This window comes from Methylotenera sp. 1P/1, assembly GCF_000384355.1.
Taxonomy (GTDB): domain Bacteria; phylum Pseudomonadota; class Gammaproteobacteria; order Burkholderiales; family Methylophilaceae; genus Methylophilus.
Genome location: NZ_ARWC01000001.1, coordinates 517911 through 575581 on the forward strand (window position 1 = coordinate 517911; position 57671 = coordinate 575581).

50 protein-coding genes and 2 tRNA genes (1 of these 52 only partly in view) are annotated in these 57671 nt (G+C 45.3%); 23 read left to right on the plus strand and 29 right to left on the minus strand.

Going from position 1 to position 57671, the window contains the following annotated elements; all coding sequences use genetic code 11:
* A protein-coding gene (locus tag A3Q3_RS13525) for a tetratricopeptide repeat protein (protein ID WP_020181971.1) crosses the window boundary here: on the plus strand, positions 1 to 693 show its 3' end. The gene continues 1110 nt to the left of window position 1, outside the view; 693 of the gene's 1803 nt are visible here — the last part of the coding sequence; its start codon lies beyond the left edge, outside the window; the stop codon is at positions 691 to 693.
* 51 nt (positions 694 to 744) lie between these two features.
* Positions 745 to 1830 carry a PilT/PilU family type 4a pilus ATPase gene (locus tag A3Q3_RS0102395; RefSeq protein ID WP_020181972.1) on the plus strand — a complete coding sequence of 362 codons (1086 nt, stop codon included), beginning with the start codon at positions 745 to 747 and terminating at the stop codon, positions 1828 to 1830.
* Positions 1831 to 1859: 29 nt separating this feature from the next.
* On the opposite strand, the gene A3Q3_RS0102400 is transcribed toward A3Q3_RS0102395, so the two are convergent.
* Positions 1860 to 2759, minus strand: coding sequence for a DMT family transporter (locus A3Q3_RS0102400; RefSeq protein ID WP_020181973.1), 900 nt, complete (start codon positions 2757 to 2759; stop codon positions 1860 to 1862).
* A 14-nt stretch (positions 2760 to 2773) separates the two neighbouring features.
* Between A3Q3_RS0102400 and dapC the strand changes: the two genes are divergently transcribed.
* On the plus strand, positions 2774 to 3970 hold the full coding sequence (gene dapC / locus A3Q3_RS0102405; RefSeq protein WP_020181974.1) for a succinyldiaminopimelate transaminase: 1197 nt from the start codon (positions 2774 to 2776) through the stop codon (positions 3968 to 3970).
* Positions 3971 to 4192: 222 nt separating this feature from the next.
* On the plus strand, positions 4193 to 4408 hold the full coding sequence (locus A3Q3_RS0102410; RefSeq protein WP_020181975.1) for a hypothetical protein: 216 nt from the start codon (positions 4193 to 4195) through the stop codon (positions 4406 to 4408).
* Between the two features lie 76 nt (positions 4409 to 4484).
* On the opposite strand, the gene miaA is transcribed toward A3Q3_RS0102410, so the two are convergent.
* Genes miaA through mutL form a run of 3 tightly spaced genes read right to left on the minus strand, consistent with a single transcriptional unit; the run spans position 4485 to position 7732 of the window.
* The gene (gene miaA, locus A3Q3_RS0102415; protein WP_020181976.1) at positions 4485 to 5423 is read right to left on the minus strand and encodes a tRNA (adenosine(37)-N6)-dimethylallyltransferase MiaA; all 939 of its coding nucleotides are present in this window, start codon (positions 5421 to 5423) and stop codon (positions 4485 to 4487) included.
* Between the two features lie 26 nt (positions 5424 to 5449).
* The gene (locus A3Q3_RS0102420) at positions 5450 to 5857 is read right to left on the minus strand and encodes a 4a-hydroxytetrahydrobiopterin dehydratase (protein WP_020181977.1); all 408 of its coding nucleotides are present in this window, start codon (positions 5855 to 5857) and stop codon (positions 5450 to 5452) included.
* 36 nt (positions 5858 to 5893) lie between these two features.
* Positions 5894 to 7732, minus strand: coding sequence for a DNA mismatch repair endonuclease MutL (gene mutL, locus A3Q3_RS0102425; RefSeq protein WP_020181978.1), 1839 nt, complete (start codon positions 7730 to 7732; stop codon positions 5894 to 5896).
* A 73-nt stretch (positions 7733 to 7805) separates the two neighbouring features.
* On the opposite strand from mutL, the gene A3Q3_RS0102430 reads away from it, so the two are divergent.
* On the plus strand, positions 7806 to 9329 hold the full coding sequence (locus A3Q3_RS0102430; RefSeq protein WP_020181979.1) for a helicase-related protein: 1524 nt from the start codon (positions 7806 to 7808) through the stop codon (positions 9327 to 9329).
* Positions 9330 to 9354: 25 nt separating this feature from the next.
* Here A3Q3_RS0102430 and A3Q3_RS0102435 read toward each other — a convergent pair whose 3' ends face one another.
* Both A3Q3_RS0102435 and tsaE read right to left on the minus strand, forming a co-directional pair.
* Complete coding sequence (locus A3Q3_RS0102435) at positions 9355 to 10755, minus strand: N-acetylmuramoyl-L-alanine amidase (protein ID WP_020181980.1); 1401 nt, start codon at positions 10753 to 10755, stop codon at positions 9355 to 9357.
* Positions 10752 to 11219 carry a tRNA (adenosine(37)-N6)-threonylcarbamoyltransferase complex ATPase subunit type 1 TsaE gene (tsaE, locus tag A3Q3_RS0102440; RefSeq protein ID WP_020181981.1) on the minus strand — a complete coding sequence of 156 codons (468 nt, stop codon included), beginning with the start codon at positions 11217 to 11219 and terminating at the stop codon, positions 10752 to 10754. The genes A3Q3_RS0102435 and tsaE overlap by 4 nt, the downstream gene beginning before the upstream one ends.
* Here tsaE and queG point away from each other — a divergent pair.
* A complete protein-coding gene (queG, locus tag A3Q3_RS0102445) occupies positions 11218 to 12291 on the plus strand; it encodes a tRNA epoxyqueuosine(34) reductase QueG (protein ID WP_020181982.1) in 1074 nt (357 codons plus the stop codon). The two genes, tsaE and queG, sit on opposite strands and share 2 nt — an antisense overlap.
* On the opposite strand, the gene A3Q3_RS0102450 is transcribed toward queG, so the two are convergent.
* Genes A3Q3_RS0102450 through glgC form a run of 5 tightly spaced genes read right to left on the minus strand, consistent with a single transcriptional unit; the run spans position 12288 to position 19583 of the window.
* Entirely contained in the window at positions 12288 to 14054 is a 1767-nt protein-coding gene (locus A3Q3_RS0102450) for a GGDEF domain-containing protein (protein WP_026361704.1), read from the minus strand. The two genes, queG and A3Q3_RS0102450, sit on opposite strands and share 4 nt — an antisense overlap.
* 54 nt (positions 14055 to 14108) lie before the next feature.
* A complete protein-coding gene (locus A3Q3_RS0102455) occupies positions 14109 to 15044 on the minus strand; it encodes an ROK family protein (RefSeq protein ID WP_020181984.1) in 936 nt (311 codons plus the stop codon).
* The gene (gene malQ / locus A3Q3_RS0102460) at positions 15037 to 16491 is read right to left on the minus strand and encodes a 4-alpha-glucanotransferase (RefSeq protein ID WP_020181985.1); all 1455 of its coding nucleotides are present in this window, start codon (positions 16489 to 16491) and stop codon (positions 15037 to 15039) included. Before malQ ends, A3Q3_RS0102455 begins: the two co-directional genes overlap by 8 nt.
* The gene (locus tag A3Q3_RS0102465) at positions 16491 to 18206 is read right to left on the minus strand and encodes a glycoside hydrolase family 57 protein (RefSeq protein WP_026361705.1); all 1716 of its coding nucleotides are present in this window, start codon (positions 18204 to 18206) and stop codon (positions 16491 to 16493) included. The genes malQ and A3Q3_RS0102465 overlap by 1 nt, the downstream gene beginning before the upstream one ends.
* A 57-nt stretch (positions 18207 to 18263) precedes the next feature.
* Positions 18264 to 19583 carry a glucose-1-phosphate adenylyltransferase gene (gene glgC, locus A3Q3_RS0102470; protein WP_020181987.1) on the minus strand — a complete coding sequence of 440 codons (1320 nt, stop codon included), beginning with the start codon at positions 19581 to 19583 and terminating at the stop codon, positions 18264 to 18266.
* A 133-nt stretch (positions 19584 to 19716) separates the two neighbouring features.
* On the opposite strand from glgC, the gene glgB reads away from it, so the two are divergent.
* Both glgB and pgi read left to right on the plus strand, forming a co-directional pair.
* The gene (gene glgB / locus A3Q3_RS0102475) at positions 19717 to 21927 is read left to right on the plus strand and encodes a 1,4-alpha-glucan branching protein GlgB (RefSeq protein ID WP_020181988.1); all 2211 of its coding nucleotides are present in this window, start codon (positions 19717 to 19719) and stop codon (positions 21925 to 21927) included.
* Between the two features lie 56 nt (positions 21928 to 21983).
* The gene (pgi, locus tag A3Q3_RS0102480; protein WP_020181989.1) at positions 21984 to 23636 is read left to right on the plus strand and encodes a glucose-6-phosphate isomerase; all 1653 of its coding nucleotides are present in this window, start codon (positions 21984 to 21986) and stop codon (positions 23634 to 23636) included.
* A gap of 98 nt (positions 23637 to 23734) precedes the next feature.
* Here the strand turns inward: pgi and A3Q3_RS0102485 are convergent, their stop codons facing one another.
* The 4 genes from A3Q3_RS0102485 to A3Q3_RS0102500 are packed head-to-tail and all read right to left on the minus strand — an operon-like array spanning position 23735 to position 26715.
* The gene (locus A3Q3_RS0102485; protein ID WP_020181990.1) at positions 23735 to 24703 is read right to left on the minus strand and encodes a S49 family peptidase; all 969 of its coding nucleotides are present in this window, start codon (positions 24701 to 24703) and stop codon (positions 23735 to 23737) included.
* Between the two features lies 1 nt (position 24704).
* Positions 24705 to 25058, minus strand: coding sequence for a Rieske 2Fe-2S domain-containing protein (locus tag A3Q3_RS0102490; protein WP_020181991.1), 354 nt, complete (start codon positions 25056 to 25058; stop codon positions 24705 to 24707).
* Entirely contained in the window at positions 25045 to 25704 is a 660-nt protein-coding gene (locus tag A3Q3_RS0102495; protein ID WP_020181992.1) for an HAD family hydrolase, read from the minus strand. Before A3Q3_RS0102495 ends, A3Q3_RS0102490 begins: the two co-directional genes overlap by 14 nt.
* Before the next feature lie 3 nt (positions 25705 to 25707).
* Positions 25708 to 26715 (minus strand): RluA family pseudouridine synthase, encoded by a 1008-nt coding sequence (locus A3Q3_RS0102500; protein WP_020181993.1) that lies wholly within the window; start codon positions 26713 to 26715, stop codon positions 25708 to 25710.
* A 502-nt stretch (positions 26716 to 27217) separates the two neighbouring features.
* Between A3Q3_RS0102500 and A3Q3_RS0102505 the strand changes: the two genes are divergently transcribed.
* A complete protein-coding gene (locus A3Q3_RS0102505) occupies positions 27218 to 29854 on the plus strand; it encodes an Rne/Rng family ribonuclease (protein ID WP_020181994.1) in 2637 nt (878 codons plus the stop codon).
* A gap of 64 nt (positions 29855 to 29918) precedes the next feature.
* Here the strand turns inward: A3Q3_RS0102505 and crcB are convergent, their stop codons facing one another.
* Positions 29919 to 30296 carry a fluoride efflux transporter CrcB gene (gene crcB / locus A3Q3_RS0102510; protein WP_020181995.1) on the minus strand — a complete coding sequence of 126 codons (378 nt, stop codon included), beginning with the start codon at positions 30294 to 30296 and terminating at the stop codon, positions 29919 to 29921.
* Between the two features lie 79 nt (positions 30297 to 30375).
* Between crcB and glgA the strand changes: the two genes are divergently transcribed.
* The gene (gene glgA / locus A3Q3_RS0102515; RefSeq protein WP_020181996.1) at positions 30376 to 31821 is read left to right on the plus strand and encodes a glycogen synthase GlgA; all 1446 of its coding nucleotides are present in this window, start codon (positions 30376 to 30378) and stop codon (positions 31819 to 31821) included.
* A gap of 146 nt (positions 31822 to 31967) precedes the next feature.
* Here glgA and orn read toward each other — a convergent pair whose 3' ends face one another.
* Complete coding sequence (gene orn, locus A3Q3_RS0102520; protein WP_020181997.1) at positions 31968 to 32561, minus strand: oligoribonuclease; 594 nt, start codon at positions 32559 to 32561, stop codon at positions 31968 to 31970.
* Positions 32562 to 32635: 74 nt separating this feature from the next.
* On the opposite strand from orn, the gene A3Q3_RS0102525 reads away from it, so the two are divergent.
* From A3Q3_RS0102525 to queD, 7 genes are read left to right on the plus strand one after another with little or no spacing between them, the layout of a single operon-like run.
* Positions 32636 to 33892 carry a M48 family metallopeptidase gene (locus tag A3Q3_RS0102525; protein ID WP_020181998.1) on the plus strand — a complete coding sequence of 419 codons (1257 nt, stop codon included), beginning with the start codon at positions 32636 to 32638 and terminating at the stop codon, positions 33890 to 33892.
* 4 nt (positions 33893 to 33896) lie between these two features.
* A complete protein-coding gene (locus tag A3Q3_RS0102530) occupies positions 33897 to 34208 on the plus strand; it encodes a cytochrome c (protein ID WP_020181999.1) in 312 nt (103 codons plus the stop codon).
* A complete protein-coding gene (rsgA, locus tag A3Q3_RS0102535; RefSeq protein WP_020182000.1) occupies positions 34205 to 35074 on the plus strand; it encodes a ribosome small subunit-dependent GTPase A in 870 nt (289 codons plus the stop codon). Before A3Q3_RS0102530 ends, rsgA begins: the two co-directional genes overlap by 4 nt.
* Positions 35071 to 36000, plus strand: coding sequence for a histone deacetylase family protein (locus tag A3Q3_RS0102540; protein ID WP_020182001.1), 930 nt, complete (start codon positions 35071 to 35073; stop codon positions 35998 to 36000). Before rsgA ends, A3Q3_RS0102540 begins: the two co-directional genes overlap by 4 nt.
* Before the next feature lie 7 nt (positions 36001 to 36007).
* A complete protein-coding gene (locus A3Q3_RS0102545; protein ID WP_033424928.1) occupies positions 36008 to 37621 on the plus strand; it encodes an HD-GYP domain-containing protein in 1614 nt (537 codons plus the stop codon).
* 10 nt (positions 37622 to 37631) lie between these two features.
* A complete protein-coding gene (locus A3Q3_RS14015; RefSeq protein WP_020182003.1) occupies positions 37632 to 39383 on the plus strand; it encodes an EAL domain-containing protein in 1752 nt (583 codons plus the stop codon).
* Positions 39384 to 39395: 12 nt separating this feature from the next.
* Complete coding sequence (queD, locus tag A3Q3_RS0102555; protein ID WP_020182004.1) at positions 39396 to 39836, plus strand: 6-carboxytetrahydropterin synthase QueD; 441 nt, start codon at positions 39396 to 39398, stop codon at positions 39834 to 39836.
* Here queD and rfbD read toward each other — a convergent pair.
* From rfbD to A3Q3_RS0102590, 7 genes are read right to left on the minus strand one after another with little or no spacing between them, the layout of a single operon-like run.
* On the minus strand, positions 39833 to 40738 hold the full coding sequence (rfbD, locus tag A3Q3_RS0102560) for a dTDP-4-dehydrorhamnose reductase (protein ID WP_020182005.1): 906 nt from the start codon (positions 40736 to 40738) through the stop codon (positions 39833 to 39835). The two genes, queD and rfbD, sit on opposite strands and share 4 nt — an antisense overlap.
* 19 nt (positions 40739 to 40757) lie before the next feature.
* Positions 40758 to 41303 carry a dTDP-4-dehydrorhamnose 3,5-epimerase gene (gene rfbC, locus A3Q3_RS0102565; RefSeq protein ID WP_020182006.1) on the minus strand — a complete coding sequence of 182 codons (546 nt, stop codon included), beginning with the start codon at positions 41301 to 41303 and terminating at the stop codon, positions 40758 to 40760.
* Positions 41303 to 42178, minus strand: coding sequence for a glucose-1-phosphate thymidylyltransferase RfbA (gene rfbA, locus A3Q3_RS0102570; RefSeq protein WP_026361710.1), 876 nt, complete (start codon positions 42176 to 42178; stop codon positions 41303 to 41305). The genes rfbC and rfbA overlap by 1 nt, the downstream gene beginning before the upstream one ends.
* Positions 42179 to 42183: 5 nt before the next feature.
* A complete protein-coding gene (gene rfbB / locus A3Q3_RS0102575) occupies positions 42184 to 43266 on the minus strand; it encodes a dTDP-glucose 4,6-dehydratase (protein ID WP_020182008.1) in 1083 nt (360 codons plus the stop codon).
* A 55-nt stretch (positions 43267 to 43321) separates the two neighbouring features.
* Positions 43322 to 44005 (minus strand): DNA polymerase III subunit epsilon, encoded by a 684-nt coding sequence (gene dnaQ / locus A3Q3_RS0102580; protein WP_020182009.1) that lies wholly within the window; start codon positions 44003 to 44005, stop codon positions 43322 to 43324.
* A gap of 19 nt (positions 44006 to 44024) precedes the next feature.
* Entirely contained in the window at positions 44025 to 44471 is a 447-nt protein-coding gene (gene rnhA / locus A3Q3_RS0102585; protein ID WP_020182010.1) for a ribonuclease HI, read from the minus strand.
* Between the two features lie 4 nt (positions 44472 to 44475).
* A complete protein-coding gene (locus A3Q3_RS0102590; RefSeq protein ID WP_020182011.1) occupies positions 44476 to 45207 on the minus strand; it encodes a class I SAM-dependent methyltransferase in 732 nt (243 codons plus the stop codon).
* Between the two features lie 76 nt (positions 45208 to 45283).
* Here A3Q3_RS0102590 and gloB point away from each other — a divergent pair, with 76 nt between their 5' ends.
* From gloB to A3Q3_RS0102620, 6 genes are all read left to right on the plus strand, one after another.
* Entirely contained in the window at positions 45284 to 46036 is a 753-nt protein-coding gene (gene gloB / locus A3Q3_RS0102595) for a hydroxyacylglutathione hydrolase (protein ID WP_020182012.1), read from the plus strand.
* Positions 46037 to 46142: 106 nt separating this feature from the next.
* Complete coding sequence (locus tag A3Q3_RS13530; RefSeq protein ID WP_020182013.1) at positions 46143 to 47744, plus strand: transglycosylase SLT domain-containing protein; 1602 nt, start codon at positions 46143 to 46145, stop codon at positions 47742 to 47744.
* Positions 47745 to 47927: 183 nt separating this feature from the next.
* Positions 47928 to 49448, plus strand: coding sequence for a peptide-binding protein (locus A3Q3_RS0102605; protein ID WP_020182014.1), 1521 nt, complete (start codon positions 47928 to 47930; stop codon positions 49446 to 49448).
* A 2-nt stretch (positions 49449 to 49450) separates the two neighbouring features.
* Complete coding sequence (locus A3Q3_RS0102610; RefSeq protein WP_020182015.1) at positions 49451 to 50473, plus strand: ABC transporter permease; 1023 nt, start codon at positions 49451 to 49453, stop codon at positions 50471 to 50473.
* Between the two features lies 1 nt (position 50474).
* The gene (locus tag A3Q3_RS0102615; protein ID WP_020182016.1) at positions 50475 to 51314 is read left to right on the plus strand and encodes an ABC transporter permease; all 840 of its coding nucleotides are present in this window, start codon (positions 50475 to 50477) and stop codon (positions 51312 to 51314) included.
* A 72-nt stretch (positions 51315 to 51386) separates the two neighbouring features.
* Positions 51387 to 52172 (plus strand): enoyl-ACP reductase, encoded by a 786-nt coding sequence (locus tag A3Q3_RS0102620; protein ID WP_020182017.1) that lies wholly within the window; start codon positions 51387 to 51389, stop codon positions 52170 to 52172.
* A 99-nt stretch (positions 52173 to 52271) separates the two neighbouring features.
* Here A3Q3_RS0102620 and A3Q3_RS0102625 read toward each other — a convergent pair whose 3' ends face one another.
* The 5 genes from A3Q3_RS0102625 to lon form a co-directional block, all read right to left on the minus strand.
* Positions 52272 to 54155 carry a SurA N-terminal domain-containing protein gene (locus A3Q3_RS0102625; protein ID WP_020182018.1) on the minus strand — a complete coding sequence of 628 codons (1884 nt, stop codon included), beginning with the start codon at positions 54153 to 54155 and terminating at the stop codon, positions 52272 to 52274.
* Positions 54156 to 54373: 218 nt separating this feature from the next.
* A tRNA-Asp gene (locus A3Q3_RS0102630) sits at positions 54374 to 54450 on the minus strand.
* 91 nt (positions 54451 to 54541) lie between these two features.
* Positions 54542 to 54617: transfer RNA gene (locus A3Q3_RS0102635), tRNA-Val, on the minus strand.
* Positions 54618 to 54690: 73 nt separating this feature from the next.
* Positions 54691 to 54969 carry an HU family DNA-binding protein gene (locus A3Q3_RS0102640; protein ID WP_255349038.1) on the minus strand — a complete coding sequence of 93 codons (279 nt, stop codon included), beginning with the start codon at positions 54967 to 54969 and terminating at the stop codon, positions 54691 to 54693.
* 114 nt (positions 54970 to 55083) lie between these two features.
* Positions 55084 to 57522, minus strand: coding sequence for an endopeptidase La (gene lon, locus A3Q3_RS0102645; protein ID WP_020182020.1), 2439 nt, complete (start codon positions 57520 to 57522; stop codon positions 55084 to 55086).
* Positions 57523 to 57671: the final 149 nt, after the last annotated feature.

A 57671-nucleotide genomic window follows, 5' to 3' on the forward strand; every position in this document is an offset into this window, starting at 1 on the left:
CCGCAAGCAGAGCACTTCGCAGAAAAATGTATCTATCTGCCCTGCTATCAGCCCAACAATCAACATCGTCCAGTTGCCGAGCCATCCAGCAAATCTGCACTCGGAATACCGGAAGATGCGTTTGTGTTTTGCTGCTTTAACCAGACCTTTAAAATCACCGCTGAGGTCTATGCAGTGTGGATGCAGCTACTGCAAGCAATACCCAATAGCGTATTGTGGCTGCTCGATTGCAATGTTTGGGCCAAAGCCAATTTAATTGCCACCGCCAACCAAGCGGGCATTGCTGCGGAACGCATACTATTTGCACCAAGAGTGTCTATTGCAGTGCATTTGGCGCGGCATGCACATGCAGATTTATTTTTGGACACGCAACCTTACAATGCCCACACCACTGCCAGCGACGCGCTGTGGATGGGTTTGCCTGTATTGACTTGCATGGGCGAGACATTTCCATCCAGAGTGGCTGCTAGCCTACTCCATCAACTTGGTTTAGATGCTCTGGTAACACAATCGCTTAGCGAGTTTGCCGAGCGCGCACGCGCACTTGCGCAAGATACTGATCAGCTCAAAGCCGTTAAACAACAGCTCATGACACAGCGCAAACTGCTATTTAACCCAGATGTATTTGTACAAGCTTTAGAAACTGCGTATATTCACGCTTATAATAATTTATGCGCGCCACCCGATGTGTGACGTGTACCTAGTGTTAATAATCCGTATGATGATTTGAGTGTAAGGGGCAACATGGCTGTCATTGATATTTCGCCGGTCTTAAAGTTTATGGTGGATAAAGGCGCTTCAGATATTTTCTTTAGCACCAATACTGCTATTCATATCAATATTGAAGGTGAAAACTTACCAGTCAATGCGCAAATCATGGGGCCAGGCATGATCAAAGAGATTGCCTACTCACTGATGACTGCCGATCAAATCAAAGAGTTTGAAACCACGCTGGAATGCAATTTTGCCATTAGCAAAACCGATATAGGCCGTTTCCGCGTCAATGTGTTTCAGCAACGTGGCGAAGTGGCCATGGTGATTCGCCATATCAAAACCGAGATTCCTTCATTCGAGCAACTTGGGCTACCGCCGATACTCAAAGAGTTGATTATGCGTAAGCGTGGGCTGTTGCTACTGGTCGGTGCTACCGGCTCTGGTAAATCCACTACGCTGGCTTCCATGATCGATCACCGTAATGAAAACGCTACCGGCCACATTATTACGGTAGAAGACCCGATTGAGTTTGTGTATCAACACAAAAAATCGATTGTGAATCAGCGTGAGGTGGGCATAGATACGCTCTCTTTTGATAACGCGTTAAAAAACGCCATGCGCCAAGCGCCGGATGTAATTCTGATTGGTGAAATCCGCGATATGGAAAGCATGAAGTTGGCCATGGCCTATGCAGAAACAGGCCATTTATGTTTGGCTACTTTGCATGCCAATAACGCTAACCAAGCACTAGAGCGCATCATCTCATTCTTCCCGCCTGAGATTAAACAAGGGCTATTGCTCAGTGTTTCCTTGAATTTGGTGGGCATCATTTCGCAGCGCCTAGTTGCTGCAAAATCACAAAAACGTGTTGCAGCCAGCGAGGTGCTTATCAATACGCCCTACGTGGCCGAGTTGATTCAAAAACAAAAGCTGGGTGAAATCAAAGACATCATGGCGGACAATAACGACATTGGCATGAATACGTTTGACCAATCGCTGTTCCGCTTGTATGCCAACGGCAAAATTGACGAAGAAAACGCACTGACCAATGCGGATTCCCGCAATGACCTATCACTCAAAATACGCTTTGCTGCAGAAAGCAATAAAAGCTTTTAACCAATAAAAATTTAGCCCAATATAAATATCTAGCTTGGTGGCTCAGGACTTTCGGGTTGCATGGCAGACATAAGTGCTGCCGCAATAATCAATCCGCCGCCTAGCCATTCATTCCAAGTCATCGCCTCGTTAGCCAAGTAATACGAGGCAACTGCGGCCACTACCAATTCAAACATAAACAATACCGATGCGCGTATCGCAGGCATTTTTGTCACGCCATACTGCACAAAAATCGTCGCAGAAGTCAGTAGCAATGCAATCAACACCATGAGCTGCCACTGTGTTGCATGAAATGCTGTCACCGGCGGGATAGATTGACCGAGTATTGGTAGCAGTACACAAGCCATACCAGCTACCCCAACCCATATCAGCATGGATTTTGCTGCAATGCTTAAATGGGTGGAGCGTCGCGTAATGACATTGGTGAGCGAAAACCCAATGCCTGAAGAAAGTGCCAGCCATTCAGCTTGGTTGCGCGGTAGCGGCCAGTCTGTGCTGTTAAAATCATGTAGCATCACCAGCGCGCCAATCAAAGAAATGACGATGGCAATCATGCCTTGGCGATAAATAGGCTCTTTTAACCAGAGATGCGCCAATATCAGCGTCCACAGCGGAGATAAGTAAAACAGCAACATGACCCGCATGACTTCGCCATCAATCACGGCTAATACATAGCTCAGGTTAGTCCAGCCCGCCACAAAGCAGAGAATAAACGCGTGCTTGGGTAACTGCAGCACGCCGCGCCAATGACGTGCAAACAACACACATCCCATCGCAATAGCGATGCTATACGTGTAAACACTGGAGACCACGCCAGAAAAACCAGCCTCTGCCATTAAACGGTATGGATACCAGATAATGCCCCAGCATACCGCGCCAAATAACAGCCCAAACACTGCAAAAAAGTTTTGATTATTGCTATTGCTCACTATAATACACACCTATGAATCCACATTTACAATTACTCCAGCCTTACCCATTCCAACGTTTACGCGATCTGTTTAAAGGTATTACCCCTAATTCAGCTTATAGTGCAATTAACTTGTCGATTGGCGAGCCTAAGCATGCCACACCTACACTCATTCAAGATGCGCTTGTTCACAATATTGCAGGTCTGGCCAATTATCCCACGACTATCGGTGTTTTAGCGTTGAGAGAAGCGATTTCCAATTGGATATCTCGCCGCTATAACATTCCGGCGCTCAATCCGGAGACTGCGATTCTGCCAGTGACCGGAAGCCGCGAAGCTTTATTTGCCTTTGCACAAGTGGTGATTGACGGCAGCAAAGCGGATCCGGTGGTGATTTCCCCCAACCCGTTTTATCAAATTTATGAAGGTGCTGCCTTTTTGGCTGGCGCTACGCCCTACTTTCTGAATACATTGCCCAGTGAGCACGCAGACCAAGACCATGTGATGGACATTGAAAGTGTGCCAACGGATGTATTACAACGTACGCAGCTGACATACGTATGTAGTCCGGGCAACCCCTCTGGCAAAGTCATGACTTTAGCGCAATGGAAAACGATTTTTGAGTTATCAGACCGCTATGGGTTTGTCATTGCAGCAGATGAGTGCTATTCAGAGATTTATTTTGAAGAAGGCAATCCACCACTAGGCGCTTTGCAAGCAGCGCATCTACTAGGGCGAGATTACAAAAATTTAGTGGTATTCAGCTCGCTATCTAAACGTTCAAACGTGCCGGGCATGCGCTCTGGCTTTGTGGCTGGAGACGAAAAAATCATCGCGCAATTTGCGCTCTACCGCACCTACCATGGCTGCGCGATGAACCCTGCAGTGCAAGCAGCTTCTATCGCCGCATGGAATGACGAAGCGCATGTGATTGAAAACCGCCGTTTATATGCTGAAAAATTCAATACCATTACCCCGATGCTCAACCAAATATGGGCGACTAAAAAGCCGGATGCCGCTTTCTACCTATGGGTACAAACGCAACAAGCAGATACGGAAGTGGCTGTTACGCTTTACCGCGACCTAAACATTACCGTACTGCCTGGCAGCTTTTTGGCACGCGAAGCGCACGGCATTAACCCAGGGCAAGGCTTTATCCGTATGGCATTAGTCGCTTCATTGGACGAGTGTGTAGAAGCTGGTAGACGTATACAGCAAGCATTTAAGTGATAAATTACTTTAATTAATACATTTAATTAATTGTTTTAATTGTATATTTAGTAAAAAATTTCTACGTTGCGCTAAGCCTAGGTATTCACACTTTCGCCAACTCTTTTTTTAAATGGAACTCATCTCAGTTCACTCCTGTCATTCATAGACAGGAGATGGTTTCCATCTTCTCGCTAGAACTTTCTATCAACAAGACTCAACACCGACTGAATGGAGAGCGTCATGAAAGTAGATATTTATAAAAGCGCCAGTAGTGCACACAAGTTTATCTCTGTACTAGCCAATAGCGATATTTCTAAAATTGAAGTACCGGACCCTGATTATGCCAAGTTGATTTTTGAAAGAGCGGCTGTTGACTACAAGGCGAATTCAGAAACGACGGCAGATATTAAAAAGCACGGCTACCATCTACATGTCGTCAAATATCCAATTAATTGAGTAAAGCATGACAAAGGGCGTGTTAGCAGAAATCTAACACGCTTATTCTTTGCGTTTAGGCTCAAAGAATAAGGACTCAGAGCAAAAAGTTTTGTACGGCCTTCATGACTTGTGTATTCAGTTGCGCATCCAAACAGTCTAGCGCAAGCGTATCATCCATACCGCGTAACCAAGTCAGCTGGCGTTTGGCCAATTGACGTGTTGCAAAAATACCTCGGTCACATAACTCTTCCAGCGAATATTGTCCCTGCATATATTCCAGTACTTGGCGATAACCCACACAGCGCATTGAAGTACTGTCCATGGTGAGTGTTGGATACTTTTCTAGCAGTACACGCACCTCTTCGACCAAGCCATCGTTTAGCATTTGCTGAAAACGTATGGCAATACGCGCGTGTAATACGCTGCGGTCACTGGGGATCAGTGCAACCTTTAACACACGATAAGGCAATGTCTGCGCCTGCTGCTTGGCATGCAGTTGTGTCATGGTTTCCCCAGCAATCGCATAGACTTCTAGTGCGCGTTGTATGCGCTGCATGTCGTTAGGCATTAAGCGTGCCGCCGTTTCTGGATCTATTTGCGCCAATTTAGCATGCATGCCGGGCCAGCCAATAGCAGCCGCTACGGCATCTATTTGCGCACGCATTGTGGCATCGGCTTCTGGCAATCCACTTAAGCCAGATACTAAAGATTTAAAGTACAACATGGTGCCGCCGACCAGCACAGGGATATTGCCGCGCGCCGTAATCTCATGCATCAAGGCCAAGGCGTCTTCTCTAAAGTTGGCGGCAGAGTAAGCACTGGTAGGCGGGATAATATCCACCAAAAAGTGCGGCGCCTGCTTTAACACAGCCGGCTCAGGTTTGGCGGTGCCGATATTCATGTCTTTAAACACCAGCGCAGAATCGACACTGATCAGTTCTACCGGTAAGTGCTGCTTTAAATATACGGCCGCATTGGTTTTGCCACTGGCCGTTGGTCCCATTAAGAAAATGGCAGGAGGTAACAAGGACATAACGGCCAGCAATCTATGGTGATGAGTTAATCGTATTTGATATATTTAAAGCGCGGGTCTTCATTCGGTGTACCTTCTAATGCAGAAGGCTGACCTTTAAACCCTTGTTTGTTGGGCTGCCATTGAATGGTTTCTTCAATTTTAGTCGCTAGCTCAAAGTCTTTATCGGTAATGCCTTTGGCGCTGTGTGTGCACAGTTTTACAATCACAAACGCATAAGAAACCGTTAAATCCGGATGATGCCATGCTGCTTCCGCTAAATGGCCTACAGTATTGACTACCATTAACGTGCCTTTCCAGCCACTGGTTTTAAATTTGCGTCTAATCCAACCGTCTTCTAAAAACCAATGCGGCAAGTCAGACTGAAGTTTTTGTGTGACTTCCGCCTCACTATATACACGCTCGTGGGTTGCTGGTTCATCTGTTGTACTCATATTCGACTCCTATCGTTTACCCTAAAAATGCGTGTACTATTTACCACGCATAAACATTTTATCTAAATCACCCATACTCACCTGAAACCAAGTAGGACGGCCGTGATTACATTGACCTGAACGCTCAGTTGCTTCCATATCACGTAGCAAGGCATTCATTTCTGGCACGGTCAGGCTGCGATTAGCACGTACAGCAGCGTGGCATGCCATGGTACCCAATAATTCGTTTCTACGCTCTGTTAGCGCCCTACTCGCACCGTACTCGCGTAAATCACGCAATACGTCGCGCGCCAAGGTCACGGCATCAGCATGTTGCAACATAGTTGGCACCGCCCGTACTGCAAGCGTTGTGGGTGAAAGTACCGCGATATCAAAGCCAAGCTGCAGCAAGCTCCCAGCATCGCTGGCTAATGTATCTTGTACAGTCGCTACTTCTAGCCTATCCGCATTAAAACTCACCGGCAATAGTAGGGGCTGCATCGGTACTTGTTTGTGGTCCAGTGCATCCTTGAGCTTTTCGTACATGATACGCTCATGCGCAGCATGCATATCCACCACCACCAGCCCATGTGTGTTTTGCGCCAGCACATACACCCCATGAATTTGCGCAACCGCAAACCCTAGTGGAAATTCATCGATGTTGGTTTGCTGATTTGGGATAGTACTGTTTTCAAACGTATCGGCATAACATACCGGGCTGGAAAATTCACGCGTATCTGTAGACCCTATAGTTGGCGTTGTGCCAAACATGGTTTGATAGAAATTAGCTGGCTCGTTTGTTGCCAAATTGATTTGTGATTGATAAGTAGGGTACAGTGTTTGCCCATTGCTGGCAGTTGGCGCAAATGGATTGTATTGCACCTGGCTGGCGGTGACTGCATTGGAGACACCAGTGGGCGTTGCTAGCGCCTTGTGTAGCGCATGAAAAATAAAACGATGAATCGCTTGACCGTCTCTAAATCGCACTTCGGTTTTGCTGGGGTGCACATTCACATCAACCAAACTAGGATCCAGCTCTAAAAACAACACAAATGCAGGATGGCGGTCATGATGCAGCACATCTTGATAGGCTTGACGAATTGCGTGGCTGATTAGCTTGTCGCGTACAAAACGCCCATTGACATACACGTATTGCGTATCGCGGCTATTGCGATTATAGGTAGGCTTGGCAGCAATACCCCACAAGCGTAAACCAGCGGCAGACTCGTCTAGCTGAATAGATTCCGCGGCGAATTCGGCACCGAGCACTTCGGTAAAACGCTTTTCCGGCGCACTCACTGCATAGCGGCTCAGCGCCCTACCGTTATGTTGCAACATAAACGCTACATCTGGGCGTGATAGCGCTACCCGGTGAAAAGCCTCTTCACAATGGCCAAACTCAGTGCCTTCGGTTTTAAGAAATTTACGTCGCGCCGGTGTATTGAAATATAAATCGTTCACTTCAATCACTGTGCCGGCATCTAACGCAGCTGGCTCAATGGTAGATACCTCGCTACCATCAGAAGTGATCCGCCAAGCATGTTTGGTGGTTTGCGCCCGGCTGCTGATTTGCGTGCGCGAGACAGAAGCAATGCTGGCCAATGCCTCGCCACGAAAGCCTAAGCTGGCGACTGCTTCCAAGTCTTCTAAGCTGGCGATTTTGCTGGTGGCATGACGCGTCAGCGCCAGTGCCAAATCCTCTTGCGCGATGCCGCTGCCATTGTCGGCCACCCTTAATTGCTTCACGCCGCCTTGCATTAGCGATACTTGAATATCCGTACTGCCTGCATCCAAGCTATTTTCTAATAACTCCTTAAGCGCTGAAGCCGGGCGTTCGACCACCTCGCCTGCGGCAATTTGACTGATGAGCTGATCGGGTAAAAGACGTATTTGCATCACGTCATTTTACCTGAGCCTCTGTCACAAAGACCATGGCATAAAATAAGAATTTAGGCTAAATTCTGGACATATGCATAACCAGCCATTACCTTTATTTGCCACGCAATTTACGCACGCACGCAAACTTAAACGCCATCATCATTTTTATGTAGGGCCTACCAATTCTGGCAAAACCTATCATGCGCTCAACGCGTTAACGCAAGCAACATCTGGTGTGTACTTAGCACCATTGCGTTTATTGGCAATGGAAGTGCGAGATCGCTTGGTAGCGGCTGGCGTACCTTGCAACCTGATTACAGGCGAAGAGCGCGTATTGATGCCCGGTGCACAACATACGGCTTCCACCATTGAAATGATGAACCCATCCAAAGTAGTAGAAGTGGCAGTGATTGATGAGGTGCAGATGCTGCAAGACCCTGACCGTGGCGCGGCGTGGACCCATGCTCTAGTGGGCGTGCCGGCAGCGCATGTGTTTATCTGTGGCTCCAACGCAGTGACCAAACCCTGTATTGCAGCCATTACGTCACTGAATGAAACGTATCAAGTGACGGAAACCACACGGCTCACGCCTTTGGTGATTGAAGACGAAAGTATTTGCGGCGAACGTTACAGCAAACCAAAGTTAAAGTCCAAACTGCAAAAAGGCGATGCCATCATTGCTTTTAGCCGGAAAGATGTACTCACCTTTTCTGCGCGGATTCGACAATGGGGGTTTACCGTTGCAAGTATCTACGGCGCGCTTTCGCCCGAAGTACGCAGAACAGAATCAGAACGATTTAACTTAGGGCATGCCGATATTTTGGTAGCCACTGACGCGATTGGGATGGGGCTCAACCTACCTATTCGCCGCGTGATATTTGCCAATACGCATAAGTTTGACGGTGTTGCATCACGTTTACTCAACGCAACTGAGGTGAGGCAAATTGCAGGCCGCGCAGGCCGCTTTGGGCTCTACCCTACTGGCTATGTCAACGTGTTTGAGGCCGATGAGCGCATCCATATTGCGCATATGCTGACGACCAATGACGATGCTAATTTAAGCAAACTGCCCGTCAGCATTGGCTTTGATCAGATTGAAACACTGGGTAACCAACTGCATACCGGCAAAATTGCTGAAATACTGGCCTATCATGAAGAGCGCAGCCGTTTTCAACATGCGCTATTTGCAGCAGCAACTCTTAGCAATCAAATTCAACAAGCACTATTAGTGGATGCATTTGCACCAGGCATGTCGCTTAAAGATAAATACATCTTCGTCTGTGCGCCTATCGCGCTCAATGTGGCATATGAAAAAGACTATTATTTGCTGTGTTTAAAAAGCGTTGCAGCATCGCAGATACGTGGTTTACCCATTACGCCAGATTGGCTGGCTGGCAACAGCCCAAAGCATTTGGAAGCCGCTGAGTTATTAAGCCATAACCTTAGTTTGTATGCATGGCTCAGTTTTAAATTTCCAAAAACGTTTACGGATGGGGAGCATGTGCAAGCCCTACGCCAACGCATTAGCCGATATATCGAAGGTGCCTTACAAACGCAAACCGGCTATGGTGACACGCAAAGAGAAGGTGAGCTGAGTCATTACCGCAAGCGCTAGCATCTGCGCAAGCATTAACAATGCATTAATTAGATGACTTATTGACCAGTGCTGGATTGGCAGAAAAATATTTTTTCACGCCTGCCAAAATGGAATTCACCAGCTGATTTTGATAGTCATCATCTTTTAATTTGCGCTCCTCCTCCGGATTGCTAATAAAAGCAGTTTCTACCAAAATAGATGGCGTATCTGGCGATTTCAGCACGGCAAAGCCCGCTTGCTCTACGTGGCTCTTATGCAGTTTGTTGATTTCGCCAATTTTAAGTAATACGGCTTTACCCAGTTTAATGCTGTCGTTAATGGTGGCTGCCTGCGATAAATCCAGCAAGGTTTTGGCCAGTTCAGGATCTTTGCCGCCTAAGCTTACCCCACCAATCAGATCAGACTCGTTTTCCTTTTTAGCCAAATAGCGCGCACTGGCACTGGTTGCCCCACGCTCTGATAACGCAAATACTGAAGAGCCACGCGCTGCTGGATTGGTGAATGAATCCGCATGGATGGAAATGAATAAATCCGCTTTCAATTTGCGCGCCTTAATGACACGGCCTTGCAATGGAATAAAGTAATCACCATCGCGCACCAATACGCCTTGCATGTTCTCTTCGGCATCAATTTTTTCTTTGAGCTTTTTAGCAATCATCAGTGTGATGTCTTTTTCATGCGTCCCGCTTGCACCACGTGCTCCGGGGTCCTCGCCGCCATGTCCAGCATCAATGGCAATGGTGATTAAGCGCCCTTTTTTCTTGATGGGCTGCTCTGGTTTGTTAGATTTAGTGTCTGCGGTTGCTACTGTGGCGGGCTCTGTAGGGATAGTCGCGTCGGTTGGGTTATCCGGTAACGGTTCAATAGGTGTTTCGGGGGTGGGCTCAATGGCAGGTAAATCTGCCTCTGCTGCTGTGCCGGATGGCAAAGGCTCCACCACTGGCTTAGGCGTGTCTTTTGCGGCGGTGTCTGCGGCACCACGTGACTCATGCTTTTCCAGCATTGCCATAATAGGATCTTTGTCCGGGTAAATATCCACGACTAAACGATGCTTGTAATCCCCCGCTGGCGCCAGCGCAAATACATTAGGGCTCACCTCGGCCTTTAAATCAATCACAATGCGCATCACGCTGGGTTTAAACATAGCAACGCGAATTTGTTTGATGTAAGGATCGCTGGATAAAATACGATCAGACAGTGTTTTAAGAATGGGGTTGAGGTCTACGTCTTCAATATCCAGCACCAAGCGATGTGGATTTTTTAAAATCAGTAGTTGATGCTTAATCGGCAACGGCGCTTCAAATGCAATCCTAGTGTAATCCTCCGCAGGCCATACACGGGCGGCAGTAATGCTATTGTTGGCGGCGCTTACCCATGGGCTCATTAGAAGCATGGATAACATTAAAGCTGTGCGTAAATGCTGAGTCACTGCGTGTTTAATCATGTGTTCAATTGCTGTAAAAATTGTTGTGCGTTAAGTGAGTTTGCCTGATAGCGCAATTGCCTACCTTGCGCTTGATGACTTAAAAAGATATCGATATCCGCTTGCGGGAGTAAGCGCTGCGCTTTCTCCGGCCATTCAATCATACAAATTGACTGCGTATTAAAATAATCTCTAAATCCCGCCTCTTCCCATTCCTCGTCATCAATAAGCCTATACAAATCAAAATGATAGATGGTTTTATTTGCAATTTGATAAGGCTCAACCAATGTATACGTTGGGCTTTTTACTTTACCCTGATAGCCCATCCCTTGCAACACGCCACGCACAAAGGTAGTTTTTCCGGCACCCAAATCACCATGTAAAAACACGGTCATCCCAGCAGGCAGGTCTTTCGAAAATGCTTGTCCTGCAAGCAAGGTTGCTGCTTCATCGTTTAAAACCTGTGTAAAATTGCACATATTCATGAACACTACTTTAGATAACGCGTATGCTCAATTGGCCGTCGACATTAAACGTTGGGGGCAGGCACTGGGATTTGCCGATATTGGCATTACCGATACGGATTTGAAGCACGCCGAAGTTGAACATCAACAATGGATTGATAAAGGCTTTCATGGTGACATGGATTATATGGCAAAACATGGCACTAAGCGCACGCGGCCCGCAGAATTAGTGCCCAATACCATTCGTGTGATTTCCGCACGCCTTGACTACAAGCCGCCGCAAGCTAAGGACAGCTGGCAAGTCATTGGTGACGGCCAGCAGGCCTTTATTTCACGTTATGCACTGGGGCGCGATTACCACAAAGTAATGCGTCAGAAGCTTCAGCAACTTAGTGATCAAATTGCTCAGGCTGTCGCCAATGTGGAATACCGCGTATTTACCGACAGTGCGCCAGTGTTAGAAGTGGCTTTGGCAGAAAAAGCCGGGCTAGGCTGGCGTGGTAAGCACACATTGCTGATTAATAAAAACCACGGTTCCTGGTTTTTTATCGGGGAAATTTACACCAACCTACCCTTACCCATTGATACACCAGCCAGTGCACATTGTGGCACCTGTACAGCGTGTTTAGATATCTGTCCGACACAAGCAATTGTTGCACCCTATAAAGTAGATGCCAGACGCTGTATTTCTTACCTCACCATCGAGCTAAAAACAGCCATTCCGATTGCGTTACGTCCGTTAATTGGAAACCGGGTGTATGGTTGCGATGATTGCCAATTGATTTGCCCATGGAACAAATTTGCGCAAGTCACGCCTGAGCAAGATTTTCATGTTAGACATGGTTTGGATGACATTACCTTGGTAACTTGTTTTGGTTGGAGCGAGACTGAATTTAAAGAGAAGATGGCAGGCAGCGCTATTTACCGGATTGGCTACACACAATGGCTGCGTAATATTGCGGTAGGGCTAGGCAATGCCCCTACCACGCCAGAGGTGGTTCAAGCGCTTGAGATGCGCAAAAACGATGCATCTCCTTTAATACAAGAACACGTCATGTGGGCATTAAGTCAACACCAAATCACGCACACTTAATATTGACGTCGATCGACGAACAAGCTGTTGCCGATAGATTTCTTCGCTTGTTTTTTTGCACTATTCATCGCCCCTGCCACTTCATGATGACTTTTGAAATGCTCGGGAATCACTTTTACCGCGCCTATGGACATACTGCCAAATGGGAAAAATGCAATATTCCCCATGCGATCTTCTACACGAATACCACCTTGCGCCACATCTTTTTTGTCATAAAAATCAGGCATCACATTCGCAACGGTATTGAGCACTTCATGACACAACACCTCCCAATTTTTAGATTGAAACAACAATACAAAATCATCGCCGCCAATATGACCGACAAAATCATGTTCGCTACTTGCAATGCCACTGAGCAAGCGCCCGACAAATTGGATCACTTCATCCCCACGTCGATAGCCGTAGGTATCATTAAATGGCTTAAAGTTGTCTAAATCGCAATAACAAGCAACAAACGATTCGGTATTTTCTAGTAAGCGATCAATATGCGCATTGATAGGCACATTGCCGGGTAGCATGGTGAGCGGGTTGGCATATCTAGCTGCATTGATTTGTAAATTGGTGATTTCTCTGAGTAAAGCATGACCACTACCAGTGCCCACGTAGACGTCACCATCGACAATAATGAATCCGTTCAACAAGTACTTAGGGTCTGCACTTAAAATTAACTCACTTAGTGCATTGATGGTCATTGTTTTTTGTACCACCAATGGGTCTTTATCCATAAAGGCTGTGCACGATTTTCGTCCATGCAATTCTTTTTGATAACGCTTGGCAAAGCGATTGATCGTGTCATAACGGCTGATCAGGCCTACAGGTTTGTTGCTATCAACAACGGGGATCGAGTTGATGGAAGCATCGGCTTGAAACAAGCCGTAAATCTCATCATTTGTCATCTCGGCAGTGACTGCCTGCTGATAAGTGATGAGGCTGGATACCGTTGCTTGTTTGGTATTGTGCTGATAGGTGTCCATAAACACGCTAATAGCGCTTTTATTCAGCAGCACTTTTACATCATCGGTCAGCATGCATTGAAATTTTGGCAGCGGCCTGCCCAGTAAAAAGCCTTGCGCAAAATCTATTTTCAAGTCTTTAACTACCGCTAACTCTTCGCGATTTTCTACGCCCTCTGCAATGGTCAGCGCACCGGATTCAGATGCGATTTTTTGGATCGCACGCACAAACTCCATCTTAATCGGGTCATTTTGGATATTGGCAATAAAGTGTTTATCTATTTTGACAAAATCCGGCGATATTTCAGACCATAAACGTAAACTGGAATACCCCTCACCTAAATCGTCTAACGCAATGCCAAACCCAAGTTTGCGATATTTCGTCACCACATCACACAGCTGGCTATAATCGCGAATGCTCGAGCCTTCGGTAATTTCAATGACAATTTGATTGGCATTTAAGCCAAAGCGATTGAGCTGTGCCAAGCTAAATTCTAGCGCGGGATTTTGCAGCGATAAACACTCCGGACTGACATTGACGAACAAACGGCCGGGCTGTGCGGATTTGGCATACTCCTGCAAAATGACATCGCGCGCGGCATATTCCATATCAAAATTTAAACCCGCCATATGGGCTGCATTGAACAATGCGATTGGCGAATGTAACTTAGATTCTACCGGACCTCTTATCAATGCTTCATGTGCATAGATGTCAGCGCCACTGATATTCACGATCGGTTGAAACACCCCAAGCAATTTCTTTTCAAGTAAAATCTCTGATATTTCAGAGGGTAACACACTAAGGCTCATACAATACTTTAATAGTAGAAAGACAGGTCACCCTACCATTCTGGTATGAAATTTTTATGACAAATGTGTGTTATGTAGCAATGCCAACTGGGCTGCACCCAACATGCCAGCAATATCATGCGTGTGTGAAGGTGTGACTGAAAGCTTGCCACGTAACACTGGAATAAGATCGGTTTCCAACTGAATATCAAATGCAGTTTTCATCAAATGCCAAGCGTGGCACATACCACCGCCAACCACAATGTTCGGAACATCCACTACTTTCACCACGGTTGCCAGCATTTGTGCAAGATAGATTGCTGCCTGCCGATAGGCTTCTAGTGCCAATCCATCTCCGTCATCAGCGCGCTGCGCTATTTCATAGGCAGATAATCGCTGGCCTGACAGTGTGTGATAGGAGGTGGCGACGCCGCTGGCTGAGGCATATTGCTCCACACAGCCATTGTTACCGCAACCGCATGGCCGTCCATTTGGCTCCACGATGATATGCCCTACTTCCATCGCAACGCCATGTTGTCCTGCAAAAGGCCGTCCTGCATGGATAAGCCCACCACCCAAACCGGTACCTAGCCCAATATAGATCAACCCTGTGTCAGGCTTGCCAGCCAAGCAATATTCGCCGTAAGCCGCTGCCAACGCATCATTCTCCACAATCACTTTTTTTTGCAACACCTCACCCAAATCTTGGGCTAAATTGACATGATCAAGGCCGGGGAAATTAGGGGATTGTGCAACGGTCTGTGTGTTGGGGTCTATAAATCCTGGGAAACCCATGCCAATGTGCTGCACGTCTGGAAACTGCACCAACACATTACGTATGCCAGCAGATGTGATGCTGATGATTTTTTCCCATGCTTGGGAAGGTGAATGCGTGTGGCAAATGTGTGAAAAATCGGCCTGAAAACGCGTTTCTTGTATTAACTGATGCCCTTCAAATACACCAACACGTAAATTAGTGCCGCCGACATCAATGCCAATTACGTTAGCCATGGCTACGGCCGGCCGCTTCGACAACCTCTTTCAATGCTTGCTGATGTTCCCATGACAGTTGCGGCCAAGCAAAGCGCCAATTCCAATTGTCAATCACAGTGCCTGGGGTGTTCATGCGGCAATCACTGCCTAAGCCCAATACATCTTGCATGGGGATAATCGCCAAGTAACCTTTGCTATGCATCACAAGCTCAATCAAAGCTTTGGGCATGACAGGCTCTGTATTTTGTAAATAACGATGTAAATGCTCAATTACATGTGCCTCGGCAAGGCGATACCAGCCTAGTGTAGTGTCATTATCATGTGTGCCTGTATATACCACGCTATTGAGCTCAATTTGTTCGGGCAGATAAGGGTTGTGCTCATCGCCACCAAACGCAAATTGCAAAATCTTCATGCCTGGCAAGGCGTACTTCAACCTTAAGGCATCTACTTCCGGTGTAATAATGCCTAAATCTTCAGCGACCAAATGGATGCCAGGCAGTTGTCGATAGATGCTTGCCAGCAATGCATCACCTGGTGCTACAGCCCAAGTCCCGCCTATCGCAGTATCTTCGTGCGCAGGGATTTCCCAAGCAGCCTCTAGTCCGCGGAAATGATCAATTCGAATCAAATCAAATAACTCAGCTTGCGTGTGCAGCCGCTCTACCCACCAAGCGTAGTCATCTTTGGCCATCGCATCCCACTGATAATGCGGGTTACCCCAACGCTGTCCGGTAGCGGAAAAGTAATCTGGCGGTACACCGGCCACTACCGTCATATGCATGTTTTCATCTAACTTAAATAGCTGTGGGTTCGCCCACACATCAGCACTATCGTATGCCACAAAAATAGGGATATCGCCAAACAACTGCACTTGTTTGCTATTGGCGTAGGCTTTTAATGCAATCCACTGAGAGAAAAACAAGTATTGCGTAAATTGGATTAGATTAATTTCTTCTGCGTATTGGTTAGCCAGCTTTTCCAACGCTTGTGGAGAGCGATTTTTGAACTGCTTAGGCCAGTCAAACCAGCCTTGATGGTGACGTTGGTCTCTTAGCAATAAATATAAAGAAAAATCATCCAGCCATGCGCTATGTTGTTGGCAAAACCGAATAAAGTCATCATAAATGGCGGACTTCTTGGCTGTTTCATACGCAACTTTGAACACTGTAATGCGACACTCATGGCTTTGTGTAGGGCTAATGAGCCCTTGTTCTACTAGTTTGTCTAAGCTAATAAATGCAGGGTTTCCGGCATGTGCAGACAAGCATTGGTAAGGTGAGTTGTCTGTATGCGGCATGTTAATTGGTAACGTCTGCCAAACGCAAATGCCAGTTGCCGCAAGAAAATCTACAAAGCGGTAAGCATCTCGGCCTAAATCGCCGGTAGGTAACGAGCTAATATGTAGTAGTACGCCTGCACTTCGTGTATCAATGCTGATGGGGTGTTTGCATGTTTCAGCCATTAAGCATCCTGTCCTCTGCGCATGGTGCCCGCATTTTCGGAGTTACCGCCCCCTTGGCTGATGGGCTGATGCAAGTTGTCAGGAATAGGTTGATTGAGCAGTTGATACAAATTGATTAAGTTAAGCCGGTACAAACGATCAAAGCTCTTAACGCTATCGGATGCGTTGTAATCGCCAAACCACCAAAACCAATCCGACCCTTCACATATAGCCAATTGGCGTTCGCATGCTTGTTGCTCCGCGGTCGGTAAAGCATTAATGGTTTGATCGTACACTTTCTTAGCCGTGCATAACAAATCCCACGCCAAGTTTTTGGCCTGGCTGCCAATCCAAGTACTAAAGGTGCCGTACACCCAACTCCCGGCTGCTACTTGAGGCAAAATTTTTGCCGGCGGTAATTGGCCAGTGTGTTGCATCTTGAGGATATCGCTAAATGTCGTCATGGTGATAGCAGAGTGATTGGCTAAGGCTTGATATAGCTCTTTAAGAAAATAATAGCCGTTGTATGGGTAGTATTCCCAAGCGTTTTCACCGTCTAAAATCACACTCACCACTTTGCATTGCCCTTTGGGCGTTGCGGCCAAAATCTCATCTAATGCGCGCATAAAGTCATTCACCGCATCGGTAGAGTGCATTTTGGCGTACTCAAAGCCAATTTTGTCGGAGAGTGCGTCATCCCTGAAAAAGCACATCACATCATTTTTACCATTGGTGACCCGGTATGGCTGATAAAGATACTGATGTTTGTCATCTGCGCTTAAATGCGACTTAACTAAGCTATTGGCTAACACACCTTGGCCCGTTGCCGCCCACTGGACACCATGCTCCGCAAGCAAAGACAATGCAGCATGAGATACGGCACCTTCTGCAGGCCACATGCCTTTGGGTACTTGCCCAAATAGGGTTTGATGGTAATCGCGCGCGGACTCAATGTGTGCACGCGCCCTATTCACGCCATCATCATAACGTGCATGCTCGGGCAATGGCGCGTCTGGCATGGCATCTTTTGTCGATGTGAAGTCGAGCAATAACGGTAATATCGGGTGATAGTATGGTGTGGTCGAAAGCTCTACTTGCCCCTTTTCCATCAACGCTTTGTAGCGCGGAATCAACCCTTGAATCGTGCTGGCAATCACATTTAACAATTGTTGCCGCTCTTCTAACGTAAATAACACGCCCTTTTGCATGAGGTGTTGAACAACACTATTTTCACGACGTAAACTCTCGCCACACCAAGCCAAGTGGTACCACACCAACAAATCCGCTTTGTATTGGGCTGATAAATAATGGAAATCATTATTCACCATGATGGGCTCGATGAGCTGGAAAAGTTGTAATAGGCGCTGATAATGCGGGAATGGACTCAGCATCTTTTCATGATGCGATTTAAAACAACTTTCCACGATGAGCCGGCATTGCTCGGGCGAGATATTGGATAAATCCGGCTCAATCAACAAGGCTAATAATGGGTCACGCAGTTTACCTTGTGAAAACTGTTCGGAATAATCCACTAGCTGCTCAAGCAAAATCGGCACAAAGTTAAAGCTAGCTCGCGCCTTAGGATTCTGCTCCAAATGATAGACCATATCGCTATAGTCTTTCATGGCATGTAGATAAGTCCAAGGTAGTACGTATTCGCCAGTACTTAAATCCCGATAATCCGGCTGATGCATATGCCAGTATAGATTTAAATAAAGTCTAGAGGAGGTTGGCATATATAGACTCATGATCCAAATAAAATACTTTAACTAAATATCGTAGTTCATTGTTTATTATACAACTCTGTACAAATCCTGCCCCAGCATATCAGGTGTAACCAATACAATGCCCTTCTCGGAAACATGGAAACGCTTAGCATCCAAGGCTAGGTCTATCCCGATTTGCATGCCTTCTGGAATTTCGCATCCGCGGTCAATCACGACATTTTTTAATACAACATTGTGGTTAATCGTGACCTTAGGCAGCACCACAGAGCCCTCAATCGTGCAGTAGTCATTGACATGTACATCTGAAAACAACACTGAGCTTGTGACACAAGAGCCGCTAATTAAGCAACCGCCAGACACTAATGAATCTGTTGCTTTGCCCGTGCGCCCTTCGTCGTTAAACACGAACTTGGCCGGTGGCAATTGCTCTTGATAAGTCCAAATCGGCCACTCTCTGTCGTAAAGATTCAGCTCCGGAATTACCTTGGTCAGCTCCATATTTGCTTCCCAGTAAGCGTCAATAGTGCCCACATCACGCCAGTAGTAATTATTATCCAATGCCCCGACGCAGCTATCGGTAAACCGGTGTGCTTGTATACGGTACTTGTTGATGATGTATGGGATGATGTCACCACCAAAGTCATGCGATGACTTTTTATCGCCCGCATCACGTATCAATTGCTCATATAAGAACTTAGCATTGAAAATATAAATACCCATACTGGCAAACGCTTGCTCTGTATTGCCAGGTATATGCTTCGGATTTTTTGGCTTTTCAGCAAACTCAATGACGCGATCTGTTTCATCTACTGCCAATACGCCAAACCCTTTTGCATCCTCAAGCGGTACATTAATACAAGCAATGGTCATGTCTGCATTACTGCGCGCATGTGTAGCCAACATTTTGCCGTAATCCATCTTGTAAATATGATCCCCTGCTAGCACTAGAATGTACTCACCGCCATTCTCTCTCAACAGGTCTATATTTTGATATACGGCATCTGCCGTACCTTTATACCAATCTTCTGACAAGCGCTGTTGTGCTGGGATAATGTTGACGTACTCATTGAACTCACCACGCAGAAACCCCCAACCGCGCTGGATATGCTGAATTAAGCTCTGCGCTTTATATTGTGTAGCGACATTAATGCGGCGAATACCTGAGTTAATACAATTAGACAGTGGGAAATCAATGATTCTGAATTTACCGCCAAATTGTACGGCTGGTTTCGCTCGCCAATCTGTCAGGTTCTTTAAACGACTACCGCGACCACCTGCCAAAATAATGGCGACTGTGTTTTTAGTGAGGTTACTAATAAATCGATCAGAGGGACGTTCTTGCCGACGATTAACTTTTCTACGTTCTTCTTCTTGAATGGATGACATCTTGATTTCCTAACCTAGCTCGTTACTATCACATCGAATTACATCTCAAACCCTTACAACTGCATTATAATCACCTTGACGGCGCTAGAACTTACTTTATCACATTTAATTAACAAAAATTTAAGAGAAAATTTTGGTAAAAAAAATACAATCCAGTTCTATCATCAGTAGCGATACATTGCATCTGCAAAGGGTGTTAGATGCCAAGCACCACGACCCTTTTAGCTTTTTAGGTGTGCACCGCATCGACAGTCAATTTATCTTAAGGGTATTCAACCCTCACGCAGATCAAGTACACGTCAATATCGATGGTCAATGGTTAGTGCTGACTCATAGCGACCGCAAAGGATTGTTTGAATTTACTAGCCCTACTGAATTAAGTACGCCCTGTTTGCTCAAAGTAGATATTGGCAAACGTAGTTTTGAAGCTTATGACCCCTACACGTTTCAAGCCTCTATCACGCAAGACGAGTTATACCTATTTGGCGAAGGCAAGTTAAAACAAGCTTATAAAACGTTAGGCGCGCAAACACGCAGTCAGCAAGGCGTGATGGGCGTACGCTTTGCCGTTTGGGCACCCAATGCCGAACGTGTGAGCGTGGTAGGCAACTTTAACCAATGGGATGGACGCATACATAGTATGCGCACGCACGGTAGCAGCGGCGTATGGGAAATCTTTATTCCACACCTCACCACCCACGATTTATACAAATTTGAAATCCGCAATCGTCATACCGGACACATTTTAGTTAAAACAGACCCTTACGGCGTGGAGTTTGAGCAAAAGCCGGGCACTGCCGCTAAAGTCAGTCAAAGCCAATACCAATGGGCGGACCAATCATGGCTGCAACAGCGTGAGAAGAACGATTGGCTACATACGCCGTTCAACTGTTACGAAGTACATTTAGGTAGTTGGCAACGTAACGCTCAAGGGCATTTTCTAAGTTATCGCGAGTTGGCCAAAACGTTGGTACCGCATGTCGTGAACATGGGATACACCCATGTTGAATTATTGCCTATCACCGAGCACCCACTCAACGAATCTTGGGGCTACCAAACCACCGGTTATTTTGGCGTGACCAACCGCTTTGGCTCACCGGACGATTTACGTTATTTAATTGATACGTTTCACCAAGCTAACATTGGTGTGATTTTAGATTGGGTGCCTGGGCACTTCCCTAAAGATGATTGGGCGCTTGCGCGTTTTGACGGCACCGCTCTTTACGAGCACGAGGACCCAAGGCTGGGTGAGCACCAAGATTGGGGTACCTACATTTTTAATTATGGACGCAACGAGGTCCGTAACTTTTTGATGTCCAATGCCTATTATTGGCTTGAAGAGTTTCATATTGATGGCTTGCGGGTAGATGCTGTCGCTTCTATGTTGTATCTAGACTACTCGCGCAAAGCTGGCGAATGGTTGCCAAATAAATATGGTGGTCGTGAGAATTTAGATGTGATTGAGTTTTTAAAACAACTTAATGTGATGGTGGGCGAAGACTTCCCTGGCGTACTCACCATTGCAGAAGAGTCCACTGCTTGGCCAGCCGTTTCTCGCCCGGTCTATGCAGGTGGGCTAGGTTTTAGCATGAAATGGAACATGGGCTGGATGAATGACACTCTGGCCTATATGGAAGAAGACCCTGTTCACCGTAAGTTTCATCACGACAAACTCACCTTTGGTCAACTCTATGCCTACAGTGAAAACTTCGTGCTGCCGTTTTCGCATGATGAAGTGGTACACGGCAAACATTCATTATTAGACAAAATGCCGGGAGATGCTTGGCAGAAATTTGCAAACTTACGCTTATTGATGACCTTGCAATCAACCTCCCCAGGTAAAAAACTCAACTTTATGGGCAATGAATTTGGGCAAGGCCGCGAATGGAACGTAAATACCAGTCTAGACTGGCATTTACTACAAGAAGACTATGAAGGTAAAGCCTACCACCAAGGCATTCAGCAGCTGTGTAAAGATTTAAACCATCTCTACCGCAACCAAAATGCGCTGTACAGCTTAGATTTTGACGTGCAGGGCTTTAACTGGATTGACTGTCACGATGCCGACCAATCAATTATCAGTTACATCAGGCGCGGAACCGACCATAGTTTTGCTATAATAGTGCTAAATTTTACGCCTGTACCACGCAATGCTTATCGCATTGGTGTGCCAACTGCTGGCAGTTACCACGAACTATTTAATAGCGATGCAGCCTGTTATGGCGGGAGCAATTTAGGTAACAACGCAGGCATTCAATCCGAATACGTTCCATGGATGAACCAACAGCACTCGATTGTGCTCACACTACCACCTTTGGCAGGCATCATCTTAACGTTAACGTGATTTTAACCAACGATAGACATTGATTTACAATTTACTTAATGAATATAAAAATATAAATGGCGACACTTACACAACACCCTAGCTGGCAGGCTCTGTGCCAACATCAAAAACTCACTTCTACGCAACACATGCGTGACCTATTTAACGCAGACCCTAAGCGTTACGAAACTTTCAGCATGCAGTGTGGTGATTTGCTACTGGATTATTCAAAACACCGCATTACGACAGAAACACTCAACTTGCTGTTCCAAATGGCGCGCGAAGCGAATATTGAAGGTTGGCGTGATCGCATGTTTTCCGGCGAGAAAATCAATATCACCGAAAACCGTGCCGTATTGCACACTGCTTTAAGAAACAGAAGCAATGCACCTGTGTATGTAGATGGTAAAGACGTGATGCCGGATGTGAATGCAGTACTGGCACAAATGCGCACATTCACAGAAAAAGTACGCAAAGGCAGTTGGACTGGCTATACCGGCAAAGCCATCACTGATATTGTCAATATCGGTATCGGCGGCTCTGATTTAGGCCCTGTGATGGTCTGTGATGCACTCAAACCTTATGCTAGCCCAAACCTGAATGTGCATTTTGTTTCTAACATTGATGGCGCGCACTTAATGCGCGCGCTGGAAAAATGCAATCCGGAAACCAGCTTGTTTATTGTGGCATCTAAAACATTTACTACGCAAGAAACCATGACCAATGCTACATCTGCACGTACATGGTTTTTAAATGCGGCTAAAGATAACGCACATGTCGCCAAGCACTTTGTGGCCTTGTCCACCAATGCTAAAGCAGTAGAAGCTTTTGGCATTGATACTGCCAACATGTTCGCGTTTTGGGATTGGGTGGGTGGTCGTTATTCATTATGGTCAGCAATCGGCTTATCCATTGCGCTATACGTAGGTATGGATCACTTTGAAGAGCTGCTCGCTGGTGGTCATGCCATGGACAATCACTTTAAAACAGCACCTTTAGAACAAAATATGCCAGTCATTATGGCCATGATTGGCGTCTGGTATAACAATTTCTTCCATGTGGATACACATGCCATTTTGCCCTATGACCAAGGCTTGGCTAGATTTGCAGCCTATTTGCAACAAGCAGACATGGAAAGCAATGGCAAGTTTGTTTGCCGTGATGGTACCGATGTGCAATATAAAACAGGCCCAGTAATTTGGGGCGAAGCCGGCACCAATGGCCAGCACGCGTTTTATCAATTGATTCACCAAGGCACACAAATCGTCACTGCGGATTTCTTAATGCCGATTCACAGCCACTACCAAGTAGGCACCAATGGCGATCAGCATCACAAAATCTTATTGGCTAACTTTTTGGCGCAAACGCAAGCCTTGATGTTGGGTAAAACCAGAGAAGAAGCGCGTGCAGAACTTGAACAACAAGGCTTATCTGGTGAAGCACTGGAACAGCTGTTACCGCATAAAGTGTTTCCGGGCAACCGCCCTACCACTTCGATTATGTTCGATAAACTGACGCCGCATACGCTAGGTAAATTGATTGCGCTATACGAACACAAAATCTTTGTACAAGGCATTATCTGGGACATTAACAGCTACGATCAGTGGGGCGTAGAATACGGCAAGCAGATTGCACAACAAATCTTGCCACTACTCACCAATGATGATGTGATTGATCGTTTTGACGGTTCTACTAATGGTTTGATTAACTACGCAAAACAACGCACTTAAATTTCCAAGTCATACCACAAAGTCATACCAAGTCAAATTGAGTACAATAAAAAAGCTGGGTTTCCCCAGCCTTTTTATTTGTACCTGTTACATACAGGTTAACGTAACTGCACACCTTTTTGCAGTGCATTCAATCCTAACGATTGCGCCATGCTTGCGCCTAGGCGTTTAGCAAATCGATCCACCACAGTCTCTTGATAGGTGAAGTCAACAATTTCCTCTTGCTTAATCACTTCGCGCGCGACGTAATCGGCACTGCCTAATGCATCAGCCAACCCCATTTTAATGCTTTGCTCACCGCTCCAAAATAAGCCACTGAATGTTTCCGGGCTTTCTTTTAAGCGATTTCCACGCCCTTCTCGCACCACGGTTTTAAATTGCTCATGAATCTCATTCAACATAGCTTGCGCAAACGCTTGATGTTTTGGATTGACCGGTGAGAATGGATCCAGCATTGCCTTGTTTTCACCCGCGGTGAGCAAACGACGCTCCACGCCTACCTTTTTCATGATTTCTGTAAATCCATAACCATCCATCAATACGCCGATAGAACCAACGATACTGGCCTTGTCTACATAAATTTTATCTGTCGCCACGGCAATATAATACCCACCGGATGCACAAATATCTTCCACCACCGCATATACCGGAATAGCTGGATGCAATGCTTTTTGGCGCTTAATTTCCTCATTAATAATGCCGGCTTGTACTGGGCTACCACCAGGACTGTTGATGCGCAGAATAATACCTTTCGTGCCTTTGTTTTCATAAGCATCATTAAGGCTACCCATCACCGCATCTGCATTCACTTCTCCGCCTGGCTCAATCACGCCTGATATCTCAATCAATGCAGTATGTGCACTGGATGGTGCTTTTCCATCCCCTAGCCAACCAATTATCATGAGTAACAAGAAAAATAGGTAAATAAAAGTGAGTAATTTAAAAAAGATAGACCAACGGCGGGCTGTTTTTTGCTCAGCCAAGCCAGCCAACGCAACTTTCTCTAGCGTAGTCTGCGCCCATTGCGGGTCTTGGTTAGCTTGTGGTTGATTACTATCGGTTGTCATCTTATGGAATGCTTTCTAAATTTATAATAATTTCATCATTGGTTTCATACACTTCAATGGGCTGCAAAGACTTCCCCTTGCATGGCCCAAGCACGCATCTGCCAGAGTTGGGTTCATAATGCGCACCATGCGTAGCACAGATAATAAAATCTTGCGTTAAATTGAAGAATTTACCCTGTTGCCAATCTAACTCAATGGGCACATGCGCACATTGATTTAAATACGCATACGGCTTGCCATTAAATCTAACAACAAACCCTGTCGCCAACTCACCGCGTTGAGGCACATTAAAGCGCAAACCATCTGATTTTTCAATCAAATCACTGCTTTTAAATCGAATATTAGTGACTTTCATCCAGTAACCAAGTGCTTAAATCGTGAAAACTATTAAAAACATACTCAGGACTGTATGGGCTTAACTGCACAGCCGACTGTGCGCCATAGGTAACAGCGGCCGTATGCACACCCGCATTTTTAGCCATCTGCAAATCATAATGCGTATCACCAATCATCAAGGTACGCTCAGGCATGACGACGAGCTCGTCCATTAGCGCATCCAACATTTGTGGATGTGGCTTAGAAAAGCACTCATCCACTGTTTTGGTTGCATGAAAATATTGCGTCAATCCAGAGTGCTGTAGTGCCAAATTGAGGCCTCTGCGCCCTTTTCCTGTAGCCACAGCCAGTTTGTAGCCGCGTTTGTTTAACTCAATAATGGTGTCGGATGCACCCGGAAACAAGGGGATTTCGCTTTCGCCTGCGTAGTAATTAGTATTATATTGCGCGGCTAAATCACGTGCTTGCGCTTCAGGCAAATCACCAAATAAAGCATAAATCGATTCACGTAAGCCCAACCCAATAATACTGGTCGCTTTTGCAGGATCCAATGCAGGCAAGCCTACCTGCTGCGCAGCTTTTACCAACGCGTTGGTAATCATGCCTGTAGAGTCTGCTAGCGTACCATCCCAATCCCACACGATTAGATCATATTGCTTTTGCATCTATTACTCGTTGCTTTCATTTTTTTGGATAAACTTTTTAAGTTCCGCAGGTAACTCAGCTTTTAGTTTGAGTTTCTCGCCCGAAATAGGATGGCGGATGTTGGTTTCTGCCGAGTGCAAGAACATGCGTTTTAAGCCTAGTTTGACCAACTGCTTATTCAGCGCAAAATCGCCATATTTGTCATCGCCTAGAATCGGGAAACCCAAATGCGCAAGCTGCACTCTTAGCTGATGCGTTCTGCCTGTGATGAGTTTCGCTTCTAACAACGAGTATTCACCTAAATTTTTCGTCAGATAAAAAATCGTTTCGGACACTTGTGCAGCATCAAACTTATCTTTTTTCGGATCTGTCACCACATTGACGCGGCGCTCACCATCACTGGTCACATATTTTTGTAAATCCAAGGTGACATGTTTCTTTTTCTCGGTCCAAACACCATGCACCATCATTACATAGCGTTTATCCATATGGTTGTTACGGATGGCTTCGTGCAAAGCGACCAATGCACTGCGTTTTTTGGCTAACATGAGTACACCGGAGGTGTCGCGATCTAATCGATGCACCAACTCTAGAAACTTGGCTTGTGGGCGCTCTAGACGCAATTGCTCAATTACGCCTCGGCTGACGCCACTGCCACCATGCACAGCAAATCCGGCCGGTTTATTGATGACCAGCATCGCGTCATCTTCGTACACAATCGCATCATCAAATTTACTGGTGACGGGTCCTGACACCACAGCTTGTGGCACATTGGCTACGCGGATAGGCGGCACGCGCACCACATCTTCTAAACTCAGACGAAAATCCGCATCAATTCTTTTTTTATTCACGCGGACTTCACCACTGCGCAAAATGCGATAAATATGGCTTTTTGGCACCCCTTTTAAGGCTTTTTGCAAAAAATTATCAACGCGTTGTCCAGCCGAAGATTCATCAATGACCAAATTGGCCGATGCAGTAGCAGATATCTCACTAGAGGGTGCGGTAATTGTTTCAATCAATGTGTTCATACTTTGCTTTAATAGTACTTCTAGCCTATACTGGTAAGGTTCTTAAGGAATGCATGCTTTATAAAAGCGCGTTTAAGAATATGTTTTATGAAACATCATGTTTTAAAAACAGTTGTGACAACAAATACTTGGTTAATACCGCTCGCCAATAAGTAGCGATATGTAAAATTTGCGCTATAGCCAACGCAGACAATTAAAAATCAAAGCGTGACTAAAGTTTGCTGAAAATTGAATTTTAACGAATTAATGCCTGATTCGGGTATTAATTTTTTGTGATGTCGTGCATGACACTAAATAATTGCACCCATAATTATTATGAATTGCAGTTATATCGCTGGTCATCATCCAGCCTAGTATCACATATAAACGCAGGGCAAATACCCATGCGTAGACCACATCACGTTAACTTGCATTTAATCGATAGCGTTCGGCTATCTTAAATGCGCAATCAGCGCTCTAGCTACCTGCTGGTTTGTCTGCTCGCTTAGCCCAGGAGCACACAATGAAAAGAATGTTATTTAATGCAACGCAATCAGAAGAATTACGCGTTGCGATTGTAGATGGGCAAAAACTCATCGATTTAGATATTGAACATGCGGGAAAAGAACAACGCAAAAGCAATATCTACAAAGGCGTCATTACACGCATAGAGCCTTCCCTAGAAGCAGCGTTTGTCGATTATGGTACAGACCGTCACGGCTTCTTGCCTTTCAAAGAAATCTCACGTAGTTATTTCCAAGATAAACCGGAAAGTGGTCGTCCACGCATTCAGGATGTAATCAAAGAAGGTCAAGAACTGATTGTTCAGGTAGACAAAGATGAGCGTGGCAACAAAGGTGCTGCACTCACCACCTATATTTCACTGGCTGGCCGTTATTTGGTATTGATGCCAAACAATCCTCGCGGAGGTGGTGTATCGCGCCGTGTTGAAGGTGAAGAGCGTAACGAGCTACGTGACACCATGGCACAATTAGAAATTCCTAACGGTATGAGCATCATTGCACGTACGGCTGGTATTGGCCGTAATGCCGAAGAATTACAATGGGATCTCAACTACCTGACCCAACTGTGGACAGCCATTGAGGAAGCTTCACATATTCAACCTGGCGCATTTCTAATCTACCAAGAAGGTAGTTTGGTCATTCGTGCTATCCGTGATTATTTCAGTGCGGATATTGGCGAAATTTTGATTGATACTGCCGATGTGCATGAGCAAGCCGTACAGTTTATGAATCATGTGATGCCAGGCAATGTGGCACGTGTAAAACTGTATCAGGATGAAATCCCCCTATTCTCTCGTTTCCAAATCGAACACCAGATTGAAACTGCTTTCTCACGTGAAGTGCGCTTGCCATCCGGTGGCGCGATTGTGATTGACCACACCGAAGCCTTGGTATCGATTGACGTGAACTCCGGTCGCTCTATCAAAGGCTCTGATATTGAGCAGACTGCGTTCAACACCAACTTAGAAGCTGCCGAAGAAGTCGCGCGTCAAATGCGTTTACGCGATTTGGGTGGTTTAGTGGTCATTGACTTTATTGATATGGAAAATCCACGTAACCAACGTGAAGTTGAAAATGCCTTACGTGACGCACTGCATTATGACCGTGCGCGCGTCCAAACCGGCAAAATCTCTCGCTTTGGTTTGTTAGAGTTATCACGTCAACGTTTGCGTCCTAGCTTGGGTGAAACCAACCATGCGACATGTCCACGTTGTAACGGTACTGGTCATATCCGTGGCATTGAATCTACTGCATTACATATCTTGCGTATCACGCAAGAAGAAGCGATGAAAGATAACAGCGCAATCATTCAGGTACAGTTACCCGTTGAAGCTGCAACCTTCTTGCTGAATGAAAAACGTGCTGATATCCACAAAATCGAACAACGCATGGGTGTTGAGGTGATTTTGATTCCGAATATCCATATGGAAACCCCTAACTACAACATCATTCGCATTAAACATGATGATGTGAACGAGGAAACCTCACGCGCTAGCTACAAAATGGTAGAACTGCCTTCTGAGACAGACTACGTAAGTAGCTTGAACCAAGACAGCAAGCCCAACGTAACAGAAGCATTGGTAAAAGGCATTACGCCAGCCACTTCTGCGCCAATTGTAGAGGCTAAACCAGAGAAGACTGCACCAGTAGTAGCCAAAGCTTCTATTTTCGGCCGCATCAAAGCACTATTCGGCTTAAATGCTGATGAAGCAAAATCAGAAGCAGAGAAGCCAGCAGAACAACGCACGCAAAACCGTGAGCAACAACGTGATCGCGATCGTAACCGCAATCGCGATCGTAATAAAAATCGCAACCGTGATCGCAATGCCACAGATAAAAATGGTGCCGAACGCAATCCAAATGAGCGTAATGAACGTAACCGTAATGAGCAAGCAGCGCAACCACGTCAAGAACAACCACGTCAAGACAAGCAACAAAAACCGCCTGCAGAGAAACGTGTAGAGGCCGACACTGCAGTTGAAAAAACTAATGATCAAATAGTTAATGCAACTGAGACTCCGAATGAGCAAGGTGCACCACGCCAAGAGCGTTCGGGTCGTCGTAATCGCCGTGGTCGCCGTGATCGTCGCCCACGTGATGAAGCAAACAAAGAAAACGTGCAAACGCCAGCCACTGCAGAAACTGTTGCAACTCCAGTGGTAGAAACATCAAGCCAAGTCGCACAGACGCCTGTTGAGACGAAAGCTGCTTCGGTAGAAATCGTCACGGCCGCGCCAACTTCAGAAGCAGCGAACACACCTGTAGCTAAAAAACCAGCTAACAAAAAACAGCGCGCGCCTAAAGCCAATGTAGAAGCTACGGATACTGTGACGACTGTTGAAACAGTTGCAGCAGCCACTGAGCCAGTGCAAGCTGAAACGCCAGTTAAAGCGGAGAAGAAAAAACCAGCACGTAAGCCAGCAAAAGCTAAAGCAGCGCAAACGCCTAGCGCCTTGCCAGCAAATCTAGCAGATGCTGGGCTACAACTGGTGGAGACCAAAGGTGAGTTGAAAGTGAACACACCAGCAGTAGCGACAGCTAAACCAAAGGCACCACGTAAGGCAGCTAATTGGAAGAAAAACGATACAGCGGCTACAGAAGATGCACCATTGGTGATGGTCGAAACGCAGAAATAACGTTTCGGTATCGCACAGTAAAAAAGGACTCTTAATAGAGTCCTTTTTTATTTTTGTGTTTTATTTAGTGATTACGTAAATATTGCACGGTGAGATAACCTAAAGCGGTCATGCATAGTGACCCAAACACATGTAGCAACACATGCAATGCTGCCCAACCATACTGCTCACGATGCAGCAATTGAAAAGCCTCGGCCGAAAACGTGGAGAATGTGGTTAGCCCTCCCAAGAAACCCGTAGTAATCAACAGCTTAATCTCAGGGCTCCATTCCGGTTGTTGCACCACGCCAGCCAGTGCCAAACCCATTAAATAGCCCCCTAACAGATTGGCAACAAGTGTTCCCAGCGGCACCACACTAGCATTCAGTAACACTGCCAGCCCCCAGCGTAACCAAGCACCTAACGCCGCTCCGATACCTACAGCAATAAACCCGCCTATCATTTTTCACCCTATGATTGATTCAATGAAGTATTTTTAGAAATATAATAGCAGTTGGCTACCAATTCCAAGAAAGAATATTTTGCGCGTTTTATTCGTTAGTTCTGAAATTTTCCCGCTTATTAAAACAGGTGGACTTGCAGATGTCAGCGGTGCTCTACCCGCCGCGCTTAACGTGGCAGATGTAGATGTCAAATGTCTGATTCCCGGCTACAGTGCGGTGCTGGATAAAGTTGAAAATCAAACCTACTTAGGCACACTGCAAGTATTCACACATTTGAGCTGTGATTTGATTCTTGGCGTGATTCCCAATACGCAAGTTGAAGTCATCATCATTAAGCACTCTGGGTTATTTGAACGTGATGGCGGCCCTTACACGCACCCACATGGCCATGACTGGGCAGACAACCCAATGCGCTTTGGCGTGCTCTCCAAAGTGGCTAGCTTACTCAGCCTGCATCAACCCTTTTGGAGTTGGGTGCCGGATATTGTGCATTGCAATGATTGGCAAACAGGGCTAGCACCTTACTACATGAAACAACGCGGCCTTACGCAAGCCAAGTCTTTGCTCAGCATTCATAACATCGCGTTTCAAGGCAACTTTGCACCGCATTGGATACAATCGCTTGAGCTGTCGCCACAAGACTACCAACTGAATGGCTTTGAGTTTTACCAGCAAGTCTCTTTTCTAAAAGCCGGGATTTTTTACGCAGATCAACTCTCCACGGTAAGTCCGACCTATGCATTAGAAATTCAAACAGAGGCCTTTGGATTTGGGCTGCAAGGATTATTACAAGGGAGAAGTGCCGACATCACAGGTATTCTCAACGGCATTGATACCGATGAGTGGAACCCTGCTGCCGACCCCTACTTGCCAGATCACTACTCTGAAAAAAACCTAGCAGGCAAGGCGCGCATTAAAACAACCTTGCAAGAAGCCTTACATTTGCATGTCACAGATAAAATGCCTTTACTTGGCGTAGTGAGTAGGCTCACGCATCAAAAGGGCTTGGATATTCTCATAGAGTCTATGCAAGAGTTGATTGACTTAGGCTGTCAATTTGCAATTTTGGGTGGCGGCGAAAAGTCTTTTGAAGCGCAGTTTTTAGCATTTGCAGAAAACAACCCGAACCAAGTGTCCGTCACCATCGGCTATAACGAGCCTTTATCCCATTTGATTATGGCGGGTGCTGACATCTTCATTATGCCCTCGCGCTTTGAACCATGCGGGCTCAATCAGCTATATGGATTGCGCTACGGAACGCCTCCTATTGTCTCTAACACAGGTGGCCTAGCAGACTCTATCTGCCATAGCGATGAAGTCAGCATTCAAAACAATACAGCCACAGGATTTGTGATAGAAAATGTCAACAGAATGTCACTTTTGGTCACAATTAAACAGGCTTTGTCAAGATGGAATGACCGAAAGATTTGGAAAAAAATACAGAAAAATGGGATGAAAAAAGAAATTGGTTGGAAGAACAGCGCCAATGCTTACATTGCGCTGTATCAAAAACTCTTGGAATAAGCGTTTGGCTAGTTGGCATAGTTGATGCTTATGTATAACTAAGCTTCTCCAAAGCTAACTTCTCCTCCCTCGGGACATTATGTAGATAATGTCCTTTTTTTTGTCCGTAACTTCTTCAGCTAACTATTCTGAATTAGCTGCAAGGCTTACTTGACGATAAAGTGTTCGCGGTAATATTTCAGCTCATCAATAGACTCATAGATGTCGGCCAACGCTTCATGTCTGCTGGCTTTTTTAAAGCCTGCATAAATTTCCGGCTTCCAGCGCCTGGCCAGCTCTTTAAACACGCTCACATCTAAGTTTCTATAATGAAAATAACTTTCTAGCTCTGGCATATAGCGTGCCATAAAACGCCTATCTTGGCAGATAGAGTTACCGCACATAGGAGATTTACCTGCTGGCACATGCTCTTTTAAAAAAGCAATCATCTGCTCAGTCGCCATTTGCTCACTGGTCGTAGATGCTTTAACCTTATCAATCAAACCACTGCGACCATGCGCACCTTTGTTCCATGCATCCATGCCGTCTAATACAGCATCGCTTTGATGAATCACGAACACTGGGGACTCACCCAACACGTTGAGATTTGCATCGGTCACCACGGCTGCCAACTCTAAAACACGGTCAGAATCAGGTAGCAACCCGCTCATCTCCATATCCAACCAAATTAAATTTTCGTTATTGACATTGTTATTGCTAGCGACCATCATGATTTCCATTAAAATACGGGTTAAAGACATAGACTGTGAACCATTTGCCTTGAGATGCTTCACAATCATGTTAGTTTAACTTAATTAGTGAATTTATAGACCTTATGGCAACAACATTAACATTTATTTTTGTGAGCTTATTAGCCATTACTACCTTGGTAAGACTTTGGTTAGGCAATCGCCATATTCAATACATACAATCGCACCGCCAACAGGTACCAGCTGCATTTACACAAACCATTTCACTAGAAGCACACCAAAAAGCCGCAGACTATTCCAGTGCTAAAACAAAAGTCACTATTGCAGAAACCGCGGCACACGCGATTCTTTTGCTATTGCTGACGATTGGCGGTGGATTACAGTGGATAGACCAAGTATGGACACAATGGCTACCCAATCAAGACATCATACGCGGTGCGTTAGTGATTTGCAGTGCGCTATTTGCCAGCACCCTGATTGAGCTGCCCTTTGACTATTACCGTACGTTTACAGTAGATGCGCAGTTTGGATTTAACAAAATGACGCCTGTTATGTTTTTTAGCGACATGTTCAAACATGGCTTGGTAGGATTAGCATTAGGTGCACCCATTTTATTTGCCGCACTCTGGCTAATGCAAGGCGCGGGCGATTACTGGTGGTTCTACTTATGGGCTATATGGAGTGTGTTTAACATTGTGATGTTGGCGGTTTATCCAACATTTATTGCGCCTTTGTTCAATAAATTTACACCACTTGCTGATATCACACTTAAAAGTCGCATCGAAAATCTGCTGACTAAGTGTGGTTTTAAGTCACAAGGCTTATTTGTGATGGATGGCTCCACACGTTCCGGTCATGGCAATGCCTATTTCACGGGCTTTGGCAGCAGCAAGCGCGTGGTATTTTTTGATACCTTATTAGACAAGTTGAATGCTGATGAAATTGAAGCGGTATTGGCACATGAGCTTGGCCACTTCAAACATCATCATGTCATTAAACGTGTGGTCATGATGTTCTCTATCAGCTTGATTGGCCTCGCTTTATTAGGCTGGCTTATCAACCAATCATGGTTTTACGCTGGCTTAGGGGTACACCAACCCAGTGACTATATGGCCTTGATATTGTTTTTATTGGTCTCCCCTACTTTCTTATTTTTATTGCGCCCAATCATGGCCAGCTACTCACGTAAAAATGAATTTGAGGCCGATGACTATGCAGCAAAACACGCAGATGCAAAATTCTTGGTAGACGCACTGGTTAAACTGTATCGTGAGAATGCATCTACATTGACGCCCGACCCTCTACATTCTGCGTTTTATGACTCGCACCCACCGGCAAGCATTCGTATTGCAAAACTCGCCACTTATACTGGGAATCGTTAATCGTATGATGCAAAAATGCATTTTTTTAAGCGCATTGCTAGCCTCTAGTGTTTGCTATGGTGATGCCTTGTTCAACAATGCAGATATACCTGCTGGTAAAAAACTATTAGAAGCGCACTGCATTCAATGCCATGCTTCCAGTTACGGCGGCGATGGTTCGGAAATCTATACGCGCGAGTTGAGAAAAATCAAAACGCCTACTGGTCTTGTTGTGCAGGTACGCAATTGCAATACCATGTTAGATTTAAAATGGTTTGAGGAAGACGAAATAAACGTTGCAGCGTATCTAAACCAACAGTATTACCATTTTAAATGATACTTAATGGGCTAGTAGTCGCCGCTTTTGGTAAGCGGTATGAAGTAGAGCTTGAAGACAAACGCCGCATCAGTTGCGTCACCCGTGGTAAAAAAACAGACATTGCCTCCGGCGATCAAGTAGAAATAGCCCTTACCGACCACCGTGAAGGTGTCATTGAACGCACGTTAGCCCGCAAAACCTTGCTCTATCGTAGTAACGCCTATAAAAGTAAACTCTTAGCGGCCAATGTCACACAAATCATCATTGTGCTGGCTACTCAACCCAGTTTTTATGAAGCGTTGTTGAATCGATGCTTGGTTGCAGCAGAGGAAGCCGGCATTAAAATATTGATTGTGTTAAATAAGTGCGACTTAAAAAACGATGAAGCGCTAGAAAAACTTAATCTATATACAGCGCTTGGCTATACCACACTCCCGCTTTCCGCAAACCAAGATATTGCGCCACTACTCCCATTCCTAGCGGGCGAGCAAAGCGTGATGGTCGGGCAATCCGGCATGGGGAAATCCACCATCATCAATGCGCTATTGCCAAATGAAACGGCACGCACACAAGAAATGAGTGTAGCCTTGGATAGCGGTAAACATACCACCACCGCCACGCGCCTGTATTATTTGGATCAGCACAGCAGTTTAATCGACTCGCCCGGCTTACAGGAATTTGGGCTGAATCATATTTCGCAGCAGGCGTTGGAACAAGCATTTGTTGAGTTTAGACCGTATTTGGGCCACTGCCGATTTAACAACTGCAGACATATACATGAACCTGACTGTGCTATCCTAAGCCAAGTGAATTTGACCATTAGCGCCAACCGGCTGGCACAATACCAATTATTGACCGAGGAACTTCATCGCCCAATATCATGAACCGTACCGCAGTGATCTCTCACCCAGATACCTTGCTACATGTCATGGATGGGCAACATCCTGAATCACCGGCGCGCATTTCTGCCATTCAAGCTGCAATCAACGCTTCACCCATTCGTCACCAACTCGACTTTTACCAAGCGCCACTAGCAACTAGGCAGCACTTAACCCTAGCGCACGATCAAGCCTATGTAGATTACATCTATAGTGTAGCCCCTAGCGCTGGCATTGTGAAACTGGATGCGGACACCGCCATGGGCCCAGCCAGCTTAGAAGCCACCTTGCGTGCCAGTGGTGCTGCTATCTTGGCAACTGATTTGGTCATGCAGCAAAAGGCCCATCATGCTTTTTGCTGCACCCGCCCACCCGGTCACCATGCGGGCAAGCGCAATAGCGCCGGCTTTTGCATTTTTAACCATGTCGCGGTGGGCGTGATGCACGCACTCAAACATTACCGTCTTCAACGTATTGCGATTATTGATTTTGATGTGCACCATGGCGACGGCACAGAGGATATTTTCAAGCAAAACCAGGCAGTGATGTTGTGTTCAACATTTCAGCACCCGTTTTATCCGCACAAAGGCGCAAACTCAAGAACAAACCGTATGATTAATGTGCCCTTACCTGCAAACGCCAGTGGCGAAGCATTTAGAGAGGCAGTCACTCGAGAGTTTACCCCCGCGATTGAAGCGTTTAAGCCGGAAATATTGTTTGTTTCCGCTGGGTTTGATGCACACCGCCAAGACCCACTTGCCAACTTAGCACTCGAAATTGAAGACTTTAGTTGGATTACGCGCTATATCGTGGCATTATCTGAAAAATATTGTAAAGGTAGAATTGTTTCATGCTTGGAAGGTGGCTATCATTTGCAGTACTTAAGCGAGAGTGTATTGGCGCATATTAAAACATTGAGCGAATCAACTTAAAATAGCCATGGACATCACCAAAGAAAAGGTTCTTTCAAACCAACTCAGGTTAGGCATGTTTATCGCTGACCTTGATAGACCGTGGTTAGGAACCCCCTTCTTGCTGCAAGGCTTTGTGCTTGAAGAAGATGAGCAACTGCAAACACTAAAACAGCTGTGTGAGTTTGTGTATGTAGATCGCACCAAATCTATCGGCGACCAATTTGGCAGTAAGGTCAAAGTGGATATTGCGATCAAGCGTGAATCCGTCCCAGTGATTATCAAACAAGCCGCTAGCACCAAACAGCTTAACACCCGCGTGAATACGGCGCCCAAGGTAATGGTTAAAACCACAAACAACCAAAAGAAGACGCTTCAGCAATCCAACTTTTTTGAGATTATGAGTGCCATCAAAAAAGGTGAAATCACGCAAACCAATGATGGCATCATCTTTAATGTCAGAGAGGTTAAACCATCAGCGTCAGCATCAGCACCGCTCAATGGCACGCACAGTGCTGAAAGTACACAGCCAGATACCGATAGCAATGGAAGCGCACTTGGCTTCTTGAGAAATCTATTTGGCAATAAAAAAGAAAAGCTCAAAACACCCAAGACTAATGGTGAAACAGACGATGATCCATTTGGGATTACCGAATCTGAAATGTATCGCATTCATATTTATCAAAATGAAGTGCCACGTGTAGAGCAGGAAATGGCGGTGATTTACCCCACCTATGAAAAGACACAAATTGCCACCAAAGAAATCTTCGAAGCCATTGCCAATAAACAACACCTAGATATCAGCACAGTTTCCGAGGTGTTAGATCATATGGTGGATAGCATCAGCCGCACACCGGATGCGCTGATGTGGCTTGCCAAACTCAAAGATGCGGACAATGTAGCTTATGCGCAGGCGCTCAATGTATCGATCAACATGATGGCTTTTTCTAGCTTTTTAGCATTACCAAAACTAGAGATTAAAGAAATGGGTTTGGCAGGCCTGCTGCAAGACTTGGGCAAGGTAAAAATTCCGCAACGCATTTTGTTAAAAAATGCAAAACTCAGTCCCACGGAATTTGAAATTGCTAAATTACATATTGAAGAAGGACTGCGTATTCTGGCAAAAACATCGGATATCCCAGATTCTGTAATTGAAGTGATTGCACAACACCATGAGCGCTATGATGGCAGCGGCTACCCAAACAACCTAGATGGCGAGCAAATTCAAATACGCGCGCAAATTGCTGGCTTAATTGATACCTATTGCGCGCTCACCACTGATCGCAGCTACGCCAAGAGCATCCACAACCTGAAAGCATTGGATGAAATTCATCAGATGCGAGATAAATTATTTTCAAGTGAACTGGTCGAACAACTCATTCAGTTTTTTGGCATCTACCCCGTCAGCTCTCTGGTCGAACTGAATAGCGGAGAAATTGGCGTAGTGATTCAGCAGAATCAGGTGCGGCGCTTACTCCCCAGAGTGATGGTAGTGCTCGCGCCAGATAGAACGCGCAATGAATTTCCAGTTACCCTTGATCTATTAAACTCTCCTAAAACGCCAGATGGCGAAGTGTACAAAATAGTACGTGCGGTGACGGCAGATAGCTTAGGGCTACATGCCGAAGACTTTTATATCTAATATCTAGTTTATGCGCCTACTCGATAGATTGGAAGATGGCGAACAAACGCCTTATTTACGTACGCTCGACATTGAATACACCGCAGAACATCTGGCGATCAAAGCAACACAATATCAACTGGAAATGCATCAGCTACAGGGTACGTATCAAGCCGATGTAGATGCTATAGAAGCGTTATATCTAGCGCTGGATAACGAAGATAAAAACGATGCGCTGGAGCAGTTGTTTGTAGACATTGCGACTTGGCCAAGCACTATGTCATGGGATGCATTCTGCGCACGCATCAACACGTGTATCGCGCATTGGGTACAAGCCATTCAAGCCAATACCAAACTGACCAGCATCACCAGCTTGTTGCGCTGCCTCGCTCTCGGGCATGCATCAGGCACCGGCAGTACCAGCACGGCACGCCTTCACCTTTACCTATTTGAAATATTGAGCGAAAGTTTACATACCTATGAGCAGCATCAGATTCATTTTCTGTTGGATCATGATGCCATTACCAATTTGCCGAATACGCACCTGCTGATTCAAGCCATTGCGGAAAGCGCAGAACCGTCATCAGCTCCGGTCGAGTTAAGCCTGATCTCAATCCGTTTTTTAATCGAACGCGGAACCAATACAATTTCTCCGACATTGCCCCCCGCGCTCAGCATCAAAATTGTAGAACTACTGACCACGTGTTTCCCAAGTGCCCACAGCTTGTTTCAGTCTGGCGCGTTGTTGTTTAACGTGTTGCTTGAAAAGTCTATACAGCCGCCACAAATGAATTTATTGATTGCTAAAATTCAACGTTGTTTTGAGCAAGTCATTCCTTTTGACCACCAAGCATTCATTGTCACCCCTGTGATTGGGGCTGCCATACAAACACAACCGAATGACTATGTACATATGGTTGAGCATGCCCGCATTGCGCTTAACCATGCACTTACTAGTCAACTGGATGCTGTGATTTATACGCAAGCAATCTCCGATGAAGCCGATCATCAAAAGAAACTGGAACTAGATATTACCGATGCGTTCAACAATGAAGATCTAGAGCTTTACTTGCAGCCTATTGTTGGGTTGCCGGATGGACATTGTGTAGGTGCCGAAGTCTTATTGCGCTGGCCGAGTGCAAAGAGTAAGGGTATTTACCCCAATGTCATGGTGGAGATCATCAATAAAGTTGGGCTGGGCAAGATGTTCACGCGCTGGCTTATTCACTCGGTATGCCGACTAGCGCACCAACTGATTAACCAAAACAAGCTCTCGGTCTACCTAACACTCAACTTGCGCGCAGAAGATCTATACGATAAAGACTTGCCCTTGCTGATTCTGCAAAGCAGTCAATTTTGGAAAATCAAACCGCAAGATTTGATTTTGGAAATCACAGAAAATGGCATTTTGGAAGAAAATGAAACCACACTGCATACTATTCAGCAAATGACGGACCATGGGTTTAGGTTAGCACTGGATGATTTCGGTACTGGCTATTCATCTATGGCGAGGCTACGCAATATGCCCATCTCATTGATTAAAATCGACCAGTCTTTTGTGCGTGATATTCATTTATCCGACAAAGACTTCAGAATGGTGCAATCCATGGCTTCTCTGGCAGAGAGCTTAGATAAAGAAGTGTTGGTGGAAGGTGTGGAAAACGAGGCCGCGCTGCAATTAATCAACCAAATTGGCATCACCAAAGCACAGGGCTACTATTTTTCAAAACCGATGCCCTTTGATGATTTTGTACAGTGGGCAAAAATAAATTCTGCGAGCTGATATAATTCAGCCATGCAAATCACTACACGCCTTGAATTTGATGCGGGCCACCGTATCCCAGACCATAAAAGCCAATGCCGCAACTTGCACGGCCACCGCTACGCCATCGAAATCACGTTATCCGGCGATATTATTCAGCAAGACCATGCTTCAGAAAACGGCATGGTCATGGACTTTTCTGATGTGAAGAAAATTGCACGTGAAACCGTAGTAGATGTTTGGGATCATGCGTTTATTGTCTATCAGGGCGACCAAGTTGTTTTAGATTTTCTGAACAGTCTGCCTAGCCATAAAACCGTAATCTTCCCCACTATTCCTACTGCGGAAAATATGGCGTCTGAAGCATTCAGGTTATTAAAAGCACAGTACAAAGATGTATACGGCAACCACCTCACACTTGAGCGCGTGCGCTTATACGAGACCCCTAATAGCTGGACAGACGCTGTCCGCTAGTCAAAACGCTGCACTTGTCCCATCACTTCATCCAATGCCTGCTCCCAAGAAGGCAATGCAACACCAAAGGTTTTGTTCAGCTTAGTCTGATCTAATCTTGAGTTACGTGGGCGTACTGCTGGCGTTGGGTATTCTGCAGTAGTGATAGCGCCCACCGTATCTGCTTTTACTCGCAATGGGGGCAAGGCAAATGCATCCGCCCGCACCTCATATGCCGCCAAAATGGCGCGCGTAAAACCAAACCATGTAGTACTGCCAGCATTGGTAAAGTGATAGACGCCTGATTGGGATTGATTATCTATCTGCCAAGCGTCCAGCAACTGATTGACTGCCGTGGCAATAGCATGGCTACTTGTAGGTGCGCCCCATTGATCGTCAACAATCTTTAATTGTTCGCGCTCTGCGCTTAATCTTAAAACGGTTTTCAGGAAGTTTTTACCGTGCGCACCGTATACCCAGCTTGTGCGTAAAATCAAATGTGGTAAACCAACAGCTTGTATCGCAACTTCGCCCATTAGCTTGCTACGGCCATATACGCTGAGCGGATTCACTGCATCGGTTTCTACATAAGGCGCTTCTTTATTACCATCAAACACATAGTCTGTAGAAAAGTGGATTAATCCGGCACCAATATTTGCGGCTTCTTCCGCCAAAATACCAGGGGCAACGGCATTAATCGCATGCGCTAACTCAGGTTCTTTTTCAGCTCTATCTACTGCAGTATAAGCTGCGGGATTAATAATAAGTGCTGGCCTCACTAGCTGCACGACACGACGAACGGCATCTGTATCAGCAAGGTCCAGTTGCTCGCGATCCAGTGCAACGATTTCGTGATGACCGCCTAGCGTGTGCTGCAAAGCATGGCCGACTTGACCTTTTACACCTGTCACTAAAATTTTCATGGGCTACCAGATGAATCGATTAAGGAAATTTTCTTGCATCACGCAAGCTTGAAGCAACGCTGTCTTTGGCCGACAACACTGGTTTAGCATCGCTTGGCCATTCGATACCAATATCAGCGTCATCCCAGCGAATGCTGCACTCAAATTGTGGCGCATAAAAATCAGTGGTTTTATACAAAAATTCGGCATGATCAGAGAGCACTAGAAACCCATGTGCAAATCCTGGCGGTATCCACATTTGGCGTTTGTTCTCTGCAGAAAGCAGTTCACCTACCCATTGACCAAATGTAGGCGAGGATTGCCGAATGTCCACAGCGACATCAAACACTTCGCCTTGCGTCACGCGCACTAGCTTGCCTTGCGCCTGTTCAATTTGATAGTGCAGGCCTCGCAGCACGTTCTTTGCAGAACGTGAGTGGTTATCCTGAACAAAATCATAGTGTTGGCCTACTGCTGCATCAAACTGGTTTGCATTAAAACTCTCAAAAAAGAACCCACGATCATCACCAAATACCTTGGGCTCAAACACCAACACTTCTGGAATACGCGTTTGAATCACATTCATTAAAACACTTTCTCTGTTAACACTTGTTTCAAATACTGACCGTAGCCATTTTTAGCGTACTTGCTGGCCAACTTCTCTAATGCTGCTGCGTCGATAAACCCTTTGCGGTAAGCAATCTCTTCCGGACAAGCAATTTTTAACCCTTGGCGCTTCTCGATGGTCTGAATAAAGGCGCCAGCTTCCAATAACGATTCATGCGTACCTGTATCCAACCAAGCCATGCCGCGCCCCATCACCTCTACATGCAAATCTGCCAACTCCAGATAATGACGATTGACGTCGGTAATTTCTAATTCGCCACGAGGAGATGGTTTAAGATTTTTTGCAATATCAACCACGCGATTGTCGTAAAAATACAAGCCTGTGACAGCATAACGGGATTTAGGTTGCGTCGGTTTTTCTTCCAAACTAATGGCTTGACCTGCTTGGTTAAATTCCACCACGCCGTAACGCTCAGGATCATTCACCGGATAGGCAAATACAGTGGCACCGCTTGTACGCTCAGCCGCTTTTTGCGCCATCAGCGCCAGCTCGTGCCCGTAGAAAATGTTATCGCCCAATACAAGGGCACATGGGTCATTGCCAATAAATGATTCGCCCAAAATAAAGGCTTGTGCCAATCCATCTGGCGATGGCTGTACTTTGTATTGAATGGACATGCCCCATTGACTACCATCGCCTAGCAATTCTGAAAAACGCGGTGTGTCTTGCGGTGTTGAGATGATCAATACTTCACGAATACCAGCCAACATTAGCGCAGATAATGGGTAGTAAATCATCGGCTTGTCATACACCGGCAACAACTGCTTAGAAACCACTTGAGTGACAGGATATAAACGTGTTCCGGAACCACCGGCCAATACAATGCCTTTCATTGCCATTATGCTAGCTCCTCACCACGTTCTTTGTAATTCTGGCTCACCCAGTTTTTATATTCACCACTAGTGATATTGTTGACCCATTGTGGGTGCGCTAAATACCACTTCACGGTTTTATGAATGCCAGTCTCAAACGTCTCTGCTGGCTTCCAGCCGAGTTCTCGTTCAATTTTGGTGGCATCAATTGAATAACGCTGATCATGTCCCGGACGATCCACGACAAATGTAATTTGGTCGCGGTAACTGCCTTGCGCTTTAGGTTGTTCCTGATCCAGAATATCGCATAAGGTATGCACTACATCTAAATTCGTTTTTTCGTTCCAGCCACCAATATTATAGGTCTCACCTACTGTCCCGTCTTCTAATACACGCCTAATCGCGCTACAGTGGTCTGTCACATACAGCCAATCACGGACATTGCTACCATTACCATAAATGGGCAGCGGTTTACCTTGCAGTGCATTGTGAATCACCAATGGGATTAGCTTCTCTGGAAAATGGTAAGGGCCATAATTGTTAGAGCAGTTAGTGGTTAACGTTGGCAAGCCGTAAGTGTGATGATAGGCGCGCACCAAATGATCTGAAGCGGCTTTAGAAGCAGAGTATGGGCTGTTAGGCTCATAAGCATTGGTCTCTTTAAATGCAGGGTCTGTTGCGCTCAATGAACCATACACTTCATCGGTAGACACATGTAGAAAACGGAACTGCGTTTTATCGGTTACACCGAGTGCACCCCAGTATGCCCGCACCTCTTCTAATAGATGAAAGGTACCGACCACATTGGTCTCAATAAACTCACCAGGCCCGTGTATCGAGCGGTCTACATGACTCTCAGCAGCAAAATTGACCACTGCACGTGGTTGATGAGCCGCAAGCAACTTTTGCACAGCCTCTCTATCACCGATATCTGCATGCACAAATACATGGTCTGGATTGTGCTGAATTTCTGCCAAATTTTCTAAATTACCAGCATAGGTCAATTTATCCAAATTAATGACTTTACCTAGACCATGCTTCACCCATTCATTGACAAAGTTACTACCGATAAAACCTGCACCACCTGTCACTACGATACAATTTTTCATATTATTTCCATTATTCTAAAATCAATCCGGTGAATTCATCTCGGGCTAACACCACTTACCAAAGCTGCGCACCTGTTTTTTTCAAACCTTCTAAATAAGCCGCATGTGCCTCTAGCTCTTCACTTTCTGGCGGAAGCACTTTAATGCTGACAGCTTGGTGCTGATGCATCACCTGTTGTGACTGCGTCTCTTTGGCTTGCTGCAAATCCATCAACAAACTGTCTTGACCACGCGTCATTGCCATATAGACTTCAGCCAGCAACTCCGCATCTAGCAACGCGCCATGCAAGGTACGTTTGGAATTATCAATGCCAAAATGCCTACATAATGCATCCAAATTGTTACGCTGGCCCGGACGCGCGTCTTTGGCCATCTTCAATGTGTCAGTAATTCTATCGCAAAACTTCTGGATTGGCTGTAGCCCAATCCGGCCAAGCTCTGCATTTAAAAAGCCAACATCAAACGGTGCGTTGTGGATAATCAGCTCGGCATCTTTGATAAATCTTGTAAATTCATCGGCTATCGCATCAAAATGTGGCTTATCTTGTAAAAATTCCAAAGTAATGCCGTGCACTTCCTGTGCAGCCACATCAATCTCGCGATCAGGGTTCAAATACACATGGAAATGATTCTGAGTAGGCCGTCTGTTAATCATCTCCACCGCTGCAATTTCTATAATGCGGTGCCCTTGATCTGGATATAAGCCTGTGGTTTCAGTATCTAAAAAAATCTGTCTCATCTAGTCAGTCCTAGTTGCTTTAATTTGCCAACACTTCTTCGACACCAAGGTTTGCCAAGGCATCAGCACGTTCATTACCAACATTACCGGCATGGCCTTTGACCCAAATCCACTCAATTTGGTGGGATTGCACAAGCGCATCTAATTGCTTCCACAAGTCTTCGTTCTTCACCGGTTTTTTGTCTGCGGTGCGCCATTGGCGTTGCTTCCAGCCAATAATCCACTCGGTTATCCCTTTTTGCACATAAGATGAATCGGTGTAAATTTTAATCTGACACGGGCGTTTAATCGCCTCTAGTGCGCGAATGACGGCAGTTAATTCCATGCGGTTATTCGTGGTTTGCGCCTCACCACCAAAGAGCGTTTTTTCTTGTGCGCCAAATAACAACAGTGCACCCCAACCACCTACACCAGGATTCCCTTTACATGCACCATCTGCGTATATTTCTACTAAATTGATTGTCATCTTACTATTGTGTTTTTTTGTTTATTTTTTGTGAAGGTTTTGTTTTTTGCTGTGTCGCCACAAGGGCAGATTTCACTAACGATTTTTTCCAGTTTGGCTTGAGTAAGGTCATGTTAACGACACGTTTTTTGGCCACAATGTAGTAAATACCGCCTAAAGGCGCATTGCACTTTGTAGCAAAGGTTTCAATACAGCGTTGTCGATGAATCCATTTCGTATCATTGATTGGCAAAATAAATGCTTGTGTACCGCCATGTACAAACTCTAATCCTAGTAACGCTAGCCAATCTTTAATACGCTTTAAAGACAGCGTATTGCCGCACCAAGGATAATGCTGCTTTTTAGAAAACAAGCGCCGCACACCCCAAGCACTCATCGGATTATAGCCTGTTAATATCAAATGCCCCTCGGGGACAAGTACGCGCTCTACTTCTCGCAGCGTTTGATGAGGGTTCTGACTAAACTCTAATACATGCGGTAGGCATAACAAATCTATAGATGCAGAAGCAAACGGCAAAAATTCGCTCTCACACAACACATCACCGGCGCCAGCATCTGCACGTAAGCGCTTGGCAATACGGGATTGCTGTAACAAATCCATTTCGAGCAAGCCAATCTGCAAGGCATTAAAGCCAAAAATATCAGCGACGTGCTGATCATAAATGGCTTTTTCACTTGCAAGCAAATAATTGCCAAGCGGACTTTTTAACCAATCATCTTGTGTATTCGGGTACATTTATCAGTTGACAAATACTGGCAGAATCACAACCATGAGATACTCTGTTGGCTGTCGTTTGTTTAAGCATTGATACATGATCACTATATTCCCAATTCCTGCATTTGAAGACAATTATATATGGGTTTTACAACTCGGTCGCAACGTTGTGGTCGTTGATCCCGGAGATGCGACACCTGTATTGCAAGTTTTAAAAGAAAAGCAATTAGTGTTAAGTGCTATTTTAATTACACATCACCATCTAGACCATATTGGCGGTGTAGAAACTTTACTCGAACAATACCAAGTGCCTGTGTATGCGCCCAGTTATCGCGAGTATCCTTTCCCACACACTGCAATAAAAGAAGGCGACCACGTTACGCTGCCTGCAATTGAGCAATCCTTCAAAATAATGTGGCTGCCAGGACACACGTTAGACCACATCGTTTATGTGAATGATCAGTTTCTATTCTGTGGCGATGTGTTATTTGGTGCGGGTTGCGGTCGATTGTTTGAAGGCAGCCCAGAACAAATGCTTCATTCATTACAGCGCATTAAGCAATTGCCTAGCACCACACAAATTTTTTGTACTCATGAATACACGCTGACAAACATTCAATTTGCACGTGGTTTGGAGCCCAACAACCTCAGATTGGCGCAACGTGAAGCGCACATAGTATCGTTACGTAAGCAAAATATACCAAGTTTACCCAGCACACTTGAAGAAGAAATTGCAACCAATCCTTTTTTAAGGTGTCTTGAAACAGAAATCCAACAACATATCAAGATGCAAAACGCATCTGAAATTGAAATTTTTACTGCAATAAGACAGCTTAGAAACCATTATTAATCAATAAGATAAATAAGTTAATCTAAGTAATACTTTTACTTGACTCATGCAATAATCGCCGCTAGTATTCAGTCATGTTTCAAACTTTTTATACTCTTCAAGTGTTATGACCCAATTTTTGCCATCACGTCACCCACAGCAACATTCCAAACGCGTACCCATTTGTTTGATGGGTTTGTGGTTAACGTTAGCTTTACCGCTGTCTGGCTTTGCTGCAACGTCACTACAAAGCAACGTTGCCGGCGATGAAATGCTTATTTTGGAAGACCATATTGACAGCACTTTAACGGCCGATCCAATTGAAGAGTTTATTCAAGAGCATGACGACACCAGCATCTATGTAGGTCAAGATGACTTGTGGGAGCGTATTCGCAATGGCTTTAACATCCCTGATATCGATTCTGAATATACCGCAAAGCATGAAAACTGGTATGCCTCTAGGCCTGACTATGTAAAACGTATGCTGGAAAGAAGCCAGAAATACCTGTTTCATATTGTAGAAGAAGTTGAAAAACGTGGCATGCCTACGGAAATTGCCCTGCTACCCATGATAGAAAGTGCCTATAACCCACAGGCTTATTCACGCAGCCATGCATCAGGCATCTGGCAGTTTGTGCCAGCCACCGGCAAAGATTACGGCTTAAAACAAAACTACTGGGCAGATAAGCGTCGCGATGTAACCGCTGCCACCAACGCTGCCCTCACCTATTTACAAAGATTGCACGGCATGTTCGGCTCTTGGGATCTAGCGCTTGCTGCCTACAACGCTGGTGAAGGCACAGTCTCCCGCGCTATCGAACGCAACCGCAAACAAGGCTTACCTACCGATTACCAGCATTTACGTTTGCCTGAAGAAACAAAAAACTATGTACCGAAACTGCAGGCCATTAAAAACATTGTATTCAAACCTGATGAGTTCGGCCTGAGTCTAGTAGATATTCCTAACAAACCTTACTTTACGCGCGTGCTTGCACCTAAACAAATTGATGCCAAGCTGGCAGCCGAGCTTGCTGAAATATCACCAGAAGAGCTTAGCGCTCTAAATCCGAGCTATAACCGCCCGGTCATTGTTTCTAACAATGAGGTACATCAATTGCTATTGCCAACTTGGGCGGCAGATCGCTTTAAAGAAAATTTGGCCAATTACGATAAACCACTGACTAGTTGGAAAACCTATTCAGCCAAGCGTGGCGAACGGATTGATTACATTGCAAGAAAATTCAATATTGGCGTGAGCGAGTTAAGAGAAGTCAATGATTTGACCGGCAAAAAGAAAATAATGACTTCACGTCCTATCTTGGTGCCCAACGGATTTAGTGCAGATGCCAATATTGTGCAGGCTAGTTTTGATGAAAATATTTCTGTGAAAGAAGACAATGCCAGCACAGAAAATGAATCTCGCGCTACAAGAACCATCCGTTATAAAGTAAAACGTGGTGATACGGTTTCTAGCCTAGCCGATAAATTTAATGTTGAAAAAAGCCATCTGCTAAGTACTAATCGCATCAGTGCAGGGCAATTAAAAGCCGGGCAAATCATCAAAGTGGTGACTCGCCAAGCCAGCACACAACGCGCAAGCAGCCGTTATGTAGCAGGTAGTCATAAGAAAAAATACTCGACTACATCTTCTAGGTATATCAGCCATAAAGCAAAGAAATCGTCGAAAACATCTCATCGCAGAACTCGAGTCTCTTCCAAAATCCACTAATTGATTGGGGTCACTGTGTTTCATCTATCAACCACTCACCCCCTCTCAACTTGTGTGTATTTTCACAAACATATATTCACAGCCTTATTGCTTAGCTTATGCCTGAGTGCTTGTCATCAATCTTCCCCGACCACAGAAACCAAAGACTATTCAGCTCATTACCCTAGCGTAACAGGCGGCACCATGATTGGCGCGATGACTGCCGAACCGAGTGGACTGATTTACATGGTTGCTGGAGAGTCAGCCTCGGCCGCGATTGCCTCTAACATTTTTAACGCATTACTGAAATACAATGCCACACTAGATTTAGAAGGCGATTTGGCAGAAAGTTGGACGATTTCCGATGATCAAAAAACCATTACATTTAAATTAAAGCCCAATCTAACTTGGGCCGATGGACATCCACTCACCAGTGCTGATGTGCTATTTACCTGGAAATTAGTCATCGATGAAAAGACACGCAGCCCTTATGCTTCCGATTACCAGTTGGTCAAAAAAGCAGAAACGCCAGACGCATTCACATTTAAAGTCAGCTACGATCAAGCGTATGCCCCAGCCTTGGATAGCTGGTCAGGCTTGCAGATTTTGCCAGCGCATTTATTAAAGGGCCAGGACATCCATACCACAGCATTTGCGCGCAAACCCGTGGGGAGCAACTACTATCAGTTAGATGTCTGGAAAAACGGTGAAAATATTCAATTGTCGCGCAACACCAAAAGTGTGTTGGGCCCAGCACAAATTGACAAGCTCATTACACGCATTATTCCAGATAACTCGGCACAATTTCTTGAGCTCATGGCAGATAACATCGACACCATGGGCTTAGACCCAATCAAATACTCACGTATCATTCCTTCTCGCCCTGAGCTACAAAATAACTTGAACCTATACAAAGAGTTAGGTAATAGTTACACCTACATGGGGTTTAACCTCAAGCATAAACCGTTTGACGATATCCGTGTCAGAAAAGCCATCAATTATGCGATTGATAAGCAGGAAATTATTGATGGCGTCTATTTAGGGCTAGGCATTAACATTGCCTCTCCCTATAAGCCAGGTACGCGCTGGAGCAATGCTGCACTTAGCCCCTACCCTTACGACGCACAAAAAGCCAAAGCGCTACTCAGGGAAGCTGGCTTTATCGACACCAATGGTGATGGTATTTTGGAGCGTGACGGTAAACCTTTTGCATTCGAGATCATCACCAACCAAAATAAAGAGCGTGAAAAATCAGCCGTGCTGATTCAACGCAGGCTCAAAGATATTGGTATAGACGTTAAGATTCGTGCCATTGAATGGGCAAGTTTTATTAGTCGCTTTATTAAAACCGGTGATTTTGACGTTGTGGTGTTGGGCTGGGGCTTAGGTTTGGATCCGGATCAATATAGCATCTGGCACTCCAGCCAACAGGCACCAGGCCAGTTTAACTTTATTGGTTACAATAACCCAACCATCGACAAACTCTTAGAGCAAGGCAGAACCGAATTAGATCCGGATAAGCGCATGAATATCTATCACGAGTTTGCCAAGGTATTACTGGAAGACTGCCCGATTGTGTATTTATCAGCTGGATATGGGCTGACAGCAATGCATAAGCGCATTCAAGGCATTGTAGATCCGATTCCCCCTGCTGGAGTGGGTTATGATTCACACAAGTGGTATATCCCTGAACCATTACGTAGAAATGAAATTAGCGCACAATAACTATGCTGACCTACCTGATTAAACGCGTGTTATGGATGATCCCCATGCTAATCGGCATCAGCCTGATTTCATTCTTTATCATGCATTTGGCACCTGGGGATATCACCAATAACGAGGCAGCATTTAACCCCAAAGCATCGGAGGAATCCCGCCAAAAACTGCGTGAACTCTACAATTTGGATAAACCGGTGATTGTCCAATATGGCTTATGGTTAAAGCGCATGATACAGCTCGACTTTGGCAATTCCTTCGCAGGACATCAAAAACCTGTGTTTTGGCAAACTACAGATAAAGATGGCAACGTGACAAAGGGCATGATTCAAGAGGCGCTCCCCATCACGCTCATGATTAACATTCTCGGGCTCATCATTACTCTGCTACTCGCTATTCCGCTTGGCGTCATTGCCGCCAAACATTACCAAGGCTGGAAAGATCGATCGATCACCCTGTTTAATTTTATTGGCTTTTCCATTCCGGGCTTTTGGTTATCTTTATTGTTGATGTATTGGTTAGGCGTCATGAACAATTGGTTACCCATCTCCGGCTTACATAGTCTGAATTACGATACATTCGACACATGGGGGAAAATAAAAGACAGCATTAGCCATCTCATCATGCCAGTCATCATTCCATCTGTTACAGGGCTAGCAGGCATTACCCTTTTTGTCAAAAATGGCATGCTAGATGTACTTAGCCAAGACTTTATTACCACCGCACGTGCCAAAGGCCTGAATGAACATCAGGTTGTATACACACATGCGCTTAGAAACGCGCTTTTGCCCCTCATTACCATTGTTGGCCTGTCTATCCCTGGTTTAATTGGCGGCTCAGTCATCGCTGAAACTATTTTTGCTATCCCAGGCATGGGAAAGCTGTTTTACGACGCCGTACTCATGCGCGATTTTCCCGTAGTCATGGGTGTACTAACCATTGGTTCGGCGCTGACGCTACTTGGTAATTTGATTGCAGATGTTTCGTATGCATGGGCAGACCCGCGCATACGACGTGGTGTGGTGAAAGGCTAATATGCGTATAGACGTCATCAAAAAAGCGCTTTCCAACCCATTAGCATTGGCCGGATTTATCATCATCCTCACCATATTTTTACTGGCTATGCTCGCTCCAGTTATTTCACCTTACGACCCGGACGAGATCAATGTGAAAGCCATTCTGCTAGGGCCTTCATGGATTCACTGGATGGGCACCGACGGCCTTGGTCGTGACGTACTGAGCCGGATGTTACATGGCGGCCGTATTTCATTGCTGGTGGGGCTAGTAGCAGTAGGCATCTCTACGGCAATTGGCATACTTCTCGGCGCGCTTGCAGGCTATTACCGAGGCTGGGTAGATACACTTATCATGCGTCTAGTCGATATCATGTTGTCTATCCCGAGCTTCTTCTTAATCTTGGCGGTCATCGCCTTCCTCACCCCCTCTATTATCAATATCATGATTGTGATTGGCTTGACTTCATGGATGGGTGTCACCCGTTTGGTGCGCGCAGAATTTTTGAGTTTGGCCGAGCGCGAATTTGTACAGGCCTCACGTACGCTGGGTGCAAAAGACATGCGATTAATCTTCACACATCTATTACCAAATAGTCTGACGCCAATCATCGTGAGCGCAGTGTTGGGTGTTGCTAGTGCCGTGCTGATGGAGTCTGGCCTAAGCTTTCTCGGCTTGGGCGTACAAGCACCACAGTCTTCTTGGGGCAATATCTTGACGGATGGCAAAGAGTATATTCAATTCGCATGGTGGCTATCACTCTACCCTGGCATGGCGATTTTAATTACAGTGTTAGGGTATAATCTGCTTGGTGAAGGGTTGCGCGATGCGCTTGACCCAAGAAGTGGTTCAAATCGATAACCCTATTATCTTTTCTGATAGGCCAGATCGTGACAACCAATATCACTGGACAATCAATAATTAGGATAGATTATGGGCTTTCTCGCAGGTAAAAAAATTCTTATTGCTGGGTTACTCAGCAACCGTTCCATTGCGTATGGTATTGCTTCTGCCATGAAGCGTGAAGGCGCTGAACTAGCATTTACCTATCAAATGGAAAAACATCAACAGCGCGTGGCAGATCTAGCTGCCGACTTTGGTTCAACCATTGTGCTACCTTGCGATGTAGCAGATGATGCGCAAATTGATGCCCTATTTCCAGCACTTGCCAAACACTGGGATGGTTTGGACAGCCTAGTACATTCTTTGGCTTTTGTACCAAAGGTTGCTTTGGATGGTGACTACTTAGATGCAGTCAATCGGGAATACTTCAGAATCGCGCATGACATTAGCTCTTACAGCTTCTCTGCTCTGGCAAAAGCAGCTTACCCGATGATGCAAGGCCGTGGTGGTAGCTTACTCACACTAAGCTACTTGGGTGCAGAGCGTACAATGCCAAACTACAACGTCATGGGCGTAGCTAAAGCTAGCCTAGAGGCCAATGTGCGCTATCTAGCCCAAAGCTTGGGACCTAGAGGTATTCGTGTCAATGCAGTGTCTGCTGGCCCAATTAAAACATTGGCAGCTTCTGGCATTGCAGACTTTGATAAAATGATTGGCTTTAACGAGCGCCACGCAGCGCTGCGTCGCAACGTAACGATTGAGGAAGTTGGTAATGCAGCGGCATTCTTATGTAGTGACTTAGCTTCTGGCATCACAGGCGAGATTACTTACGTTGATGGCGGTATGAACATCACCGCAGCAGGGCAAATTGACTGAGCCATCGTGATGTAATGGACTCTGTCATAATAAAAAAGCTGATGGCAACATCAGCTTTTTTTACATCAAAATAATAATACGTTGATTAATATGTGTTAATTACTCAGTCTTGCTAAACAGCACGCTCGTATTGACCTTAATGTTTTCTTTCGCTCTCAGAGATGCAGCATAAGCACTGACATACTCTGCTGCTACAGCCGCCTCGTATTCGGAAGCTGCAGTCTGCTTAGAGTCTGCATCATCCCCTAGCTGATTGCTGACGCCAATGATTTTCACAATCACATAGGTTTTGTTCTCATCCAAAAAGCCAGCATATGCAGGTAGCTTATCAGTATTGATTCTAAACACTTGATTCATCACACCATTGGATAGCCCTTGCGCATTCTTACGATCAACAATGACTGACGAAATCCAATCCAATGGTTCTTTTGTATCACCAGACTTCAGTTTAGCGAGTATTGATGCGCCCTTATCCGAGGCAAGCTTCACTGCTTGCTCAAGCTTCAACACCGCTTCAATACCACTTTTTACCTCATCAAAGCTGCGTGGCGCTTCTGGTTTATACTCAACAACACGTACTGAAACTAGATTGTTTGGAGACACTTCTACCGCTTCAGAGTTACGTTTTTCTTTTAATACTTCATCAGAAAAAGCCAGATTCATTAATTTGTCGCTCTTGAAGTACTTAGCACCATCAGCGCGGCTCATCAGCTGAGTAGTTTGCAACTGTAAGTTATATTTCTTAGCAACTGGGGCCAGACTCGCAGACTGCTCGTACACCATATTGCTGAAGTCTTCAGACAACTCAGCGTATTTAGCCTGTGCTTTTTGAAAAATAAGTTCCGCTTTTATCTGTGGTTTCATCTGGTCAAACGAGGACGACTGACCGGTAACCCCATTTAACTTGATAATATGGTAACCAAACTCAGACTCAACCAAATCACTAACTTCATTGACCTTCATGGCAAAGACTGCGTCTTCAAATGGTTTCACCATCGCACCGCGCCCAAAACTACCCAAATCACCACCCTTGGTTGCAGTGCCAGTGTCTTGAGAGTTTGTGATGGCAAGCTCTTCGAAACGTTTAGGGTTTTTCTTCACTTGTGCTAATACATCAAGTGCTTTTGTTTTTGCTGCTGCTTTATCTTGCCCAAAATTAATCAGAATATGGCTCGCTTGACGTTGCTCATCTCCTTGAAATTTAGCGGCATTCGCATCATAAAACTCTTTGACTTCCTGATCGCTGACACTTACCTGATTCATTAAGCCAGCAGCTGACAATAAGGCAAACTCAAGCTTTACCTGCTCTGGCACTTTGAACTTATCCTTGTGTTGCTCGTAATACTGCTTTACTTGCTCAGGAGTTACCGTCACTTGCTTGATATAGTCCACAGCTTTTACATCGACCGTGCTCACCTCTCTCTGCTGAAAAGCAAACTGCAGTGCTTTCTCTGCAATCGCTTTTGGTGCAAATGCCAGTTTTGCTATCCCATCGCGCGCTTGTTGCGTCACCATATCACTGCGAATACCACTTTCAAACTTGGCCGCAGTTAACTTATTTTGTTGTAATGTTTTTTGGTACAGATCTTCTGAGAACTTACCATTTTCCTGAAACTCAGGCATGCTCAAAATGTGCTGGTTCAGTTGCTCATCGCTAATTTTAAAATGTTCGCGCTGTACTTCCTTATTGACTAGGCGGCGTGTAATTAAGCCATCCAGTACCGATTGCTTTAACGCAGGACTATCTAGCAGAGCTGCATCGACCTTCTGCCCCTCTGATTGCAAGCGGTTACGCACATTCTCAATAGAGTTGCTAAACTCCTGTACGGAAATCTTCTCGCCCGCTACTGTAGCAACCGCTACATTCCCGCCAGCCTGATTCAGATACGAGTCAATACCAAATAGGGCAAATGGTACTGTAATGATGGCTAGGATTGCTTTTGCCAACCATCCTTGGGTATGCTTTCTGATTGCGTCTAACATAAAAACAACATCTTTCAGTGACTTTAAAAGGTAGATAAATACTGCAATAAATTGGACATTAATTTTTGCCTAACAACCTAGCAATATATCACAAGCCTAGTGTGATTTCAGCTGATTGATGACTGAATACCCCAACAATTAAACAATGATTGTTAAATATGTGATGGATAGGAGCAAATAAAAAAAGCGAACCGTAAACGATTCGCTTTTTTAAGTGTTGGCGGAGTGGACGGGACTCGAACCCGCGACCCCCGGCGTGACAGGCCGGTATTCTAACCAACTGAACTACCACTCCAGTTGTGCTTTATATCGATACCCCTAAAAATAAAGAGTGCTAAACAACTAGCACTCTCAATATATTTTTAGGCGATATGTCTGTTAGTTTTTGGTGGGTGCTAACGGGGTCGAACCGCTGACATTCGCCTTGTAAGGGCGACGCTCTACCAACTGAGCTAAGCACCCTGCATAACTTTACAAACTAAACTCTATAAAACTTTGCAGTACTGTCTGATTAATTGCTTAATCAGTAAAAACGCTAGTTTACAGCATCTTTAAGCGCTTTACCAGCTCTAAATTTAGGAGAGTTTGCTGCGCTGATATTAATAGTTGCACCAGTACGGGGATTGCGACCAGAACGTGCTGCACGTTTCCCAACATAAAAAGAGCCAAAACCAATTAAAGTGACAGTATCACTCTTTTTTAGTGCTTTAGTAATTGCTTCTGTTGTTGCATCGAGTGAACGGCCGGCGGCAGCTTTAGAAATTCCTGCTGCTTTAGCAATTTGATCAATCAATTCTGATTTATTCACGTGTATCCCCTCAAAGGTTATTTTAAAAAATGTTACAGGCCTTCCTGTATTAGCTTTATATCAAGTGATAAAAGCCCATGTCAAGAACTTAACGATTAATTTGGGCGATTTTTGCCTAATTTAATGCGTAGTCAGCTGATTTGCGTCTTCTGAGCCTTCTTTTGATACGTTTGCTAGCTCCGCCGCGTTACCCTGTAAAGGTTTCGGCGCAGTTTCCAAAGCCAAGTCTAAGACCTGATCAATCCACTTTACTGGATGGATGGCAAGACTACTTTTGATATTATCTGGGATCTCAGCCAGATCTTTCTCATTGGCCTCTGGAATTAATACCGTTTTGATGCCACCACGGTGTGCAGCCAGCAGCTTTTCCTTCAATCCGCCAATGGGTAACACTTCCCCACGTAAAGTAATCTCCCCTGTCATCGCCACATCTGAGCGTGCAGGGATGCCCGTCAGCACAGAAACCAGTGCTGTAGTAATGGCAATGCCTGCGCTTGGGCCATCTTTAGGCGTAGCACCTTCTGGCAAGTGAATATGAATGTCTTTTTTCTCATAAAAGTCTTCATGAATCCCCAATCCGCTTGCACGACTTCTCACCACGCTCATCGCCGCCTGTACAGACTCTTGCATCACATCACCCAACTTACCAGTTGTAATGGTTTTGCCCTTGCCTGGCAGCACAACCGTTTCAATGGTAAGCAGCTCACCACCTACAGAGGTCCATGCCAAACCAGTCACCTGCCCTACTTGATTCTCTTTAGCAGCCACACCAAAATCATAGCGTCTCACGCCTAAGTATTGATCCAAGTTTTTGGGTGTTACATTGACTTTTTTAGGTGCAGCCTTGCTCTTATCTTGTTTTAGCAACAGCTCTTTCACCACTTTACGGCAAATTTTCGCAGCTTCTTGCTCCAAGCGTCGTACACCCGCTTCTCTGGTGTAGTAGCGCACAATGTCGCGAATCACAGATTCAGGCACATTAATTTCAGTCGCCTTTAGTCCATGCGCCTTTAACTGTTTAGGGAACAGATAACGTTGTGCAATATTTACTTTTTCATCTTCGGTATAACCAGCAAGACGAATAATTTCCATACGGTCTAACAATGGTGCAGGAATATTCATGCTATTGGCAGTCGCCACAAACATCACATCCGATAAATCATATTCGACTTCCACATAGTGGTCAGCAAATGTGTGGTTTTGTTCTGGGTCTAATACTTCAAGCAAGGCAGATGAAGGATCGCCGCGCATGTCTTGCCCCATTTTATCCACTTCATCTAATAGAAACAGCGGATTCTTCACACCAACCTTAGTCATGCTTTGCAACACTTTGCCCGGCATAGAGCCAATATAAGTGCGGCGATGACCACGAATTTCAGCCTCATCACGCACGCCACCCAGTGCCATGCGCACAAATTTACGGTTAACTGCTTTGGCAATACTTTGACCCAGCGATGTTTTACCAACCCCTGGTGGGCCAACTAAGCATAAGATAGGTGCTTTCAGCTTACCAACGCGTTGCTGTACCGCGAGATACTCTACAATACGTTCTTTCACCTTTTCTAGGCCGTAATGATCTGCATCTAACACTGCTTCAGCCGCTTTTAGATTTTTACTGATTTTGGTTTTTTTCTTCCAAGGAAGGTTCACCAATGTATCAATGTAATTACGCACCACTGAAGCTTCCGCTGACATTGGTGACATCATTTTGAGTTTTTTCAACTCAGCACTAACCTTGGCCAATGCTTCTTTAGGCATCGCAGAGTCTTTAATGCGCTGCTCGAGCTCCTCCATATCGGCATTTTCGTCGTGCTCGCCGAGCTCTTTTTGGATAGCTTTGACTTGCTCATTTAGGTAGTATTCACGCTGGCTTTTCTCCATCTGGCGTTTGACGCGTCCACGGATACGTTTTTCCACCTGAAGGATATCAATTTCAGATTCCATCAAGTAGAGCAGATGCTCCAAACGCTCGATCACACTCAGCATTTCTAATGTTTTTTGCTTTTCTTCAAGCTTTAAGGTCAAGTGTGCTGAGATAGTATCGGCCAAACGACCAGGATCATTGATGGTTGCCAATGACGTGAGTATTTCCGGCGGAATTTTTTTGTTCAACTTCACATATTGATCAAATTGCGTGAAGACTGTGCGCATTAGAGCCTCAGCCTCGCTATCTTTGTCATCGGTCTGCTCTACTTTTTCCGCAAGTGCCATAAAGCACTCTTCTGTCTCCACAAAGCCAGATACGCGTACGCGGTGCAAACCTTCTACCAATACTTTAACGGTACCATCAGGTAATTTAAGCATTTGCAAGACAGTAGCCATCGTGCCGATTTCATATAAATCATCGGCATCGGGATCATCTTTATTGGCAGATTTTTGTGCGACCAGAAGAATTTGTTTATTGGTGTCTGAGGCGATTTCTAGCGCCTTGACAGATTTTGCTCGGCCTACAAATAGTGGAATCACCAAATGTGGATAGACCACAACATCACGCAACGGCAATAATGGGATGAGCGCGCTCTGGTCTTCGGAAGATACTTGCAAAGTTTGTTCAGTCATAAATTCTTTCAATTGAAAACAAAGGGAGCGATATCACCAACTCACCCTTGTGTTTAAATGGGGAACATTCTTTGGTAGTTCAAGTGGTACAACTTAAATATATACCAGTTGCGTAGTATATCAATAGCTAATTCAAGTAATTTAACAAA

Coding starts and splice junctions, on each gene's coding strand:
- A3Q3_RS0102395 (WP_020181972.1), top strand. CDS start 745: ATGGCTGTCATTGATATTTCGCCGGTCTTAAAGTTTATGGTGGATAAA.
- dapC (WP_020181974.1), top strand. CDS start 2,774: ATGAATCCACATTTACAATTACTCCAGCCTTACCCATTCCAACGTTTA.
- A3Q3_RS0102410 (WP_020181975.1), top strand. CDS start 4,193: ATGAAAGTAGATATTTATAAAAGCGCCAGTAGTGCACACAAGTTTATC.
- miaA (WP_020181976.1), bottom strand. CDS start 5,423: ATGTCCTTGTTACCTCCTGCCATTTTCTTAATGGGACCAACGGCCAGT.
- A3Q3_RS0102420 (WP_020181977.1), bottom strand. CDS start 5,857: ATGAGTACAACAGATGAACCAGCAACCCACGAGCGTGTATATAGTGAG.
- mutL (WP_020181978.1), bottom strand. CDS start 7,732: ATGCAAATACGTCTTTTACCCGATCAGCTCATCAGTCAAATTGCCGCA.
- A3Q3_RS0102430 (WP_020181979.1), top strand. CDS start 7,806: ATGCATAACCAGCCATTACCTTTATTTGCCACGCAATTTACGCACGCA.
- A3Q3_RS0102435 (WP_020181980.1), bottom strand. CDS start 10,755: ATGATTAAACACGCAGTGACTCAGCATTTACGCACAGCTTTAATGTTA.
- queG (WP_020181982.1), top strand. CDS start 11,218: ATGAACACTACTTTAGATAACGCGTATGCTCAATTGGCCGTCGACATT.
- tsaE (WP_020181981.1), bottom strand. CDS start 11,219: ATGAATATGTGCAATTTTACACAGGTTTTAAACGATGAAGCAGCAACC.
- A3Q3_RS0102450 (WP_026361704.1), bottom strand. CDS start 14,054: ATGAGCCTTAGTGTGTTACCCTCTGAAATATCAGAGATTTTACTTGAA.
- A3Q3_RS0102455 (WP_020181984.1), bottom strand. CDS start 15,044: ATGGCTAACGTAATTGGCATTGATGTCGGCGGCACTAATTTACGTGTT.
- malQ (WP_020181985.1), bottom strand. CDS start 16,491: ATGGCTGAAACATGCAAACACCCCATCAGCATTGATACACGAAGTGCA.
- A3Q3_RS0102465 (WP_026361705.1), bottom strand. CDS start 18,206: ATGCCAACCTCCTCTAGACTTTATTTAAATCTATACTGGCATATGCAT.
- glgC (WP_020181987.1), bottom strand. CDS start 19,583: ATGTCATCCATTCAAGAAGAAGAACGTAGAAAAGTTAATCGTCGGCAA.
- pgi (WP_020181989.1), top strand. CDS start 21,984: ATGGCGACACTTACACAACACCCTAGCTGGCAGGCTCTGTGCCAACAT.
- A3Q3_RS0102485 (WP_020181990.1), bottom strand. CDS start 24,703: ATGACAACCGATAGTAATCAACCACAAGCTAACCAAGACCCGCAATGG.
- A3Q3_RS0102490 (WP_020181991.1), bottom strand. CDS start 25,058: ATGAAAGTCACTAATATTCGATTTAAAAGCAGTGATTTGATTGAAAAA.
- A3Q3_RS0102495 (WP_020181992.1), bottom strand. CDS start 25,704: ATGCAAAAGCAATATGATCTAATCGTGTGGGATTGGGATGGTACGCTA.
- A3Q3_RS0102500 (WP_020181993.1), bottom strand. CDS start 26,715: ATGAACACATTGATTGAAACAATTACCGCACCCTCTAGTGAGATATCT.
- A3Q3_RS0102505 (WP_020181994.1), top strand. CDS start 27,218: ATGAAAAGAATGTTATTTAATGCAACGCAATCAGAAGAATTACGCGTT.
- crcB (WP_020181995.1), bottom strand. CDS start 30,296: ATGATAGGCGGGTTTATTGCTGTAGGTATCGGAGCGGCGTTAGGTGCT.
- orn (WP_020181997.1), bottom strand. CDS start 32,561: ATGTCTTTAACCCGTATTTTAATGGAAATCATGATGGTCGCTAGCAAT.
- A3Q3_RS0102525 (WP_020181998.1), top strand. CDS start 32,636: ATGGCAACAACATTAACATTTATTTTTGTGAGCTTATTAGCCATTACT.
- A3Q3_RS0102530 (WP_020181999.1), top strand. CDS start 33,897: ATGATGCAAAAATGCATTTTTTTAAGCGCATTGCTAGCCTCTAGTGTT.
- rsgA (WP_020182000.1), top strand. CDS start 34,205: ATGATACTTAATGGGCTAGTAGTCGCCGCTTTTGGTAAGCGGTATGAA.
- A3Q3_RS0102540 (WP_020182001.1), top strand. CDS start 35,071: ATGAACCGTACCGCAGTGATCTCTCACCCAGATACCTTGCTACATGTC.
- A3Q3_RS0102545 (WP_033424928.1), top strand. CDS start 36,008: ATGGACATCACCAAAGAAAAGGTTCTTTCAAACCAACTCAGGTTAGGC.
- A3Q3_RS14015 (WP_020182003.1), top strand. CDS start 37,632: ATGCGCCTACTCGATAGATTGGAAGATGGCGAACAAACGCCTTATTTA.
- queD (WP_020182004.1), top strand. CDS start 39,396: ATGCAAATCACTACACGCCTTGAATTTGATGCGGGCCACCGTATCCCA.
- rfbD (WP_020182005.1), bottom strand. CDS start 40,738: ATGAAAATTTTAGTGACAGGTGTAAAAGGTCAAGTCGGCCATGCTTTG.
- rfbC (WP_020182006.1), bottom strand. CDS start 41,303: ATGAATGTGATTCAAACGCGTATTCCAGAAGTGTTGGTGTTTGAGCCC.
- rfbA (WP_026361710.1), bottom strand. CDS start 42,178: ATGAAAGGCATTGTATTGGCCGGTGGTTCCGGAACACGTTTATATCCT.
- rfbB (WP_020182008.1), bottom strand. CDS start 43,266: ATGAAAAATTGTATCGTAGTGACAGGTGGTGCAGGTTTTATCGGTAGT.
- dnaQ (WP_020182009.1), bottom strand. CDS start 44,005: ATGAGACAGATTTTTTTAGATACTGAAACCACAGGCTTATATCCAGAT.
- rnhA (WP_020182010.1), bottom strand. CDS start 44,471: ATGACAATCAATTTAGTAGAAATATACGCAGATGGTGCATGTAAAGGG.
- A3Q3_RS0102590 (WP_020182011.1), bottom strand. CDS start 45,207: ATGTACCCGAATACACAAGATGATTGGTTAAAAAGTCCGCTTGGCAAT.
- gloB (WP_020182012.1), top strand. CDS start 45,284: ATGATCACTATATTCCCAATTCCTGCATTTGAAGACAATTATATATGG.
- A3Q3_RS13530 (WP_020182013.1), top strand. CDS start 46,143: ATGACCCAATTTTTGCCATCACGTCACCCACAGCAACATTCCAAACGC.
- A3Q3_RS0102605 (WP_020182014.1), top strand. CDS start 47,928: ATGATTGGCGCGATGACTGCCGAACCGAGTGGACTGATTTACATGGTT.
- A3Q3_RS0102610 (WP_020182015.1), top strand. CDS start 49,451: ATGCTGACCTACCTGATTAAACGCGTGTTATGGATGATCCCCATGCTA.
- A3Q3_RS0102615 (WP_020182016.1), top strand. CDS start 50,475: ATGCGTATAGACGTCATCAAAAAAGCGCTTTCCAACCCATTAGCATTG.
- A3Q3_RS0102620 (WP_020182017.1), top strand. CDS start 51,387: ATGGGCTTTCTCGCAGGTAAAAAAATTCTTATTGCTGGGTTACTCAGC.
- A3Q3_RS0102625 (WP_020182018.1), bottom strand. CDS start 54,155: ATGTTAGACGCAATCAGAAAGCATACCCAAGGATGGTTGGCAAAAGCA.
- lon (WP_020182020.1), bottom strand. CDS start 57,522: ATGACTGAACAAACTTTGCAAGTATCTTCCGAAGACCAGAGCGCGCTC.